This window comes from Mesorhizobium sp. M2E.F.Ca.ET.219.01.1.1 (assembly GCF_004016445.2).
Lineage (GTDB): Bacteria > Pseudomonadota > Alphaproteobacteria > Rhizobiales > Rhizobiaceae > Mesorhizobium.
In genome coordinates this window covers 1,861,682-1,917,202 of the sequence record NZ_SADT02000001.1, presented here as the reverse complement: position 1 = coordinate 1,917,202, position 55,521 = coordinate 1,861,682, and the positions used below count along the sequence as shown (strand labels likewise).

The 55,521-nt window shown below is 63.9% G+C and carries 56 protein-coding genes and 2 tRNA genes (2 of these 58 only partly in view); 27 read left to right on the top strand and 31 right to left on the bottom strand.

What is annotated here, in order from left to right:
• From EN862_RS09070 to rpsD, 3 genes are all read right to left on the bottom strand, one after another.
• Positions 1-345 carry the start of an inositol monophosphatase family protein gene (locus EN862_RS09070; protein ID WP_127863753.1) on the bottom strand. It extends 483 nt beyond the left edge of the window, so only the first 345 of its 828 coding nucleotides appear in the window; it begins with the start codon at positions 343-345; its stop codon lies beyond the left edge, outside the window.
• On the bottom strand, positions 335-1,219 hold the full coding sequence (ttcA, locus tag EN862_RS09065) for a tRNA 2-thiocytidine(32) synthetase TtcA (RefSeq protein ID WP_189401054.1): 885 nt from the start codon (positions 1,217-1,219) through the stop codon (positions 335-337). Before ttcA ends, EN862_RS09070 begins: the two co-directional genes overlap by 11 nt.
• 114 nt (positions 1,220-1,333) lie before the next feature.
• Positions 1,334-1,951: a 30S ribosomal protein S4 gene (rpsD, locus tag EN862_RS09060; protein ID WP_040981269.1), complete on the bottom strand. Its 618-nt coding sequence runs from the start codon at positions 1,949-1,951 to the stop codon at positions 1,334-1,336.
• A 372-nt stretch (positions 1,952-2,323) separates the two neighbouring features.
• Between rpsD and EN862_RS09055 the strand changes: the two genes are divergently transcribed.
• Positions 2,324-2,527, top strand: a complete 204-nt coding sequence (locus tag EN862_RS09055) for a hypothetical protein (protein WP_112127725.1) — start codon at positions 2,324-2,326, stop codon at positions 2,525-2,527.
• A gap of 70 nt (positions 2,528-2,597) precedes the next feature.
• Here the strand turns inward: EN862_RS09055 and EN862_RS09050 are convergent, their stop codons facing one another.
• On the bottom strand, positions 2,598-2,780 hold the full coding sequence (locus EN862_RS09050; RefSeq protein WP_127863751.1) for a DUF3008 family protein: 183 nt from the start codon (positions 2,778-2,780) through the stop codon (positions 2,598-2,600).
• Between the two features lie 192 nt (positions 2,781-2,972).
• Between EN862_RS09050 and EN862_RS09040 the strand changes: the two genes are divergently transcribed.
• Positions 2,973-4,358 (top strand): RNB domain-containing ribonuclease, encoded by a 1,386-nt coding sequence (locus EN862_RS09040; RefSeq protein ID WP_127863749.1) that lies wholly within the window; start codon positions 2,973-2,975, stop codon positions 4,356-4,358.
• On the opposite strand, the gene murI is transcribed toward EN862_RS09040, so the two are convergent.
• The 3 genes from murI to EN862_RS09025 all read right to left on the bottom strand — a co-directional run bounded on the left by murI (position 4,355) and on the right by EN862_RS09025 (position 6,871).
• The gene (gene murI / locus EN862_RS09035) at positions 4,355-5,155 is read right to left on the bottom strand and encodes a glutamate racemase (protein WP_127863748.1); all 801 of its coding nucleotides are present in this window, start codon (positions 5,153-5,155) and stop codon (positions 4,355-4,357) included. The genes EN862_RS09040 and murI overlap by 4 nt on opposite strands.
• Positions 5,156-5,335: 180 nt before the next feature.
• On the bottom strand, positions 5,336-5,941 hold the full coding sequence (locus EN862_RS09030; RefSeq protein WP_127863747.1) for a hypothetical protein: 606 nt from the start codon (positions 5,939-5,941) through the stop codon (positions 5,336-5,338).
• Between the two features lie 81 nt (positions 5,942-6,022).
• On the bottom strand, positions 6,023-6,871 hold the full coding sequence (locus tag EN862_RS09025) for an RNA methyltransferase (protein ID WP_127863746.1): 849 nt from the start codon (positions 6,869-6,871) through the stop codon (positions 6,023-6,025).
• A gap of 209 nt (positions 6,872-7,080) precedes the next feature.
• Between EN862_RS09025 and EN862_RS09020 the strand changes: the two genes are divergently transcribed.
• The 3 genes from EN862_RS09020 to EN862_RS09010 are packed head-to-tail and all read left to right on the top strand — an operon-like array spanning position 7,081 to position 9,663.
• Positions 7,081-8,292: an NADP-dependent isocitrate dehydrogenase gene (locus EN862_RS09020; RefSeq protein ID WP_112127719.1), complete on the top strand. Its 1,212-nt coding sequence runs from the start codon at positions 7,081-7,083 to the stop codon at positions 8,290-8,292.
• Between the two features lie 3 nt (positions 8,293-8,295).
• A complete protein-coding gene (locus tag EN862_RS09015; protein WP_127863745.1) occupies positions 8,296-9,030 on the top strand; it encodes a hypothetical protein in 735 nt (244 codons plus the stop codon).
• Between the two features lie 3 nt (positions 9,031-9,033).
• Complete coding sequence (locus tag EN862_RS09010) at positions 9,034-9,663, top strand: glutathione S-transferase family protein (protein ID WP_127863744.1); 630 nt, start codon at positions 9,034-9,036, stop codon at positions 9,661-9,663.
• A 248-nt stretch (positions 9,664-9,911) separates the two neighbouring features.
• Here the strand turns inward: EN862_RS09010 and alaS are convergent, their stop codons facing one another.
• Together alaS and recA are read right to left on the bottom strand one after the other, a co-directional pair.
• Positions 9,912-12,581, bottom strand: a complete 2,670-nt coding sequence (gene alaS, locus EN862_RS09000; RefSeq protein ID WP_127863743.1) for an alanine--tRNA ligase — start codon at positions 12,579-12,581, stop codon at positions 9,912-9,914.
• A gap of 334 nt (positions 12,582-12,915) precedes the next feature.
• The gene (recA, locus tag EN862_RS08995) at positions 12,916-14,013 is read right to left on the bottom strand and encodes a recombinase RecA (protein WP_112127716.1); all 1,098 of its coding nucleotides are present in this window, start codon (positions 14,011-14,013) and stop codon (positions 12,916-12,918) included.
• Positions 14,014-14,295: 282 nt separating this feature from the next.
• Here recA and EN862_RS08990 point away from each other — a divergent pair, with 282 nt between their 5' ends.
• On the top strand, positions 14,296-15,234 hold the full coding sequence (locus EN862_RS08990; protein WP_127863742.1) for a carbohydrate kinase family protein: 939 nt from the start codon (positions 14,296-14,298) through the stop codon (positions 15,232-15,234).
• A 39-nt stretch (positions 15,235-15,273) separates the two neighbouring features.
• Positions 15,274-16,191: a pseudouridine-5'-phosphate glycosidase gene (locus tag EN862_RS08985; RefSeq protein ID WP_127863741.1), complete on the top strand. Its 918-nt coding sequence runs from the start codon at positions 15,274-15,276 to the stop codon at positions 16,189-16,191.
• Between the two features lie 233 nt (positions 16,192-16,424).
• Here EN862_RS08985 and EN862_RS08975 read toward each other — a convergent pair whose 3' ends face one another.
• Positions 16,425-16,748, bottom strand: a complete 324-nt coding sequence (locus EN862_RS08975) for a TfoX/Sxy family protein (protein ID WP_127863740.1) — start codon at positions 16,746-16,748, stop codon at positions 16,425-16,427.
• Positions 16,749-16,837: 89 nt separating this feature from the next.
• On the opposite strand from EN862_RS08975, the gene EN862_RS08970 reads away from it, so the two are divergent.
• From EN862_RS08970 to EN862_RS36770, 3 genes are all read left to right on the top strand, one after another.
• Complete coding sequence (locus EN862_RS08970; protein ID WP_127863739.1) at positions 16,838-17,335, top strand: GFA family protein; 498 nt, start codon at positions 16,838-16,840, stop codon at positions 17,333-17,335.
• Between the two features lie 78 nt (positions 17,336-17,413).
• The gene (locus tag EN862_RS36775; protein WP_245519530.1) at positions 17,414-17,662 is read left to right on the top strand and encodes a hypothetical protein; all 249 of its coding nucleotides are present in this window, start codon (positions 17,414-17,416) and stop codon (positions 17,660-17,662) included.
• Positions 17,659-17,871, top strand: coding sequence for a hypothetical protein (locus EN862_RS36770; protein ID WP_245519529.1), 213 nt, complete (start codon positions 17,659-17,661; stop codon positions 17,869-17,871). Before EN862_RS36775 ends, EN862_RS36770 begins: the two co-directional genes overlap by 4 nt.
• A gap of 19 nt (positions 17,872-17,890) precedes the next feature.
• Here EN862_RS36770 and sufA read toward each other — a convergent pair whose 3' ends face one another.
• The 7 genes from sufA to EN862_RS08930 form a co-directional block, all read right to left on the bottom strand.
• Positions 17,891-18,271 carry a Fe-S cluster assembly scaffold SufA gene (sufA, locus tag EN862_RS08960; RefSeq protein WP_127863738.1) on the bottom strand — a complete coding sequence of 127 codons (381 nt, stop codon included), beginning with the start codon at positions 18,269-18,271 and terminating at the stop codon, positions 17,891-17,893.
• A gap of 103 nt (positions 18,272-18,374) precedes the next feature.
• On the bottom strand, positions 18,375-18,767 hold the full coding sequence (locus EN862_RS08955; RefSeq protein ID WP_040995632.1) for an SUF system Fe-S cluster assembly protein: 393 nt from the start codon (positions 18,765-18,767) through the stop codon (positions 18,375-18,377).
• 5 nt (positions 18,768-18,772) lie between these two features.
• Positions 18,773-20,014 (bottom strand): cysteine desulfurase, encoded by a 1,242-nt coding sequence (locus EN862_RS08950; protein WP_127863737.1) that lies wholly within the window; start codon positions 20,012-20,014, stop codon positions 18,773-18,775.
• 103 nt (positions 20,015-20,117) lie between these two features.
• Entirely contained in the window at positions 20,118-21,389 is a 1,272-nt protein-coding gene (gene sufD / locus EN862_RS08945) for a Fe-S cluster assembly protein SufD (RefSeq protein WP_127863736.1), read from the bottom strand.
• 25 nt (positions 21,390-21,414) lie between these two features.
• On the bottom strand, positions 21,415-22,170 hold the full coding sequence (sufC, locus tag EN862_RS08940; protein ID WP_127863735.1) for a Fe-S cluster assembly ATPase SufC: 756 nt from the start codon (positions 22,168-22,170) through the stop codon (positions 21,415-21,417).
• A 26-nt stretch (positions 22,171-22,196) separates the two neighbouring features.
• Positions 22,197-23,717: a Fe-S cluster assembly protein SufB gene (sufB, locus tag EN862_RS08935; RefSeq protein WP_127863734.1), complete on the bottom strand. Its 1,521-nt coding sequence runs from the start codon at positions 23,715-23,717 to the stop codon at positions 22,197-22,199.
• Between the two features lie 190 nt (positions 23,718-23,907).
• Positions 23,908-25,068 (bottom strand): cysteine desulfurase family protein, encoded by a 1,161-nt coding sequence (locus tag EN862_RS08930; protein ID WP_127863733.1) that lies wholly within the window; start codon positions 25,066-25,068, stop codon positions 23,908-23,910.
• 267 nt (positions 25,069-25,335) lie between these two features.
• On the opposite strand from EN862_RS08930, the gene EN862_RS08925 reads away from it, so the two are divergent.
• On the top strand, positions 25,336-26,010 hold the full coding sequence (locus EN862_RS08925) for an alpha/beta hydrolase (RefSeq protein ID WP_095818525.1): 675 nt from the start codon (positions 25,336-25,338) through the stop codon (positions 26,008-26,010).
• A 27-nt stretch (positions 26,011-26,037) separates the two neighbouring features.
• On the opposite strand, the gene EN862_RS08920 is transcribed toward EN862_RS08925, so the two are convergent.
• Both EN862_RS08920 and EN862_RS08915 read right to left on the bottom strand, forming a co-directional pair.
• Positions 26,038-26,901, bottom strand: a complete 864-nt coding sequence (locus EN862_RS08920; RefSeq protein WP_127863732.1) for a phosphatase PAP2 family protein — start codon at positions 26,899-26,901, stop codon at positions 26,038-26,040.
• Positions 26,902-26,949: 48 nt separating this feature from the next.
• The gene (locus EN862_RS08915) at positions 26,950-28,593 is read right to left on the bottom strand and encodes a glycosyltransferase family 39 protein (protein WP_127863731.1); all 1,644 of its coding nucleotides are present in this window, start codon (positions 28,591-28,593) and stop codon (positions 26,950-26,952) included.
• A gap of 233 nt (positions 28,594-28,826) precedes the next feature.
• On the opposite strand from EN862_RS08915, the gene tyrS reads away from it, so the two are divergent.
• Positions 28,827-30,080 (top strand): tyrosine--tRNA ligase, encoded by a 1,254-nt coding sequence (tyrS, locus tag EN862_RS08910; protein ID WP_127863730.1) that lies wholly within the window; start codon positions 28,827-28,829, stop codon positions 30,078-30,080.
• 60 nt (positions 30,081-30,140) lie between these two features.
• Here tyrS and EN862_RS08905 read toward each other — a convergent pair whose 3' ends face one another.
• Complete coding sequence (locus EN862_RS08905) at positions 30,141-33,548, bottom strand: DUF3971 domain-containing protein (RefSeq protein ID WP_127863729.1); 3,408 nt, start codon at positions 33,546-33,548, stop codon at positions 30,141-30,143.
• Between the two features lie 95 nt (positions 33,549-33,643).
• On the opposite strand from EN862_RS08905, the gene EN862_RS08900 reads away from it, so the two are divergent.
• Both EN862_RS08900 and EN862_RS08895 read left to right on the top strand, forming a co-directional pair.
• A complete protein-coding gene (locus tag EN862_RS08900; RefSeq protein ID WP_127863728.1) occupies positions 33,644-34,111 on the top strand; it encodes a peroxiredoxin in 468 nt (155 codons plus the stop codon).
• Positions 34,112-34,251: 140 nt separating this feature from the next.
• Positions 34,252-35,532, top strand: coding sequence for a M23 family metallopeptidase (locus EN862_RS08895; RefSeq protein WP_127863727.1), 1,281 nt, complete (start codon positions 34,252-34,254; stop codon positions 35,530-35,532).
• A gap of 33 nt (positions 35,533-35,565) precedes the next feature.
• Here EN862_RS08895 and EN862_RS08890 read toward each other — a convergent pair whose 3' ends face one another.
• Positions 35,566-36,792: a M20 family metallopeptidase gene (locus tag EN862_RS08890; RefSeq protein WP_127863726.1), complete on the bottom strand. Its 1,227-nt coding sequence runs from the start codon at positions 36,790-36,792 to the stop codon at positions 35,566-35,568.
• Positions 36,779-37,957 (bottom strand): M24 family metallopeptidase, encoded by a 1,179-nt coding sequence (locus EN862_RS08885; RefSeq protein WP_127863725.1) that lies wholly within the window; start codon positions 37,955-37,957, stop codon positions 36,779-36,781. Before EN862_RS08885 ends, EN862_RS08890 begins: the two co-directional genes overlap by 14 nt.
• Positions 37,958-38,207: 250 nt before the next feature.
• On the opposite strand from EN862_RS08885, the gene EN862_RS08880 reads away from it, so the two are divergent.
• The 7 genes from EN862_RS08880 (at position 38,208) to EN862_RS08850 (ending at position 44,214) form a co-directional block, all read left to right on the top strand.
• The gene (locus EN862_RS08880; RefSeq protein ID WP_245519528.1) at positions 38,208-39,644 is read left to right on the top strand and encodes an FAD-binding oxidoreductase; all 1,437 of its coding nucleotides are present in this window, start codon (positions 38,208-38,210) and stop codon (positions 39,642-39,644) included.
• Positions 39,641-40,375: a FadR/GntR family transcriptional regulator gene (locus EN862_RS08875; protein ID WP_127863724.1), complete on the top strand. Its 735-nt coding sequence runs from the start codon at positions 39,641-39,643 to the stop codon at positions 40,373-40,375. Before EN862_RS08880 ends, EN862_RS08875 begins: the two co-directional genes overlap by 4 nt.
• Positions 40,376-40,377: 2 nt before the next feature.
• Complete coding sequence (locus EN862_RS08870; protein WP_189400839.1) at positions 40,378-40,812, top strand: VOC family protein; 435 nt, start codon at positions 40,378-40,380, stop codon at positions 40,810-40,812.
• A 67-nt stretch (positions 40,813-40,879) separates the two neighbouring features.
• The gene (locus EN862_RS08865) at positions 40,880-41,932 is read left to right on the top strand and encodes an ABC transporter substrate-binding protein (RefSeq protein WP_189400841.1); all 1,053 of its coding nucleotides are present in this window, start codon (positions 40,880-40,882) and stop codon (positions 41,930-41,932) included.
• Positions 41,933-41,985: 53 nt separating this feature from the next.
• A complete protein-coding gene (locus tag EN862_RS08860) occupies positions 41,986-42,759 on the top strand; it encodes an ABC transporter ATP-binding protein (protein WP_127863722.1) in 774 nt (257 codons plus the stop codon).
• Entirely contained in the window at positions 42,756-43,511 is a 756-nt protein-coding gene (locus tag EN862_RS08855) for an ABC transporter permease (RefSeq protein ID WP_127863721.1), read from the top strand. Before EN862_RS08860 ends, EN862_RS08855 begins: the two co-directional genes overlap by 4 nt.
• Before the next feature lie 142 nt (positions 43,512-43,653).
• Positions 43,654-44,214, top strand: a complete 561-nt coding sequence (locus EN862_RS08850; RefSeq protein WP_348632068.1) for a hypothetical protein — start codon at positions 43,654-43,656, stop codon at positions 44,212-44,214.
• Between the two features lie 59 nt (positions 44,215-44,273).
• Here the strand turns inward: EN862_RS08850 and EN862_RS08845 are convergent.
• Positions 44,274-44,349, bottom strand: a tRNA-Val gene (locus tag EN862_RS08845).
• 218 nt (positions 44,350-44,567) lie between these two features.
• On the opposite strand from EN862_RS08845, the gene EN862_RS08840 reads away from it, so the two are divergent.
• A tRNA-Asp gene (locus EN862_RS08840) sits at positions 44,568-44,644 on the top strand.
• A gap of 168 nt (positions 44,645-44,812) precedes the next feature.
• Positions 44,813-45,016 carry a hypothetical protein gene (locus tag EN862_RS08835; protein WP_127863720.1) on the top strand — a complete coding sequence of 68 codons (204 nt, stop codon included), beginning with the start codon at positions 44,813-44,815 and terminating at the stop codon, positions 45,014-45,016.
• Between the two features lie 25 nt (positions 45,017-45,041).
• On the opposite strand, the gene EN862_RS36060 is transcribed toward EN862_RS08835, so the two are convergent.
• The 4 genes from EN862_RS36060 to ugpC form a co-directional block, all read right to left on the bottom strand.
• Positions 45,042-45,140 carry a putative RiPP precursor gene (locus tag EN862_RS36060; RefSeq protein ID WP_189400845.1) on the bottom strand — a complete coding sequence of 33 codons (99 nt, stop codon included), beginning with the start codon at positions 45,138-45,140 and terminating at the stop codon, positions 45,042-45,044.
• A gap of 97 nt (positions 45,141-45,237) precedes the next feature.
• Complete coding sequence (rbsK, locus tag EN862_RS08830) at positions 45,238-46,167, bottom strand: ribokinase (protein ID WP_127863719.1); 930 nt, start codon at positions 46,165-46,167, stop codon at positions 45,238-45,240.
• A gap of 4 nt (positions 46,168-46,171) precedes the next feature.
• Positions 46,172-46,624 (bottom strand): RbsD/FucU family protein, encoded by a 453-nt coding sequence (locus EN862_RS08825; protein WP_127863718.1) that lies wholly within the window; start codon positions 46,622-46,624, stop codon positions 46,172-46,174.
• An 84-nt stretch (positions 46,625-46,708) separates the two neighbouring features.
• Complete coding sequence (gene ugpC, locus EN862_RS08820) at positions 46,709-47,767, bottom strand: sn-glycerol-3-phosphate ABC transporter ATP-binding protein UgpC (protein ID WP_127863717.1); 1,059 nt, start codon at positions 47,765-47,767, stop codon at positions 46,709-46,711.
• A gap of 290 nt (positions 47,768-48,057) precedes the next feature.
• Between ugpC and EN862_RS08815 the strand changes: the two genes are divergently transcribed.
• The 3 genes from EN862_RS08815 (at position 48,058) to EN862_RS08805 (ending at position 51,855) form a co-directional block, all read left to right on the top strand.
• Positions 48,058-49,734, top strand: a complete 1,677-nt coding sequence (locus EN862_RS08815; protein ID WP_127863716.1) for a sugar ABC transporter substrate-binding protein — start codon at positions 48,058-48,060, stop codon at positions 49,732-49,734.
• Positions 49,735-49,813: 79 nt separating this feature from the next.
• A complete protein-coding gene (locus EN862_RS08810) occupies positions 49,814-50,929 on the top strand; it encodes a sugar ABC transporter permease (protein WP_127863715.1) in 1,116 nt (371 codons plus the stop codon).
• 8 nt (positions 50,930-50,937) lie between these two features.
• Positions 50,938-51,855, top strand: coding sequence for a carbohydrate ABC transporter permease (locus EN862_RS08805; RefSeq protein ID WP_127863714.1), 918 nt, complete (start codon positions 50,938-50,940; stop codon positions 51,853-51,855).
• A gap of 371 nt (positions 51,856-52,226) precedes the next feature.
• Here the strand turns inward: EN862_RS08805 and EN862_RS08800 are convergent, their stop codons facing one another.
• Both EN862_RS08800 and hxlB read right to left on the bottom strand, forming a co-directional pair.
• Positions 52,227-52,970, bottom strand: a complete 744-nt coding sequence (locus EN862_RS08800) for a creatininase family protein (protein WP_127863713.1) — start codon at positions 52,968-52,970, stop codon at positions 52,227-52,229.
• Between the two features lie 3 nt (positions 52,971-52,973).
• Positions 52,974-53,540: a 6-phospho-3-hexuloisomerase gene (hxlB, locus tag EN862_RS08795; protein WP_127863712.1), complete on the bottom strand. Its 567-nt coding sequence runs from the start codon at positions 53,538-53,540 to the stop codon at positions 52,974-52,976.
• 187 nt (positions 53,541-53,727) lie between these two features.
• Between hxlB and EN862_RS08790 the strand changes: the two genes are divergently transcribed.
• Positions 53,728-54,750, top strand: coding sequence for an aldo/keto reductase (locus EN862_RS08790; RefSeq protein WP_127863711.1), 1,023 nt, complete (start codon positions 53,728-53,730; stop codon positions 54,748-54,750).
• 74 nt (positions 54,751-54,824) lie between these two features.
• On the opposite strand, the gene hupB is transcribed toward EN862_RS08790, so the two are convergent.
• Positions 54,825-55,097, bottom strand: a complete 273-nt coding sequence (hupB, locus tag EN862_RS08785; RefSeq protein ID WP_027166452.1) for a DNA-binding protein HupB — start codon at positions 55,095-55,097, stop codon at positions 54,825-54,827.
• Positions 55,098-55,295: 198 nt separating this feature from the next.
• On the bottom strand, positions 55,296-55,521 hold the 3' portion of the coding sequence (lon, locus tag EN862_RS08780) for an endopeptidase La (RefSeq protein WP_127863710.1). The gene runs 2,186 nt beyond the window's last position; 226 of the gene's 2,412 nt are visible here — the last part of the coding sequence; the start codon falls outside the window, past its right edge; it ends in the stop codon at positions 55,296-55,298.

Sequence of the window (55,521 nt, the reverse complement as noted above, 5' to 3'; positions counted from 1 at the left end):
ACCTGCCATGACGCCGAACAGCGGCACGCCGGAGGCGAAATTGAAGGTGCCGTCTACCGGATCGATGACGAAGGCAAGCGCGGCATCGCCAAGGCCCGACAGCAGCGCCGGATTGTCGGAGCAGGCCTCCTCGCCGACCACCATTGCGTCTGGATAGCGCTCGCGCAGCCGGGCGGTGATCAGCCTCTCGGCATTGACGTCCGCTTCCGTCACCAGGTCAGCGGCGGAGGTCTTCTGGCGAACGTCGCCTTCGCCCAGCCGCCGGAAACGCGGCATGATTTCAACCCTGGCTGCATCGGCGAGAAGGTCGGCCAGCCAGTCGATCGCGTGATCGTCAAATGTCATCGGAAATGTCTTGTCCTGGGTTCGTGGCGAGCCTCGCGAAGTCGAACAGCTTCCTGTCCAGGAGATGCGAGGGCCGCACATTGGTCATGGCGCGGATCATCGTATCCTTGCGGCCCGGCATGCGCTTCTCGATGTCGTCGAGCATCGCCTTCATGGCGTTGCGCTGCAGCCCTTCCTGGCTGCCGCACAGGTCACAGGGAATGATCGGGAATTTCATCGCGTTGGCGAATTTCTCGAGGTCGGCCTCGGCGCTGTAGGCGAGCGGCCGCAACACCATGACGTCGCCCTCGTCATTGAGGAGCTTGGGCGGCATGGCGGCAAGGCGACCACCATGAAACAGGTTCATGAAGAAGGTTTCGAGTATGTCCTCGCGGTGGTGGCCAAGCACCAGCGCCGAGCACCCCTCCTCGCGCGCGATGCGATAGAGATGGCCGCGCCTGAGCCGCGAGCAGAGCGAGCAATAGGTGCTGCCCTCGGGCAGCTTGTCGGTCACCACCGAATAGGTGTCCTGGTATTCGATGCGATGCGCGATGCCGTTGGCGTTGAGATAGTCGGGCAGGATATGTTTCGGGAAATTCGGCTGGCCCTGGTCGAGATTGCAGGCAAGCAGATCCACGGGGAGCAGGCCGCGCCATTTGAGGTCGAGCAGCAGCGCCAGCAGGCCGTAGGAATCCTTGCCGCCGGAAAGCGCCACCAGCCAGCGCTCGCCGGGCTTCACCATGGCGAAATCCTCGATCGCCTGGCGGGTGAGCCTCAACAGCCGCTTGCGCAGCTTGTTGAATTCGACCGAGGACGGCACCTCGCGAAACAGCGGATGGAAGCCGCCATCGGCCTCATCGTCGATCGGTTCCAGGGATTTCACATCTGGCAGCATGTTCATGGCGCTGGTGCCCACGGGGTCCTGTTGGCGCACGGCTTACCGGACATAGCGAACAAAGAAAAGGCCGCCTCGAGGGCGGCCTTGGATGTTGCGGCTGATTGAGTTCGATCAGCGCGAGTAGAATTCGACGACCAGGTTCGGTTCCATCTGCACGGCGAACGGAACGTCCGAGAGGCCGGGAACGCGCGCGAAGGTCGCGGTCATCTTGTTGTGGTCGGCTTCGATGTAGTCCGGGACGTCGCGCTCGGCGAGAGCGACCGATTCCAGCACGATCACGAGCTGCTTCGACTTCTCGCGCACCTCGATGACGTCGCCCGGCTTGCAGCGATACGAACCGATGTTGGTGCGCTTGCCGTTGACGTTGACATGGCCGTGGTTGACGAACTGACGGGCGGCGAAGATGGTCGGCACGAACTTGGCGCGGTAGACGATCGCGTCGAGGCGCGACTCCAGCAGGCCGATCAGGTTCTCGGAGGTGTCGCCCTTGCGGCGGTTGGCCTCTTCATAGACCTTGCGGAACTGCTTTTCCGAAACGTCGCCATAGTGACCCTTCAGCTTCTGCTTGGCGCGCAGCTGCAGGCCGAAGTCGGAAAGCTTGCCCTTGCGGCGCTGGCCGTGCTGGCCGGGGCCGTATTCACGCTTGTTGACCGGGGACTTCGGGCGGCCCCAGATGTTTTCGCCAAGGCGGCGGTCGATCTTGTATTTCGCGGATTCGCGCTTGCTCATCGCATTCCCTTTCAAAACAATATACCCGGAACCCCATGGCTCCGGGCGAAGGAAACGCGCCCTCCTCTGGCCTCCGTTTTCGAGACCTGACAGGGTTTCCCACGCAAAGCGACAGAAAACCCACGGGACACGTCATAAAGAAACCACCGGGCGTCGCCACCCGGTGTTGGTGGGCCTGTTAAACACAGATTTAACCGCTGTCAAGCTTGTGGCTGGCGGCATTAAGCGCAAGCCTATACCATTCCTGCGTTGCATGCGGCGCTGGACGTGGCGGAAAGTTGCACGCCGTCGGCATCGGGGCGGATGCAGCGTCTTCGGGGGCAAACGCCCTGCACATGATGAAGGGACTGGAGCAGAGGAGTGCGAATTCCCATGAAGAAATTCTTCCTAACCCTGACCGGAGCCGCCGTCTTGGCCGGGTCGATGGCGGTCATGACCCCTGAACCGGCCATGGCCAGGCATTGGCATGGCCACAAGCAGGTCTGCCGCGTCGTAGTGAAGAAGAGAGTCGTCTGGCGCCACGGCCACCGCCATGTCATCCGCTACAAGACGAAATACTGCTGGTGGCGCTACTAACCTATTGCGCAGCGGGGATCGACGCAGGCCCGCGGCCAACGCCGCGGGCCTTTCATTTCGGCTTCGCGGTCTATGACTTCTTGCCGGGCAGGCCCTTGCGTTTGGTCTCCGCGAATTCCTCGAGTTGCTTCTCGCTCATCGATTCATACATTTCGCGCGAAGCACCCTTGAGCTCGCTTTTCTTGGTCTCGCCGCGCTTAGCCGAAAGCGCCGCGCCAGCGGCCTTTTGCTGGGCTTGCGATTTGGCGGGCATGGTCGTTTCTCCTTTGCTGGAGAGCAATTCCAGGAAAAGTGTGAAACGGTTTTCCGTCAGGAATTGCGTCAATCGGATAGAGTAGAAACGCCGCGCTTCGGCGGCAGTTCCAGCGTCGGCAGCTCAATCCCCGGAAGCCTGATCTTCGTTGGCGGGCTTCCCGGGTCCGGAACCCCGGTGTAGGACGACGGCATGAAATCGCTGACCGATCCGTCACAGGCACTCTCCGCCGGCCTCGTGAAAATCCGCACTGAATTCCACGTGCCGGATGGATTTCCGCCGGAGGTAACGGCGGCGGCCCAAGAGGCGGCCAGGCGTGTGCCCAGCCAGCATGCCGACCGCACCGCAATCCCCTTCGTCACGCTCGATCCGGCGAGTTCGACCGATCTCGACCAGGCCTTCTCCATTGAGGCGAGCGGCAGCGACCTCCTCTTGCATTATGCCATCGCCGACGTGGCCTGGTTCGTCGAGGACGGCGACGCGATCGATCTCGAAGCCTGGAACCGGGGGGAGACGCTTTATTTGCCGGACGGCAAGGCCGGGCTCTACCCGCCGGTGCTCGCCGAGGCTGTGGCGAGCCTGTTGCCCGATGGACCGCGCCCTGCGGTCATCTTCACGATCCGGGTTGCCGGGGACGGTGCGGTGAAGCTGGACGGCGCGGAGCGCGCCATCATCCAAAGCCGCGCCAAGCTCGCCTATGAAAGCGTGCAGGCCACCGACGTTCCGGCCGGCTTCGCCGAACTGGCCCGGCGCATGGCGGCAAACGAAGAACGCCGCGGCGCTTCGCGAGTCGATCCGCCGGAACAGGAGGTGGAAGAACTGGCCGACGGCACGTTCCGGCTTTCGTTCCGACCGCTGCTGCAATCCGAGCAGGACAATGCAGCGCTTTCGCTGGCCGCCAATATGGCGATCGCCGATGCCATGCTGGCGCATAAGACCGGACTGTTCCGCGTGATGTCGGGGCCGGATGCTGCCAAGGTGCAAAGACTGCGTAACGCGGCGCAGGCGCTCGGCCTGTCCTGGCCGGACTCCACCAGCCTGCGCGATTATCAGCGCACGCTTGATCCGGCCGATCCGAAACAGGCTGCGCTGATGCTGGAAATCCGCCGCGCGGGCAATGGCGCGTCCTACCAGCCCTATCAGGCGGGCGTCGTCCCCTGGCATGAGGCGATGGCAGCGACCTATGCGCATGCCACCGCGCCACTCAGGCGGCTGGCAGACCGCTATGTCGTGCGCTGCGCGCTGGCAATCGCCAACGGCCAGCCCGTGCCGCAGGCCGTCACCGAAGCATTCGCCCGGTTGCCGAAGGTGATGGGGCGCGGCGATGCCCGAGCCTCGCAGATCAACCATGCGGCCATCGACCTTGCCGAGGCGGTCATGCTCCAGGGACACGAGGGTGAGACATTCAGGGCCGTCGTCACCGACTTCGTCGATCATGGCGTGCGCGCGCAGCTTGCCGACATGCCTGTCGTTGCCAACGTCAAGGCCTCCGGGCTCAGGCAGGGCGATAGTCTCACGCTCAAGCTGGTCACGGCCGACCCGGATCAGCGCAGCATCGTCTTCGAGACTGCCGTCTAACGCGCGGTCAATCCAAACCCCTGGATCAGTCGCCTGGTGGCGAAATCCACCTTGCCGGAAGTGAAGACGGCAAGATCGGGCTCGCTCTCGCTGGATGTTTCCCCGACCGGCTCGAGCAGCGACATGGCGCGCCGCGCGATCGCCTCGGCCGGATCGATCCAGTCGACCGGCCAGGGCGCCGTCTTGCGCATGCGGTTGACCAGAAACGGATAGTGCGTGCAGGCGAGCACGACGATGTCGGTGCGATTTCCCTCGCGTTCGAGGAAACAGGGCGCGATCTCGGCGCGCACCGCTTCCTCGTCGACGAAACCCTGGCGCATATAGATCTCGGCCAGGCCCGCCAGCCGGTCGCTGCCGACCAGGCGAACATGGCATTTCTGCGCCCATTTGCTGATCAGGTCGCGCGTGTATTGGCGCTTCACAGTGCCCGGCGTCGCCAGGACCGAGACCAGGCCGGATCGCGTGCGTTCGGCGGCCGGCTTGATCGCCGGCACGGTGCCGACAAAAGGGTGGCCTGGGAATTTGTCGCGCAGCGCATCGATCACCAGGGTCGAGGCTGTGTTGCAGGCAATGACCGAAATCGCCGGCTGCAGCCGGTCGAGCAGTTTGCCGAACAGCGTAAGGATGTGTTCTTTGAGCGCCGGCTCTTCCCAGGCGCCGTAAGGAAATGCCGCGTCGTCGGCGACATAGACGAAGCGGCGATCGGGCATCAGCACGCGCGCCTCGCGCAGCACGGTCAGGCCGCCGACGCCGGAATCGAACATCAGGATCGGGCGCTGGCTTGGTCGATCGCTCATTGTCATCCGGTCATAGAGCAATTCCAGGAAAAGTGTGAAACGGTTTTCCGTCCGGAATTGCGTCAAAACAAAGAGAGGCGGCAGGTCCGTGATTGGGCCAACCGCGCTTCTATCGCGAATGATCTTGGTCTTGAAGTGGCGAATGCGAGCAGCTTTTGCGCAGCTGTCTCGAAGGCTCGCTCATATGCCGCGCTTGCCGAAGCCGGCGGGGCGCGGCCTGCCGAAGGGCTGCGGCGCGGGCGGAACGCGGGCGGTTGAAGGGGCAACGGCGGCGCGTGGAGCGGCCGGCACAGCCGCCCGTGCGGTGCGCGCCGGCGCCGGCAGCGGACCGTCGAAGTCGAAAACATCCGTCAGTTCGTCGATGTTGCTGCCCGTGACGGGTTTCGCCACCAGGATCGTGCACCAGAGGCCGAATATCGAAAGTCCGAGCAGATTCAGCCCGCCCGGAATGCTATCGGGATCGCCGAACTTGACGACCAGCAGCACGCCGGCCTGCAAAAGGGCGTAGATGGCGGAAAGGGCGATGTAGGCCCACAGGATCCAGCGCCGCCCGTTGGCGTCGCGGACGCGGCGCGAGGCGATGTTGCCGCGCAAGGCGACAAAGATAAGCGAGGCGATCAGGACCGCGCCTGCCATGCCCTGACGCGCCGGGCCAGGTCCCGAATTGATCAGTCCTTCGAAACCGATCGTGCTGACAATGCAGACAACGATCACCACGGTTTCGGCGACGGCCAGACCGAGAGAGTAAAGGAAAAAGCGCAGTCGACCAATATTGGACGCAAACATGTGCCACCCCCACTATTGCAGCAAGGATGAGGCATGACCGAATAAAAATCGGTTACTTCAAATGCTCACAGCTTATCGATTTTAACTTTCTTCGTCTTTGGCGCGACTGCGCACAGCGGCCGGCAGCCGCCTCGGATCATCCCCCGGCGAGCCATCGCCGCGCGGCATGGCCGGCGAGAACCGGTCGAGCGAGGAGATGATGCCGCGCAGAACCTTCAGTTCCGGCTCGGCAAAACCCGCGCGCGTCAGCACGGCGCGCAGGTTGTCGACCATCTTCGGCTTCTTTTCCTCGGGGCGGAAGTAGCCGCGCGCTTCCAGCGCGTTCTCCAGATAGGCGAACAGGCTGTGCAGCTGCTCCTTGGTCGCCGGCGCCAGCTCCGGCCCGGAGAAATTGGTCTGGGTTTCGTCGGCGAGGCCGGACTTCATCCACTCATAGGACATCAAAAGCACCGCTTGCGCGATGTTGAGCGATGAGAAGCCGGGATCGACCGGAAAGGTGACGATCTCGTCGGCGAGCCCGACCTCGTCATTATAGAGGCCGAAGCGCTCGCGGCCAAACAGGATGCCGGTGCGCTCGCCCGCCTCGACACGCGCCCTCAGCGCCCTGCCCGCTTCCACCGGCCCGCGCACCGGCTTGAAGCCGTCGCGCTCGCGCGCCGTGGTGGCGAAGACGAAGTTCAAGTCGGCAACCGCCGACGCCAGATCGTCGAAGACCCGGGTGGCGTCGATGACATGATCGGCGCGGCTGGCGGCCGCGCGTGCCTTCTCGCTCGGCCAGCCGTCGCGCGGATTGACGAGCCTGAGCTCGGACAGGCCGAAATTCGCCATCGCCCGCGCGACCATGCCGATATTCTCGCCGAGCTGCGGCTCGACCAGGATGATCGCCGGTCCGGAGGAGGTGGTGTTGGCTCTATCTTCGGTGGCTGGCATGGCTGTGGGCTAACCGGGGTTTGCGGCGTTTCGGCGTCCCCTGCCACATCCGGACCGGAAAATGAAGCATTCACAACAGTGGCACCCGTCCATCCCGGCGCGGATCGTGGTTTGCGCGCTGAAAAAGCCTTTGATATACGCTCCGCATCCCCGGCCGAAACCATGCGGGCAAGGCCGTCCAGATCCCCCAGCAACGAGGCACTCTTTCCATGGCGAAGATCAAGGTGGCGAACCCGGTCGTCGAGCTCGACGGCGACGAGATGACCCGCATCATCTGGCAGTTCATCAAGGACAAGCTGATCCACCCCTATCTCGACCTGAAGCTTGAATATTACGATCTCGGCATCGAGCACCGCGACGCCACCAACGACCAGGTGACGATCGACTCGGCCAACGCCATCAAGAAATGGGGCGTCGGCGTGAAATGCGCGACGATCACCCCTGACGAGGCGCGCGTCGAGGAATTCAAGCTGAAGAAGATGTGGAAGTCGCCCAACGGCACCATCCGCAACATCCTCGGCGGCACCATCTTCCGCGAGCCGATCATCATGAAGAACGTGCCGCGCCTGGTGCCGGGCTGGACCAAGCCGATCGTCGTCGGCCGCCATGCCTTCGGCGACCAGTACCGTGCCACCGACTTCCGCTTCCCCGGTAAGGGCAAGCTGACGATCAAGTTCGTCGGCGAGGACGGTCAGGTGATCGAGCACGAGGTCTATGATGCACCGGGCGCCGGCGTGGCCATGGCGATGTACAATCTCGACGAGTCGATCCGTGAGTTCGCCCGCGCCTCGCTGAACTACGGCCTGCTGCGCAATTTCCCGGTCTACCTGTCGACCAAGAACACCATCCTCAAGGCCTATGACGGCCGCTTCAAGGACATCTTCCAGGAGGTGTACGAGAAGGAGTTCGAGGCCGAGTTCAAGGCGCGGAAGCTCTGGTACGAGCACCGCCTGATCGACGACATGGTCGCTTCCAGCCTGAAATGGTCGGGCGGCTATGTCTGGGCCTGCAAGAACTATGACGGCGACGTGCAGTCCGACACCGTGGCGCAAGGCTTTGGCTCGCTCGGCCTGATGACCTCGGTACTGATGACGCCGGACGGCAAGACGGTGGAGGCGGAAGCCGCGCACGGCACCGTGACCCGCCACTACCGCCAGCACCAGAAGGGCGAGGAAACCTCGACCAATTCGATCGCCTCGATATTCGCCTGGACGCGCGGCCTCGCCCACCGCGCCAAGCTCGACGACAATGCCGAGCTGAAGCGCTTCGCCGAGACATTGGAAAAGGTTTGCATTCAGACTGTCGAGAGCGGCTTCATGACCAAGGACCTGTCGCTGCTGATCGGCCCCGACCAGCCCTGGCTCTCCACCACCGGCTTCCTCGACAAGATCGACGAGAACTTGCAGAAGGCCATGGGGTAAGAAGTGTCGAGCATTGCCAGCGAAAGGGCTCGCCTTTGCGCTGGCAACAATGCCGATCTCTGTCAGGCTATTTTCAAAGCGCATGGTCTAAGCGATCGGAGAAGCGACTCCTACTGGTCCAGCGACGGGCAAGCGCCTCCCTACTACCCCAACGCCGTTACTCTGGATGCCGATGCCATAGCGGCCCAACGTGCCGAAATAGCCAGACTGACATCCGTTCTTGCCACCGATTTTTCGGTCAAGGACGGATTTTGCCGTCTTGATCTCCAACCGCTGGGGTACAGTCAGCTCTTCGAAGCAAGCTGGATCTGGATGGACCTGCGTCGGCCGACGACGTCGCCTTCTGGCTGGGAACGTGTCGAGGATGCCGCCAGCTTGGAGATGTGGGAACGTGCCTGGGCGGATGGCGCGATTCGTTCCGACGGCCGTGTCTTTCCGGCTGCCGTTCTCGCCGATCCTGCCATCGCCATCCTAGGCCGACGGACGGCCGACGGCTTCAGCGCCGGCTGCATAGCCAATCGATCCGAGCTTGTGATCGGGTTGTCGAATGTTTTTGCCGCAGATGGCAGCCCGACATATCGAGATGCTGCGCAAGCCGCAGCCCACGCGTTTGCCGGAGGCCGCGCGCTGGTCGGGTATGATCGTGGTTGCGGGCTGGATGACGCGTTGGCCTGCGGCTTTCAAACTACTGGCCGGCTGCGCGTCTGGATACGGGATCGCCAAGGCGGAGGGAAATGACACGTGGCAATACCTGTTCTCTACGGCGCCGACTACAGCGTTTATGTCCGTATCGCGCGGATGACGTTGGAGGAGAAAGGCGTCGGCTACGGGCTGGTCCCGCTCGATATCTTCGCCGCCGAAGGCATTCCGGCCTGGTATCTGGAGCTTCACCCGTTCGGCCGCATCCCGGCCCTCGAGCATGACGGCTTTCGCCTGTTCGAGACAAGCGCCATCGCGCGCTATGTCGACGAAGCCTTCGACGGTCCGGCCCTGCAGCCGACCGACGCCCGCGGCCGCGCCAAAATGAGCCAGATCATCGGCATGCTCGACGCCTATGGCTATCGCGCCATGGTCTGGGACGTGGCGGTAGAGCGGCTCGAAAAGACCCCGCCGGATGAGGCGCTGATCGCCAGCGGGCTGAGCCAAGCTGAGACGGTGCTCAAGGTGTTGACGTCACTAAAGGCGAAAGGGGGGCCTTGGCTGCTCGGCGAGCAGCTGACGCTGGCCGACCTGCATGCCGCGCCGATCATCGCCTATTTCCTCAAGGTCTCGGAAGGGCGCGATCTGTTGGCGCGGTTTGCGGATATCGGGGATTGGTATGCGCGCGTCGCTGATCGTGCAAGCTTTGCGCGGACTGAAAGGGTCGACTAATTCGAGTGAACTTCCTCGGCGTCGGCGCCGCCCCTCATTGCCCTGCCGGGCATTTCTCCCCGTGAACGGGGAGAAAGAGGCTGGCCGGAGCGCGGCGCCCTTCCTGCAACGTCGGCGATCAGCGAAAGCCGCGGCGACATCGCCCTTCTCCCCGTTCAACGGGGAGAAGATGCCGGCAGGCAGATGAGGGGCAGCGCTACCCTCTAAGAGTTAGGAGCCGGGTTGAGCTAAGCCGGTCACTTCAGCCTTCACGCCGCCTCCAGCGCCGCCTTCACCGCCGCGATAGCATCATTGGCCTTGGAGGCGTCGGGGCCGCCGGCCTGGGCCATGTCGGGACGCCCGCCGCCGCCCTGCCCGCCAAGCGCGGCCGAGGCGACGCGGACCAGATCGACGGCGCTGAAGCGGCCGGTCAGGTCATCGGTGACGCCGACGACCACGCTTGCCTTGTTGTCCTCGCCGGAACCGATGAAGACGACCACGCCGGAGCCGAGCGTCTTCTTGCCGGCATCGGCAAGCGGCTTCAGGTCCTTCGGCGCAACGCCCGAAACCGCTTTGCCGAGGAATCCGACGCCGGCGACCGTCTCGTTGGCGGCCGGGGCATCGGCAACGGCCGAGCCGCCGCCCAGCGCCAGCTTCTTGCGCGCCTCGGTCAGCTCCTTTTCGAGCTTCTTGCGCTCTTCGAGCAGCGTCTCGACGCGAGCCGGCACATCGGCCGGCGAGATCTTCAACGTCGCCGCCGCAGCCTTCAGGCGCTTGTCCTGCTCGTCGAGATGCCTGCGGGCAGCCTCGCCGGTCAGGGCTTCGATGCGGCGCACGCCGGCCGCCACCGCGCTGTCCGAAAGAATGCGCACCAGGCCGATATCACCGGTCGACCTGACATGCGTGCCGCCGCAGAGCTCGACGGAATAGGGCCGGTTGGCCTTGGCGCCATGCAGGCCGGTGCCCATCGACACGACGCGCACCTCGTCGCCATATTTTTCGCCGAACAGCGCCATCGCGCCCTCGGCGATCGCGTCGTCGACCGACATCAGCCGCGTCGTCACCGGGCTGTTCTGCACGACGATCTCGTTGGCCATGCGCTCGACCTCCTCGAGCTCATCGGCCGAGATCGGCTTGTTGTGCGAAATGTCGAAGCGCAGGCGATCAGGCGCGACCAGCGAGCCCTTCTGCGCGACATGGGTGCCCAGCACCTCGCGCAGCGCCTCGTGAATGAGATGCGTTGCGGAATGGTTGGCGCGCAGCTTCGAGCGGCGGGCATGATCGACCTTGAGCTCGACCGCCGCACCCGTCTTCACCGTGCCTTTAACCACCTTGCCGAGATGCACGAACAGGCCGTCGGCCTTCTTCTGCGTGTCGGAAACCTCGATCGAGAAGCCCTCGCCGGAGATCACGCCGGTGTCGCCCATCTGGCCGCCGGATTCGCCATAGAACGGCGTCTGGTTTACGACCACCGCGACCGCGTCGCCCTGGGAGGCGCTGTTGATCGTCTTGCCGTCCTTGACCAGCGCCTGGACGATGCCTTCCGCAGCTTCAGTCTCGTAGCCGAGGAATTCGGTCGCGCCGGTCTTTTCGCGCACCGAGAACCACACCGTCTCGGTCGCGGCCTCGCCCGAGCCCGCCCAATGCGCGCGCGCCTCAGCCTTCTGCCGCTCCATCGCGTCGGTGAAGCCGGCAATGTCGACCGAGATGCTGCGCTGGCGCAGCGCGTCCTGCGTCAGGTCGAGCGGGAAGCCGTAGGTGTCGTAGAGCTTGAAGGCCGTCTCGCCGTCCAGCATGTCGCCGGCATGAAGCGTCTCGGTGGCGTCCGAAAGCAGGCCGAGGCCGCGCACCAGCGTCTTGCGGAAGCGCGTTTCCTCGAGCTTCAGCGTCTCGGTGATCAGCGCCTCGCCGCGCACCAGCTCGGGATAGGCCTGGCCCATCTCGCGCACCAGCGCCGGCACCAGCTGCCACATCAACGGCTCCTTGGCGCCAAGCAGCTGCGCATGGCGCATGGCGCGGCGCATGATGCGCCGCAGCACATAGCCTCGCCCCTCATTGGAAGGCAGCACGCCGTCCGCCACCAGGAAGGAGGACGAGCGCAGGTGATCGGCGATGACGCGGTACGACGCGACGTTCTCCTGGTTCGGCCCCTGGCCGAGCGACGAGGACGCGGCATCGATCAGATGCTTGAAAAGGTCCGTCTCGAAGACGCTGTCGACGCCTTGCAGGATGGAGGCCATGCGCTCCAGTCCCATGCCGGTGTCGATCGAGGGCCGCGGCAGGTCGATGCGCTCTTCCTTCGTCACCTGCTCATACTGCATGAACACCAGGTTCCAGAACTCCAGGAACCGGTCGCCGTCCTCTTCCGGACTGCCGGGCGGGCCGCCCCAGATATGCTCGCCGCGGTCGATGAAGATTTCCGAGCACGGACCGCACGGGCCGGTGTCGCCCATCGCCCAGAAATTGTCCGACGTCGCGATGCGGATGATGCGGTCGTCGGACAATCCGGCGATCTTCTTCCAGTAGCCCGCCGCCTCGTCATCGGTGTGATAGACGGTGACGAGCAGCTTGTCCTTCTTCAGGCCAAAACCCTTGGTGATCAGGTTCCAGGCAAGCTCGATCGCGCGCTCCTTGAAATAGTCGCCGAACGAGAAATTGCCGAGCATCTCGAAGAAGGTGAGGTGGCGCGCGGTGTAGCCGACATTGTCAAGGTCGTTGTGCTTGCCGCCGGCGCGCACGCTCTTCTGCGCGGTAGACGCCCGCGAATAGGGACGTTTCTCCAGGCCGGTGAAGACGTTCTTGAACTGCACCATGCCGGCGTTGGTGAACATCAGCGTCGGATCGTTGCGCGGCACCAGCGGGCTGGAGGCGACGATCTCGTGGCCCTCCTTGCGGAAGTAGTCGAGGAATGTCGACCGGATGTCGTTCACGCCACTCATTGCACACTGCCTTTTTCGCAAGAACCGCCGGCTCGGCCGGCGGCAATGGGCTTTGGTATTTCAGAAGATAGATGGGCCTTTTAGCGATAGCTCTTGAGCCTGTCCAGAAACACGGAGTTGGGCCAATCGGCAAGCGGGCAGCGGCTCAACACCACCCGCGAAATGCAAAACCGCCGGCGCGAAGGCCGGCGGTTCAGGTACGCACTACTCAAGAACTCGATTACATAAGCACAAGCAAATAGACCAGGATTGTGGCCGAACTCCGGCTAAGCCGACGAATTGCTTGCGCTCAATCCCGAACAGGAAACCGCTGCGCGATCTTCCTAGGCCAGCCCTACATGGCGCCGGCTTCGTCCTCGAAACCGTCGTCCCCGCCTTCGGAGCCACCATTCTCGAGGAATTTCTCGGCGATCAGCCCGGCATTCTGCCGAAGCGCCAGCTCGATCTCGCGCGCCGTGTCGGGATTGTCGCGCAGGAACAGCTTGGCGTTCTCGCGGCCCTGGCCGAGACGCTGCGAATTATAGGAGAACCAGGCGCCCGACTTCTCGACCACGCCGGCCTTGACGCCGAGATCGACGAGCTCGCCCGTCTTCGACACGCCCTCGCCATACATGATGTCGAACTCGACCACCTTGAAGGGCGGGGCCAGCTTGTTCTTGACCACCTTGACGCGGGTCTGGTTGCCGACCACCTCGTCGCGGTCCTTGACCGAGCCGATGCGGCGGATGTCGAGGCGCACCGAGGCGTAGAATTTCAGCGCATTGCCGCCGGTCGTGGTCTCGGGCGAGCCGAACATGACGCCGATCTTCATGCGGATCTGGTTGATGAAGATGACCATGGTGTTGGAGCGCGAGATCGAGGCGGTCAGCTTGCGCAGCGCCTGGCTCATCAGGCGGGCCTGGAGACCGGGCAGCGCATCGCCCATTTCGCCCTCGATTTCAGCGCGCGGCGTCAGCGCCGCGACCGAATCGACGACCAGCACGTCGATGGCGCCGGAGCGCACCAGCGTGTCGCAGATTTCCAGCGCCTGCTCGCCGGTGTCGGGCTGCGAGATCAGCAGGTTTTCCAGGTCGACGCCGAGCTTGCGGGCATAGACCGGATCGAGCGCGTGCTCGGCATCGACGAAGGCGCAGATGCCGCCCTTCTTCTGCGCTTCCGCCACCGTGTGCAGCGCCAGCGTCGTCTTGCCCGAGCTTTCCGGCCCGTAGATCTCGATGATGCGGCCGCGCGGCAGGCCGCCGACGCCGAGCGCGATATCGAGGCCGAGCGATCCCGTCGGCACGGTTTCAATCTCGACCACCTGCTCGTTTGCGCCGAGCCGCATGATCGAGCCCTTGCCGAAAGCGCGCTCGATTTGCGACAGCGCCGCGTCCAGAGCCTTTGATTTGTCCACTGCCTTATCCTCTACAAGCCGCAAAGTATTCTGAGCCATGATACATCACCCCGTGGTCGTCAATGAAGGCCGGACAATCCGTGATCCTTGCCGTTTTGTACCTTTTTTGTTCTCATTTGGCAAGGGGCAACAAATATCTGAAAAACAATCAATATCTGGATTTGTTCTATTTTTGTCTCACCAGGGCTAGTGCGGAGCACAACCACTGGTCCAGAAGAGATTTCGATATCCGGCCATCCCGAATCGCGACCCCGATTGCAGGGTGACCCGGGGAAACCTAGTGTGCGCAGCCGCACGATCAATGAAAGTCACCGACCCGAAATGCCGACATCCCCAACTATCCTCGCGCTGGGCGGCGCCCATATCGACCGGCGCGGCCAGGTCTCGGGCACTTATGTGCCGGCAGCCTCCAACCCCGGCATCATGCGCGAGGACGTCGGCGGCGTGGTTTTCAACGCGCTGCGCAGCGTGGTCAAGCGCGGTGTGTCGGCCTCGCTGATTTCCGTGCGCGGCGGCGACGCGGCGGCGGACACGGTTGCCTCGGCGATCGACAACGCCGGGATAACGGACCTCTCGGTCGTGTTCCTCGACCGCACGACGCCGAGCTACACGGCGCTGATCGACGCCGAGGGCGAGCTGATCGTCGGGCTGGCCGACATGGCGCTCTATGATCTCGCCTTCCCTAAGCAGATAAGGCGTTCCAAGGTGCGCGAGGCAATCGCCGCGGCCGACGCGATCCTGTGCGACGCCAACCTGCCGACGGCGGCGCTGGAACGCCTGGTGGCGCTCGCCGGCGGCCGGCCGGTCTTCGCCATCGCCGTTTCACCGGCCAAGGTCGTTCGGCTGACGCCGCTGCTCGACCACCTGTCGCTGCTCTTCATGAACCGCCGCGAAGCCGCCGCGCTGGTCGGCGCCGAAATGTCCGGGAACGCGCTTGTCGACGCACTCAGGCAGACCGGCCTGAACGCCGGCGTGATCACGGCCGGCAGCGCCCCGGTGCTGGGCTTCGACGACAGCGGCATCTTCGAAATCGACCCGCCCGCGCCGCGGCGGGTCGCCGACGTCACCGGCGCCGGCGACGCGCTGACCGGCGCGGCCGTCGCCGCAATACTGCGCGGCCTGCCGCTGCGCGCCGCGCTGCGTGAGGGCGTCGCTGCGGCCATGCTCGCCATCGAGAGCCCGGAGGCCGTGCCATCCTTCACGAGCGCCAACTTCACGCAGGCGCTTGCCCTTGTGCCGGAGGCACGGGAGGTGGCATAGGGCCACCAACCATCCAGTTCCTCCTTGCCGGAGACAGCCATGACGCCCGAGACCGCCCGCCCCTTCATCGACATCCATCCGCCCGTGGCTAAGGCGCTTGCCGCCGGTCGGCCGGTGGTGGCGCTGGAATCGACCATCATCACCCACGGCATGCCCTACCCCGACAATGGCGCGATGGCGGCCAAGGTCGAGCAGATCATCGCCGATGCCGGCGCGGTGCCGGCGACGATCGCCGTGGTCAACGGCCGCATCAAGATCGGCCTGTCCGACGGCGAACGCGAATCGCTCGCGATGACCGGCGACGCCATGAAGCTGTCGCGTGCCGATATCGGCTTTGCGGTGGCGCAAGGGCGCACCGGCGGCACCACGGTGGCCGCCACCATGATCGCCGCGTATATGGCCGGCATAAAAGTGTTCGCCACCGGAGGCATCGGCGGCGTCCACAAAGGCGCCGAGAAAAGCTTCGACATCTCGGCCGATCTCGACGAGCTGGCGCGCACGCCGGTCATCGTCGTCTCGGCCGGCGCCAAGGCGATCCTCGACATCGAAAAGACGCTGGAAGTGCTGGAGACGCGTGGTGTGCCGGTCATCGGCCATGGCAGCGAAACCATGCCCGCCTTCTGGTCGAGGCAGTCGCCGTTCCGCGCGCCGCTGACATTGCACGCGCCTGAAGACATCGCGCATTTTTACCGCACGCGACAGGCGCTGGGCTTGGGCGGCGGCATCCTTGTCGCCAATCCTGTGCCGCACAATGACGAGATCCCCGCCGACGAAATGGCCTTCTATATCGATGCCGCGCAGAAAGCCGCCGAAGCGCAGAATGTCACCGGCAAGGCAGTGACGCCGTTCCTTCTGTCGAAGATCCTTGAGCTGACCGGCGGCCGCAGCCTCAAGACCAACATCGCGCTGGTCGAGAACAATGCTCGGCTGGCGGCGGCGATTGCGAAGGCGCTGTAGGGCATTCGGGTTACGGCAGCTCCGGCCAACCGCAATGGCCGCGTTCCGTCACACCCCTCTCTGTCCTGTCGGACATCTCCCCCGCAAGGGGGGAGATTGGCAGCTTCATCGAAGGCGCTCTTCTTGCAATGTTGGCGATTAGCGAAAGCCGGCGCGACAGCTAATCTCCCCCCTTGCGGGGGAGATGGCCGGCAGGCCAGAGGGGGGTGCTGTCCCTCCAGCATCTCTAAGTTTCACTTCCCCGCCCTTCGTCCCGCCTCATAAGCGCGCCGCGCCCATATCGCCATCTCATCCGGATCGTCAAAGGCATCGTCCGGCACGCTCCAATAGGGCATCTCCACCGCCTTGCCGTGGCGTGAGCCGGTATATGTCCACTGCCTGCAGCCCGCTGCCTCGAAGTCCGGCGCACTTTCCTCGTCCGCCTTCAGCATCAGTTCGCCGCGCACGACAACCGCGACGATAACGCCGTCGCAATAGATGCCCTTGCCGCCGAACAGTTTGCGGATGCTGATCGGACCAAGGCTTTCGAACAGTTCTTCAAGGCGCGTATTATCCATGCCGCGATCATCTCATCCGGCATGGGCCTTGTCATCGCCGCAACCAAAAGCATGCTGACAGGTTGAAACCTGAAAACGGAGTTCCCGCCATGCCCGTCCTGCTCAAAGGCTCCTGCCGTTGCGGCGCCGTCCGCTTCGAGGTGCAGAGCCACACCCCGGTGCCGTTCATGCTCTGCTACTGCTCGATCTGCCGCAAGCAGCAGGGCGGCGGCGGTTTCGCCATCAATCTCGGCGCCGACTACGAGACTTTGAAAATCACGGGCAAGCGCAGCCTCGGCATCTATTGCGCCGAGATCGAGGATGACGAGCATCCGCATTGCGAGGTCTCGACCGGCGAGCGCAATTTCTGCCGCAAATGCGGCTCAGCGCTCTGGCTCTACGACCCGACCTGGCCGGATCTCGTCCATCCCTTCGCCTCGGCGATCGACACCGACCTGCCGAAACCGCCGGAAAAGGTGCATCTGATGCTGAAATACAAAGCGAACTGGGTCGAGCCGGTGGTCGGCAGACAAGACAAGGTGTTCGACGTCTATCCAGAGGAATCGATCGCCGACTGGCACAAACGGACTGGGATGTGGGTTGATTAGAGCAATTCCAGCAAAACTGCCCATCGGTTTTCCGCCCGGAATTGCGTCAAGGCAACCATCTGGCGACAGGAGGCCGAAATGAACCTCACGACGCACAAGAAATTCAAAGGCGATCGTTTGATGCCTTGGGGCAAGGGTACGGTTGTCTCGGACGCGAAGGGATATGTCTTTCTGTCCGGCAACACCGCCACCGTCGACGACTACGATCCGTCGAAACACCAGGGCGGCGCAGTCGGGGACGCCGCAACGCAGTGGCGCGAAATCCTCGCCAATATCAAGTCGGATCTGGAAGAGCTTGGCAGCTCCTCGACCATCTGGTCAAGGTGACGTTCTACGTCAAAGGACCATTTCCGTCGGGCGGCGTCCTCAGTTCACCCAATTTCCGTCTGGACGTGTTGGACGAATTCTTTGCCGAGCACTGCCCGAAACACTGCAGCTACAACAACCCGCCGCCATCGGAAGTGATCGGCGTCGCCGCCCTGGCGCAGCCTGACCTGGTGGTGGAGCTTGTTGTGATCGCCGCACTGCCGGACTGAGCAGCGCGGCAGGAATTCCTCAGGCCGAGGCGCGCGCCTCGGCAATCGCCTTGAGATCGGCGGGCTTCAGTTCGACGGATTCGCCGCAGCCGCAGGCCGAGCTTTGGTTCGGGTTCTTGAAGGTGAAGCCGGTGCGCAGAGTCGTCTGCTCGAAATCCATCTCGGTGCCGAACAGGAAGAGCGCGGCTTCGGGCGCGACATAGACATGCGCGCCGTCGCGCTCGATATGGTCGTCCTTGGGGTTCGGCTCGGTCACCAGATCGATGGTGTATTCCATGCCGGCGCAGCCGCCCTTCTTGATGCCGAGGCGGACGCCGTGCGCATTGTCGCGCGCGGCCACGATCTCGCGCACGCGGTCGGCGGCCTTTTCGGTCATCGTGATGACGGCGAAGCGTCCCATATTCTTCCTTCTCCATTCCCTGCAGGTTCAAGGCCTGCCGAATGATTCTCACCTAAAATGGTGAAGTTTTACCACCGGCGCAAGTGCGCCAGCCTGTGCTTGCCTAGTACCACCCGACCGCAACCTGCGCCTCTTCCGACATGCGGTCGGGCGTCCACGGCGGGTCGAACACCATTGAGACCTCGACACCGGACACGCCTTCGACGGCGCCGACGGCGTTCTCCACCCATCCAGGCATTTCGCCCGCCACCGGGCAGCCCGGCGCGGTCAGCGTCATGTCGATCTTGACCGACCGGTCGTCCTCGATGTCGATCTTGTAGACAAGGCCGAGCTCATAGATGTCGGCCGGGATTTCCGGGTCGTAGACCGTCTTCAGCGCCGAGACGATGTCGTCGGTCAGCCGCGCCAGCTCGTCGGCGGGGATCGCCGAGGCCGAGACGATGCCGTTGCCGGCCGTTTCCGGAACAGTCTCTGCGGTCGCGCTCACGTCGTCCATCATCATCACCCGAAGAACTTTCGCGCCTTTTCCAGCGCCTCGGCCAAAGCGTCGACTTCGGCCCTGGTATTATACATGCCGAACGACGCCCTGCATGTGGAGGTGACGCCGAAGCGTTTCAACAGCGGCTGGGCGCAATGGGTGCCGGCACGGACAGCGACGCCCTGCCGGTCGATCACCATCGACACGTCATGCGCATGGATACCTTGCAATTCGAACGAGATGATGGCGCCCTTGCCGGGCGCGTCGCCGAAGATGCGCAGCGAGTTGATGGCTCTGAGCCGCTCATGCGCGTAGGTCTTGAGGTCGGCTTCATGCGCCGCGATGCGCTCGCGACCGACCTTTTCCATATAGTCGAGCGCGGCGCCGAGCCCGATCGCCTGCACGATCGGCGGCGTGCCGGCCTCGAAGCGGTGCGGCGGATCGTTGTAGGTAACGATGTCTTCCGTCACCTCCTCGATCATCTCGCCGCCGCCCATGAAGGGCCGCATCTCTTCCAGCCTGTCCTTCTTGCCGTAGAGCACGCCGATGCCCGACGGGCCGTAGACTTTGTGTCCGGTGAAGACGAAGAAATCGCAGTCGAGGTCCTGCACGTCGATCGGCATGTGCACGGCGCTCTGACTGCCGTCAACGAGGACGGGAATTCCGCGCGCATGCGCGATGCGCACGATTTCCTTGATCGGCGTCACCGTGCCCAGCGCATTGGACATCTGGGTCATCGCGACCAGCTTGGTGCGGTCGGTCAGCCGCTTTTCGAATTCCTCGATGTGGAAAGCGCCGAGATCGTCGACAGGCACCCAGACGAGCTTGGCGCCCTGCCGCTCGCGGATGAAATGCCACGGCACGATGTTGGAGTGGTGCTCCATGATCGACAGCACGATCTCGTCGCCCTCGCCGATCCGCGGCATGCCCCAGCCATAGGCGACCGTGTTGATCGCCGAGGTGGTGTTGGAGGTGAAGACGATGTTGTCGGTGCTCGGCGCATTCAAAAACCGCTGCGCCGACTTGCGCGCATTCTCATAGGCGTCGGTCGCGGCGTTCGACAGGAAATGCAGGCCGCGATGGACGTTGGCGTATTCCTGGGAATAGGCGTGCCGGATCGTGTCGAGCACCACCTGCGGTTTCTGCGCCGAGGCGCCATTGTCGAGATAGACCAGCGGCTTGCCGTAGACCTGGCGCGACAGGATCGGGAAGTCGCGGCGGATCGCCTCGACGTCATAGGGGGTGGTTTCGATCTTCTGGTCCATCACAAGCTCTTCCGAGGCAACGCCTCACTCCGTCCAGCACCCCTCATCCGTCTTGGCGCTCCGCGCCAATCCACCTTCTCCCGCAAGGGGAGAAGGTTAAGCGCTAGCCGTGCGTCGAAAACCAGCCGTCGAGCCGCTCTTCGAGCGCTTCGACCAGCGCTTCGTCGTCCAGTTCCTCGATCACTTCGGCGACGAAAGCCTTCACCAGAAGGCCCCGCGCGCTCTTCTCGTCGATGCCGCGCGCCATCAGGTAGAACAGATGGTCGTGGTCGATCTCGGTGACCGTCGCGCCATGGCCGCAGACCACGTCGTCGGCGAAGATTTCCAGCTCCGGCTTGGTCGAGAACTCGCCGTCATCCGACAGGAGCAGCGTGTTGCAGGCCATCTTGGCGTTGGTCTTCTGCGCGTATTGATGCACGTTGATGCGGCCCTGGAAGACGCCGCGCGCCTTACCGGTCACCACGTTGCGGATCACTTCCGTCGACGTCGTATGCGGCACGGCGTGGTCGAGCACCATGGTGGTGTCGGTATGGGTGTCGCCGGCGAGAAGGTTGATGCCGCGCAATTTGAAGTCAGCGCCCTCGCCTGTCGTCCTGACGACGACCTCCTGGCGAACCAACTTGCCGCCGGCATTCATCACGAACAGCGTCAGCTTGGCGTCCTTGCCGATATGCGCCTTGAACTGGGCGAGATGCGTGGCCGTGTCCGGCTGCTCCTGCACGATCAGCCAGGTCACCTCGGCGCCGTCACCAACCACGAGCTGGATGACCGAAGAGACGAGCGCCTCGTCGCCCACGCCCGTCTGGCGCTCGACGATGATCGCCTTAGCGCCGGCGCCGATACGCGCCAAGAGCCGCACATGCGACTGGCCGCCGGCCTGCAGGTTCTGCAATTCGATCGGCCTTTCCAGCTGGGTGCCGTCGGCAATATCGACGAAATAGCCGTCGGCGACGAAGGCCGTGTTGAGCGCGCCGATCGCATCGTCGTCGCCATAGGGGTCGAGCCCGGGCGCGGCGCTGCCGTCGGTCAGCTTCTCCGACAGGCGCTGCACCGTGACGCCTTCGACCTCAGGCAGCTTCGCTTGTGAGACTCCGTTCAGCACAGGCAGCACGGCCGACCCTTCAAGAACCGGCGCAAGCGCCTTGGCAACGGCGCCGGCCTCGAAAGCCGGCACCGAGGTCAGCAGCCGGCGCAGATCCGTATAGTGCCAGGATTCGACGCGGCGCGTCGGCAGGCCGTGCTTGATCGCCTCGATCGCATCGTCGCGCTTCACCATCACCGCGCCGTCGCCGGGCAGCAGCGAGAGCCGCTCGCCGAAGGCGTCGATCAGCCCCGTCTCGGCCAAGGTCCGCTGGGGCTGTGCATGCATGTTCATGACTTTCGCCTCGACTGCTCCCATCTCACGCGGCTTCGCCGATCACGCCGGCATAGCCGTTGGCCTCGAGATCGAGCGCCAGCGACTTGTCGCCCGACTTGATGACCTGGCCCTTGTAAAGCACGTGCACCGAGTCCGGCACGATGTGCTCGAGCAGGCGCTGATAGTGGGTGATGACGACGATGGCGCGTTCCGGCGAACGCAGCGCGTTGACGCCGTCGGACACGATCTTCAGCGCATCGATGTCGAGGCCGGAATCGGTCTCGTCGAGCACGCAGAGCTTCGGTTCCAAAAGCTTCATCTGCAGGATCTCGGCCCGCTTCTTCTCGCCGCCCGAGAAGCCGACATTGAGCGGCCGTTTCAACATGTTCATGTCCATGTTGAGCGAGGCCGCCGCTTCCTTCACGCGCTTGAGGAATTCCGGCACCTTGAGCGGCTCCTCGCCGCGCGCCTTGCGCTGCTCGTTCATCGCCACTTTCAGGAATTCCATCGTCGCCACGCCCGGTATCTCCATCGGATACTGGAAGGCGAGGAAGATGCCGGCGGTGGCGCGCTCGGCTGGATCCATTTCGAGGATCGACTGGCCGTTATAGAGGATGTCGCCCTCGGTCACCTCATAGTCCTCGCGGCCGGCGAGGATGTAGGACAGCGTCGACTTGCCCGAACCGTTCGGCCCCATGATGGCGACGACCTCGCCGGCTTTCACCGTCAGGTTCAGCCCGCGGATGATCTCGGTGCCGTCATCAACGATGCGGGCATGCAAATTCTTTATCTCAAGCATAGTTTCTTCCTGAATAACTTTTGCGGTCAGCCGACCGAACCCTCGAGGCTGATCCCGATCAGCTTCTGCGCCTCGACGGCGAACTCCATCGGCAGCTGCTGGATGACATCCTTGACGAAGCCGTTGACGATCAGCGCGATCGCTTCCTCTTCTGGGATGCCGCGCTGCATGACGTAGAACTTCTGGTCCTCGGAGATCTTCGACGTCGTCGCCTCGTGCTCGAACTTCGCCGTTGCGTTCTTGGCTTCCATGTAAGGCACGGTGTGCGCGCCACACTGGTCGCCGATCAGCAGCGAATCGCAATTGGTGAAGTTGCGCGCGTTGGTCGCCTTGCGGTGCGCCGAGACCTGGCCGCGATAGGTGTTCTGCGAGAAACCGGCGGCAATGCCCTTGGAGATGATGCGGCTCGACGTGTTCTTGCCGAGATGGATCATCTTGGTGCCGCTGTCGACCTGCTGGTAGCCGTTCGACACCGCGATCGAATAGAACTCGCCGCTGGAATCGTCACCGCGCAGGATGCAACTCGGATATTTCCAGGTGATAGCCGAGCCGGTCTCGACCTGCGTCCACGAGATCTTCGAGCGGTCGCCGCGGCAGTCGCCGCGTTTGGTGACGAAATTGTAGATGCCGCCCTTGCCCTCGGCGTCGCCGGGGTACCAGTTCTGCACCGTCGAATATTTGATCTCGGCGTCGTCGAGCGCGACCAGCTCGACCACCGCCGCATGCAGTTGGTTCTCGTCGCGCTGCGGCGCCGTGCAGCCTTCGAGATAGGAGACGTAAGCCCCCTCCTCGGCGATGATCAGCGTGCGCTCGAACTGGCCGGTGTTCTTCTCGTTGATGCGGAAATAGGTCGACAGCTCCATCGGGCAGCGCACGCCCTTCGGCACGAAGACGAACGAGCCGTCGGTGAACACGGCCGAGTTCAGCGTCGCGTAGAAATTGTCCGAGGTCGGCACGACCGAGCCGAGATACTTCTTCACCAGTTCCGGATGCTCGCGGATCGCTTCCGAGATCGAGCAGAAGATGACGCCCGCCTTGGCGAGCTCTTCCTTGAAGGTGGTGACCACCGAAACAGAATCGAACACGGCGTCGACCGCGACGCGGCCGGACTTGTAGACGTTGTCGCCTATCTCCGCTTCCTCGTCCGTCACCGCAGGCTTCTGCACGCCGGCCAGGATTTCCTGCTCCTTGAGCGGAATGCCAAGCTTCTCATAGACCTTGAGCAGTTCAGGGTCGACCTCGCTCAGCGACTTCGGCCCCGGCGCGCTCTTCGGCGCGGCGTAGTAATAGATGTCCTGGAAGTCGATCTTCGGATAGTGGACGCGCGCCCAGGTCGGCTCTTCCAACGTCAGCCAGCGGCGATAGGCCCCCAGACGCCATTCCAGCATCCAGTCCGGCTCATCCTTCTTGGCCGAGATGAAGCGAATGATGTCTTCGCTCAGGCCCTTGGGGGCCTTGTCCATCTCGATCTCTGTCTGGAATCCGTATTTATACTGGTCGACGTCGATCTTTCGGACTCGATCGATCGTCTCCTGCACAGCAGGCATAAGCGTTCTCCATACACGCCGGGGTCAAGGCCCGGCAGTTTTCAAACTATGGCACCGCTGTAATCGCATCCCGGCAGGGGTGCGCAGCGGAGTAAGCTCCATATAGTGCGTGTCCGCCGGAAATTCACCCGGCCAGGACAAAACGCACCACTCTACCAGGCCGCAGGGCCTGAATTCATTTTCGCCGCCGTCAGGCGGCTTCTTCCTTGCCCGCCCGGCGCGCGACGATGCCCGCCAGCGCCGCCCGGAAGGCCTCTATCTCCTCGGCGCCGGTCGCGCGGCCGATCGAGACGCGCAAGGCGCCCAGGCTGTCGCCATGGCCCATGGCCTTCAGCACATGGCTTGGCCCGACCTTTCCCGACGAACAGGCCGAGCCCGCCGACAGCGCGACGCCGGCAAGGTCGAATGCGATCTGCGCCGTTTCGGCCTTGACGCCGGGAATAGCGAAGAATGTCGTGTTGGCAAGCCTCTGAGCGCCATTTCCGAAGATTTCCGCGTCAGGCGCCAGTTCGGTCACGATGGCTTCGACCTCGTCACGTCGGCGCGCGATGGCGTGCATGTCGTCCAAGCCCGCAAGTGCTACCCGCGCGGCGGCGCCGAAACCGGCGATCCCGGCGACGTTCTCGGTACCGGCGCGGTGGCCCTTCTCCTGGCCGCCGCCATTGACCAGCGGCCGCGGCATCATCAGGTCGGACGCGGCGACGATCGCGCCGACGCCCTTGGGGCCGCCGATCTTGTGCGAGGACAGGATCAGATAATCGGCATAAGGAGCTGACATATCGAGCGGAATCCGCCCGGCGGCCTGCACGGCATCGACGACCAGCACCCCGCCGGCGGCCTTGACGATTTCGGCGATGCGCCCGACCGGCTGGACGATGCCTGTCTCGTTGTTGGCGGCATGGATCGCCACCAGCGGCAGGCCGGCGGACTTGTCATGCTTGGCGAGCGCGCCGGCAAGCACCTCGAGATCGGCGATGCCGTTCCGGTCGACGCCGACCCTCGTCACCTGCGCCGGCGTGAAGCGGCCGCCGTTCAGGATGCAGGGATGGTCGGCCGCCGAGACATAGAGGTGGCTCATGCGGATAGCGCCGCGCCCCATCCGCCAGTCGGGCGTAAGCAGCGTCGAGGCGGCTTCGGTGGCTCCGGAGGTGAAGATGACATGTTCGGGCCTGGCGTTGACCAGCCGCGCCACGTCGCGGCGCGCGTCCTCGACCAGCCGGCGCGAGGCGCGGCCCTCGGTGTGGACCGATGACGGGTTGGCGGCATCGAGCGCGGCGACCATCGCCGCCCGCGCTTCCGCAATGAGCGGCGCGCTGGCATTGTAGTCGAGATAGGCGCGGGTTGCGGCCATTTTCGCTCAGTTCGTCCTTCCGCCGACTATCCCGCGAGGATAGCGCGTTATTTCCTTGAAATTGCAAGGCAAGCCGTCCTATTTACCCGGCTTGCGGCGCGGGCGGCCGGACCATCGGGTTTCGGCCTCCCAGTTTTGAACCATTCTAAACTAGCTTCTAGGAAGACGCTCGCCCGGCGTCAAGGCCACAGAAGGTTTGGGGCCGCAGCAGAGTTAGGGCCGAAAGAGTTCCGGGCTAGCGCATTCATATGCCACGTGGAGTATTTTATGCCTGAGGTCATTTTCGCCGGTCCGGCTGGTCGCCTGGAGGGACGCTATCAGCCCTCGAAGGAAAAGAGCGCCCCGATCGCCATCGTGCTGCACCCGCACCCGCAATTCGGCGGCACGATGAACAACAAGATCGTCTACGACCTCTTCTACATGTTCCAGAAGCGCGATTTCACCGTGCTGCGCTTCAATTTCCGCGGCATCGGCCGCAGCCAGGGCGAGTTCGACCACGGCACCGGCGAGTTGTCGGACGCGGCCGCCGCGCTTGACTGGGTGCAGTCGCTGCATCCGGATTCGAAAAGCTGCTGGGTCGCCGGCTATTCCTTCGGCTCCTGGATCGGCATGCAGCTTCTGATGCGCCGGCCCGAGATCGAGGGCTTCATCTCGGTCGCGCCGCAGCCCAACACCTATGATTTCTCGTTCCTGGCGCCCTGCCCTTCATCCGGCCTGATCATCCATGGCGATGCCGACAAGGTGGCGCCGCCCAAGGACGTGCAGGGCCTGGTCGACAAGCTGCACACGCAAAAGGGCATCACCATCACCCAGAAGACGCTGCCCGGCGCCAACCATTTCTTCGCCAATGACGCCGAGTTGCTGATCCATGAATGCGCCGACTATCTCGACCGGCGCCTGGCCGGCGAGCTCGCTGATCCGAGGCCGAAGCGCCTGCGCTAAGCACCGGAGAGTGCCGGCCCGGGCGCCTTAAGGAGTCTGGGCTCGGTCGGCACGGATCTCACCGCTCTCGACCGGGCCGACCCTCGACATTCTCGGCGCGCGGGACGGTGCCAGCCTGAATGTCCGTTTGCGCACCGGCAGCTTCGCGCTTGTCTGGCGGAAGATGAAACCCAGCCGGGCGAACACCAGCCCCGAGAGCACCGCAAAAGCCAGCCCGAGGCCGAAGCCCGCGACCGTGTCACTCGGATAATGCGCGCCGACGAAGACGCGGGTCGAGGCGATGCAGGCGGTGACCGCCAGCGCGATATACCAGCGCCGCGGGAACAAAAGCAGCAGGATGCCGAACACCGCGCCCATCGTCGTGGCATGGCCGGACGGAAAGCCGGCGAAGCGCGCATCCATGGCGAAGGGATGCAGCGACAGGACGCCGAAACTGTTGAAATAGAACGGCCGGGCCCGGCCGATGCCGTATTTCAGCAGGTTGACCGCGAGACCGGACAGGCCGGCTGCGCACAGCACCAGGAAGGCGAAGCAGGTCCAGTTGTAGACCAGCATCCGGCCTTGCCGGGAAAGGCCGCGCCAATCCGTCAGGTTGGCGGCGATGAGGCAGAGCGCAGCCGGAATGAGGTACCAGCCGCCAAGGCCGAACTGCGTGAAGAAATCGGTGAAGCGCCCGAAGCCGGGGGACCATTCGCCGCGCATCTCGCCCGCGCCGGCGTCGAGGCGCAGGAAGACCGCCACGGTGAGCAGCACCCAGGCTATGAGCCAGACGCTCCATGGAATTCGCGGATAGCGCGCCGGCCTCAAGGCAAAGCGCCGCCTCACGATCGACATCGTATCGCGGAAATTGCCGAGCGAGCGGCGGTAGAGGGCAAGGGGCGCTACGGACATGGCTTTGGCGCAAAGTCTATAGGAGCATTCGACGCCCGAGGCTATTCATCACGGCGCCACCCGGTAAAGCCCGAGCGACAGCTTGTCTCCTGACGAATAGTTGATGCCGTCGATCTCGGTCAGGCGCTTGGCCGACTTGCCCTGGGCGGTCAGCACATCGGCAAGCTTCTGCTCGTCCTTGATCGGCGCCAGCCCAAGCGCGCAGCCCGGATCGTCGAGCAGATGCCGCGCCACGCCCTCGACATCGGTGAGCACGGTCTTGGTGCCGACCAGGAAGATCAAGCTCGGCTCCTGGAACTTTGCCGAGGCAAGCACGGTTGTGTCGCAAAGCCGGTTGGCGTCGACCGCCGCCTTGACCGCAGGACTCAGCCAGATCGGCTTCAGCGACGGCGCGATCACGCCGAACAGCAGGCTGAAGGTGATGCCCGCGCCAACCGCGATCGCGGCGATGCGCGGAAGCGACACCTGCAACTGCCTTGGGAAAGCGAGATAGCCGGTGACCAGGGCGGCGATCGCCGCCGGTACGCTCCACCAGGAGAAGGTCTTCGCCACATAAAGCGGCGCGCCGACGCAGACCACGGCAAGGCCGATCGCCACGACGGCAAGGCCGAAGGCGGTCGCCCACCACAGCCATGTCTGCCAGCGCCTCAGCGGCGCATTGGCCTGGTCTGCCGGCAAGGTGAGCAGCCAGCCGATCAAAAGTGCCATGCCCGGATAGGCCGGCATGACGTAATGCGGCAGCTTGGTCGGTATCGCCTCGAAGACCAGCCAGAACGGGATGTACCAGGCCAGGCAGAAGCGCAGGCGCGGATCGTCCCAGAACCGGTTGATCGCCTGCAGCCCGGCGCCGACCGCGATCAGCCCGAAGGGCCACATGAACAGCGAATAGGTCAGCATGTAGAAGCCGGGCGGCAGGCCGTGCGACTCCTCGCCCTGCGCCACCTTGTTCAGCATGTCCTTGCCGACCGCTTCCTGGAAGAAGGCGCCGCCGCTCTTCCAGGTGATGAGGATGAGCCAAGGCAGGACGATGACAAGCACGATCGCCACGCCGCGCGCCAGCTTCATCTTCAGCAGCCAGCGCAAGTCGCGGTCGAAGGCAAAGAGCGCCGCGGCCGTCAGCAGCGACAAGAGCGGCGAAACTGGACCCTTGATCAGGATGCCCAGCGCTTGCGCGATCCAGAAGATCCACGGCAGATGTCCGGGAACCGGCTCGTTGCGCTTGGCTGCCATATAGACCTGCGCCAGCGCGCCTTGCGCGATCACGCAGCAGGCGAGAAGCATCGCGTCGGTCTTGGCGTCGCGTCCCTCGAAGGCGGTGGCGAAGATCGCCGCCATCATCAGACCGGCCGCCAGCCCGGCATTGGCGCCGAAGAGTTTTGTCCCGGTCCAGCCGATGCCGACGACCGCGATCGCGATGCCCAGCATCGAGACCAGGCGATAGACCCAGATCGGCGCCGCCGCCCCCTCGCCGCTCAGCGCGACCGCCGCGGACTGCAGCCAGTAGATGCCGATCGGCTTCTTGTAGCGCGTGACGTCCTGCAGGCGGATATCGACATAGTCTCCGGTCTCGACCATCTGCTTGGTCGCCTGGACGAAGCGGGATTCGTCGCGGTCCACCGGCGGCAGGCTGGCCAGCCCGCTGACGGTCATGACAATGCTGAACAGAAAGAGGAGAATGTAGTTCCTGTTCATCGCGGGAGCTCGTCCGATCTGAAACTGCGGGATGGCCCCGTCGCGGCGCATGGGCGCCTATCTGTGCGCGGCGCCTCATTACGACAGCAAAAAGGGCGAAGCAAGGACGCCTGGGCGCCGCGTCCGATCGGTCGCAAAACCGGAAATCACTTTTGCTAACGGCGCTTGGATGCTAAACGCGCGCCTTCATATCCAGCTTGGCCTTGGCGCCAAGCGATCTCCAGGAAGAGAAAATGTACGCCTTCAAATCCGATTTCCTGCGCATTATGAGCGAGCGCGGTTTCATCCACCAGATTTCGGACGAATCCGCCCTCGACCAGCTTTTCGCCGAGGAAACGGTAAGCGCCTATATCGGCTTCGACGCTACCGCCCGGAGTCTGCATGCCGGATCGCTGATCCAGATCATGATGCTGCATTGGCTGCAGCAGACGGGCCACCGGCCGATCGCGCTGATGGGCGGCGGCACCTCGATGATCGGCGACCCGTCCTTCAAGGACGAGGCCCGCAAGCTGCTCACCCCGCAGGACATCGAGGACAATCTCGTCGGCATCCGCCGCAATTTCGCGCCTTACCTGAAGTTCGGCAGCGGTACCGGCGACGCGGTCATGGTCAACAACGCCGACTGGCTGATGGAGATCAACTACGTCAATTTCCTGCGCGACGTCGGCCGGCACTTCTCGGTCAACCGCATGCTCGCCTTCGATTCCGTGAAGCTGAGGCTCGACCGCGAGCAGTCGCTGTCTTTCCTCGAGTTCAACTACATGATCCTGCAGGCCTACGACTTCGTCGAGCTCTACAAGCGCGTCGGCTGCCGGCTGCAGATGGGCGGCTCAGACCAGTGGGGCAACATCGTCAACGGCATCGACCTCGGCCACCGCATGGAGGGTGTGCAGCTCTTCGCCATGACCACGCCGCTGCTCACCACCTCGTCCGGCGCCAAGATGGGCAAATCCGCCTCGGGCGCCGTCTGGCTCGATGGCGACATGCTCTCGCCCTACGAGTTCTGGCAGTACTGGCGTAACACCGAGGATGCTGATGTCGGCCGCTTCTTGAAGCTCTACACCACGCTGCCGCTGGACGAGGTGGCGCGGCTCGAAAAGCTCGGTGGCTCGGAGATCAATGAGGCGAAGAAGATCCTCGCGACCGAGATCACCGCCATGCTGCACGGCCGTGAGGCGGCTGAGACGGCAAGCGAAACGGCGCGCAAGACCTTCGAGGAAGGCGCGCTTGCCGACACGCTGCCCAGCGTCGAAGTCGCCAAATCGGACCTCGAAGCCGGGATCGGCATCCTGGCGCTGTTCGTCACAGCCGGGCTGGCCGGCTCGAATGGCGAAGCGCGCCGCCATATCCAGGGCGGCGCCGTGCGCGTCAACGACCAGCCGCTGACCGACGACCGGCGCATCGTCACGTCCCAGGACCTTGGCCCGGAAGGCGTCGTGAAGCTCTCGCTCGGCAAGAAGAAGCACGTGCTGGTGCGGCCGGTCTGATTGGCCGCCTACTCGATCTCATCCTTCCCGAAAACCGGAGACCGCTTTTCGGGATCAAGTTTACCGGTACTCGAAGATCGAGCGGAATATCCCGGGCGCCACGACCGACAATGGATTGATGTTGAGCATCGGCTTGTTGGCGTTGCCCTTGAGCCGGTAGGTGACGCCGATCAGGCCACGGTCGCGACCGTTGCCCAGCAGCGGCCCGAACAGCGGCAATTCGCCGAAGATGCGGTTCAGCCCATAGACCGGCATGAAGGTCCCGGTCATGTCCATGTTGTTGTTCTGATCGTAGAGCGTTCCCTGGAAGGTCGTGCCGATGCGCGGGCCACGCAGCAGGCCGTTCGCCAGCCTCAGGTAGCCGGAACCCTTGTCGATCTCGGCGAAGCCGCGCTCGAACTGCACCCTGGACGTATCGATGTTGCCTTTGACGGCCTCGTTCAAGCTGCGTGTATCTCCGGCCGGCGTGGTCGACACGATCGAGGCCAGCTTGGGCTCGTTGACGACGTAGAAATTGCTGGCATCCACCTGTCCCCTCATCGGCCCGTCGGCGGCGCCGGAAAGCGACAGTGTGATCGCGCCGCCTTCCATATGCTCATAGACGTTGAGGAAGCGCAGGATCGCGCCGGCATCGGCCGACTTCACCCTGAGCACCCGGCCGCCTTCGTTGGTGGTGTTGTTGATCGTGATCGGGGCGCCCGAGCTTGCCGCGGCGGTGACGTTGAGCCCGTTCACGCGCGATCCGGCCGCGCTGTATTCGAGCTTCAGATCGGAAAGCACCTCGTCGTGGAAACCGGTCAGCGATGCCACATCGGCGCTCACCGAGATCCCGTCGCTGCCGGCGCCCTTGGTGGCGGTGTCGACATCGGAGGTGAACTGCTTGATCAGCGAGCGGGCGTCGAGCGACGCGCCGCTGACGTCGACAGCGTAGCTCTTGCCGGCGCGCTTGACCGAAACGGCAACATCGTCGCCTCGGTTCAACGCAACCTTGCTGAAGCGGGCCGCGGACAACGCGCCGTTGACCAGCGTCACATTGCCGTCGATCGAAAAGCTTTTTCCGTCGAGAGCGAAATCCGACAGCGTGGTGGTGCTGCCGGACTTGGCCATGTCGAAAGCGACCTTGGCCGGAATGCCGGCACCCTTGCTCCAGCCCGCCCAGGGAATGTCGAGCCTGGCATTGGTCAGGTCCGCCGAGACCTGCTGGGCGCCCTCGCCGCTCTTGTCGATCGCCACCTTGATGGTTCCCGACAGCAGGTCCGACAGTCCAGGCATGCTGGCGTCACGCGTCTTGTCGTCGAGGATCAGCGTGACCTTGCGGCTTCGCGCAGGCCCGTCGTCGGCGAGCGGTTCGACCAGATCGAGCTCGGCCGGAATGCCGTTTAGCTTGGCCTCGGCCGAAATCACCGCCTGCTTTGGCCCCACTGTTATCGAGCCGTCAGCCTCGGTCACGGTCTGGTCTTCGAATGGCTTGGCTAACGACAGGTCCTGATAGTCGAGCGAAACCAGCCAATCCAGTTTCGAGGTGTCCATGCCCTTCGTCAGCGGAATGTCCGCCCTGACATGCCCGGTGACGGTGCCGGACAGGTCCTCGGGCGCCAGCCCGACATGGCGCATGGCATTGATCGGCTCATAGGAGGCAAGCTCGGCGATCGCGGGCGCCTCACCCGCGACGTCGATGTCGAGCCCGCCGACCACGATCGGTCGGTTCGCGTTCTTGATCGTCAGCGTGCCGCCGCTTGCCGCCACTGTGCGGCCGCTCGGCATATAGACGCTGCCCGATGAGAGGCTGATGTCGACATCGTTGCCGTGGAACGCGACGACGCCGACGGCATCGCGGACCGGCGGAATGCGCCCGGCGGTATCGAAGCGCGAGCCTTCGATCTGGAAACGACCGAACACTTCGTCGCCGGTAAGCGGCACGCCGTTGCCCAGGCGCCCCGGCGCGACCTGGAACTGCAGGTTGGCGTCGGTCACCGTGCCGCCGAACAGGTTGCCCAACACCCAAAGCCGCGCGTTGCGGGCCGAAAACCATGGCCACAATTGCTTTACGTGCGAAACCGGCATGTCGTGAACGTTGAGCGACAGCGATATGCCCGGAGGGCCGTTGTCGATGAAGGCGACCGTGGCCGCGCCTAGCACTTCGCCCGGTCCGCCGGAACGCACACCGATCTGCTCGGCGATGAGCTTGCGGCTCTTCGGCTGATAGACGCCGGCGATGCGGGCGAGGAAACGAAGCGCCGGTTCAGGCGATTCCGAGGGTGCCAGTGTCGAGCCGTCGCTGGTGAGGTCGTAGCGGTATGCGGGCTCCTCTCCCGCGGCTGCCGGCTTCGGCCCGATCGACCCGGCAAAGTCGAAGCTGGAGCGGCCGTTCTTGATCAGCAGCCGGTCGACTGAGATCTTGTTCGAGCCGGTCACCAAAGTGGCGTCGGTATCGACATCGACAGGCAGCAGGCCGCGTTCGCCCAGATCGAGCACGGAACCGGTGAGCGATAGCGAGGCCGCCAGGCGCGACGGGCTGTCGCTCGACGCTTCCGAGCCCGAAAGCTTCAGCGCGATCGAACCCAGTCTGGCGCCGTCGGCCGCGGCGGCAGCCTCGGTCGAGCTGCCCTCGCCGGAATTACCCGCGCCTTCTATCTCGATGTTGGCGTCCAGCGAGGCGATCCGCCTTGCCGTCGCGTCGCGGGTCGCCGAGGCGGTTAAAGTCGCGTGCCGGCCGTCGACATCGGCATCGTAGGAGAACTGCATGCGCCCCGTACCGGTCTGCGCGACGGTCGCCGAGGCGACGATCACACGCTTGACCAGTCCTGTGTCCGGCAGCTCAAACTCGACGTTGTGCAAATCGATCTGGCGCATCGAGTCCTCGCGCACGGCATCCAGCGCTTCATTGACGCTGGCGAACACCGCCGCCGACACTTTCTCCGGGTCGACAAGGCCGTCCGCGTTGCGCAGCGCCGCCGTCCAGTCGCCGCCGCCGGAAGGCATGGCGGCCACGACGATGTGGGCGTTGGAAAATCTGGCGCTGGTCAGCCGGACATCGCCCGAAAGCAGCGGCAAGAGGCGCATGCCGAAACGCACGCGCCCAATATCGGCCATCGGCTTGCCGTCGGCCGTCTTGAGGCTGACATCGTTCACCTGCAGGGCGACGAAGCTCGATCCGTCCAGCGTCAGCCGCGCCGCGCCGACGGTGACATTGACATCGACGCCTGCCAGCTTCTCGATGGCGATCTCCGCCTCGGCCCGGAGCCGTTCCGTGCCGATGCCCGAGGCTCCGAGCACATAGACGCCCGCCGCCACCAGAAGCACGAGCGCGCAAAGCCCGGCAAACACGCGGCCGAGGACACGGAAGCGCCGCCGCACCACCGCGCGGCCAAGCGGCGGCACGCTGCAAGCGGACGGGAGCTTCGCCAGGTCGGTGATCTCGTCACGCCTGAACCTGATCTTCTCGTGCTGCGGGTCTTCCTGATCCAAGCAATCTTCCGTTGTGACGAACTCGTCATGGACGAATCCCCGCCTCACGTTATAACGATGCTTTCCCGCGCGTAACCGCAAACAAGGGCATCGATATGGCTGATCTCGCGGTGGGCGACGCAGCGCCCCAATTCGATCTTCCGCGTGACGGCGGCGGCTCCCTCAGCCTCGCCGCGTTCCGGGGCAAGCCCGTTGTACTCTACTTCTACCCGCAGGACGACACCACAAGCTGCACCAACGAGGCGATCGGCTTTTCGCAGTTGAAGCCGGAATTCGAGAAGGCTGGCGCCGTGGTGATCGGGCTGTCCCCCGATAGCGTGAAGAAACACGACAAATTCAAGGCGAAGCACGACCTCACCGTCGATCTCGTCGCCGACGAGGGGCGCAAGGTGATCGAGGCCTACCATCTGTGGGTCGAGAAGACGATGTATGGGCGCAATTATATGGGTGTTGAGCGTGCCACCTTCCTGATCGGCAAGGACGGCCGCATTGCCTGCGTCTGGCGTAAGGTTCGCGTCAAGGGCCATGCCGAAGAGGTGCTCGAGGCCGTGCGCGCGCTCTGAGGCGCCGACGCCGCCACGCTGCAATCCGGTACCCGCGTTACGGGCAAAGGCGGCGCCCGGATCGGGCCGGCAAAACTTTGTTAACCCTAATAATGTGTAATCAGGCTTGTCGTTGGTCCCGTAACGAAAGCCTGGTCCCCGTGAAACCAACCGGTCAGTCAGCTGTCTTCGGCAGGCGCAAGGAACCGCACACGGTCATCATCGCCCGGGGCAACGAGATAAGGCACTTCACCATCCGGCCCTGGCTCGCCGCCTTCATCGGTTCGGCGCTGGCGGCGATTGCCATCGGTTATCTGCTCGCCACCTCCTACCTTGTGCTGCGCGATGATTTGATCGGCGCCACCACGGCGAGGCAGGCGCGCATGCAGCAGGCCTATGAGGACCGCATCTCGGCGTTGCGCGCCCAGGTCGACCGCATCACCAGCCGCCAGCTTCTCGACCAGCAGCTGATGGAAACCAAGGTCAGCGAGCTCTTGGCCAGGCAGACCCAGCTCAGCGAGCGCCACGGGCGGCTCGGCCCGATCCTCGAGCGCGCCGAGAACGAGGTCGGCGACGCGCCCGCGGCAGGCGCCGCAGCGGCCAAACCCGATGAACACGCGGAGGTCACCGGCGGCCTATCCCAGGCGCCGACCTACTCCGTCGCATCCTTGAGCGCCGGCGACACCAGGCCATTCTCGCTCTGGTCGACACGGTCCGATCCGCTCGATGGCGAAACGGCCGCCGACCGCGCCGACAAGCTGTTCGTCTCGATCAACGCATCGCTGAAGGCCATCGAGAGCCAGCAGCTCTCGCGCATCACCACGCTTGCCGACAGCGCCTACAAGAATGCCGATGCCATAACCCAGGCACTGGAAGCGGCGGGCCTGCCGGTCGACAGCGAACTTAACAAGAGCGATGTCGGCGGCCCGCTGGTGCCGCTCGATCCATCGATGGCCTTCGACAGCAAGGTCAAGGAACTGGACGAGGCGCTCGACGCGCTTGACGGGGTCAAGAAGGAAGCGCGCAAGCTGCCGCTCGCCAACCCCGCCCCTGGCCATCCGGTGACCAGCCCGTTCGGCGTGCGCACCGACCCGATCCTGGGTAGCGCCGCCCTGCATACGGGCATGGATTTCAGGGCGCCGATCGGCATGCCGGCCAAGGTCACGGCCGCCGGCATCGTCACCAGGGCGGGCTGGGCCGGAGGCTACGGCCGCATGGTCGAGGTCGACCATGGCAACGGCTTCGCCACACGCTACGGACATCTGAGCGAGATCGACGTCGCTGTCGGCCAGAAGCTCGCCGCCGGCGACATCATCGGCAAGACCGGCAGCAGCGGCCGCTCGACCGGTCCGCACCTTCATTACGAGGTGCGCCACGATGGCGAGGCGGTCGACCCGCTGCGCTTTCTCACCGTCGGCAAGAAAGTCGCGCAATATCTTTGACCGGCTGATCCGACAAAGGCGCCAGCGAATCGGCTAAGCGCCGGGATTGTCCTGCCCGGCCAGGTACATCGTTGCCGCCGACACCAGGGTAAGGACGCCGTTCTTCAACGCGGCCTCGTCGACGCGGAACCTGGAATGGTGAAGCGGATAGACCGACCCCACCGCTTCATTGCGGATGCCGAGCCGGAAATACACCGACGGAATTTTCTCGCTGTAATAGCCAAAGTCGTCGGCAATACTCCATCCAGGCATGTTGAGAACATTGTCCGCGCCGATGCTGGCCTTGGCGCCGGCCATGATGAGCGCCGCCATACCGGCATCGTTGACGACGCCCGGTTCGCCCCGGTGGATGTCGATCTTTACACTTGCGCCGTGGCTTGCCGCCATTCCTTCAAGCATTTCGCGAAGCCGGCGCCAAGCGCGCTCGCGAGTGGCGTCGTTGCCGCTGCGGATAGTGCCTTTGAACGCGACCTTGCCGGCGGTGACGTTGTAGGCATTGCCGCCATCGATGGCGGTCACCGAAATGACCAGCGGATCATAGGGATCGGTCTCGCGCGAGACGATCTTCTGCAATTCGCCCACCATGGAGCAGGCGACAGTCAGCGCGTCGATACCTTCGTAGGGTTTTGCCGCATGCGCCGCCGAGCCGGTGACCAGCACATCGAACGTGTCGCACGCCAAGGTGTAGGGACCGGAACCGACGGCGACCTTGCCGGACGGCGTATAGGGATCGACGTGGACGCAGATCGCGGCGTCGACGTCGTCGAGCAGCCCCTCCTCCACCACCCGTTTGCCGCCTGACGGCTCGTCCTCCTCGGCCGGCTGGAAGATGAGGCGAACGGTTCCGCCGAAACTGTTGCGCGAGCGATTGAGATGCGCGGCCACCGCAAAACCCATCGCAGCATGGGCATCGTGGCCGCAGGCATGCATCACGCCCGGATTTTCCGACGCAAAGTCGAGGCCGGACTCTTCCTCGATCGGCAGGGCGTCGATATCGGCGCGGATAGCCACCTTACGGTTCGAAGGCCGGCCGGTGCCGACGATGTCGACGGCAAGCCCGTAGCCGGCGACGTCGCGAATCTCGGTGATTCCTTCCTTTGCAAGCATCTCGCGCAAATAACGCTGCGTGCCCGCCTCCCGGTTCGAAAGCTCCGGATGGCGGTGCAGATGGCGGCGGATCTCGATCATCCGATCGAGAATTCCGGCCTCGATGCCGGGCGCGGTATCGCTCGCTGAAGGCGGCTGGTCAGGCTTTGACATGGATGTCCCGCGGGAACTTCGTCAGCGTCTCGTTGCCGGTCTCGGTCACCAAAATGGTCTCGCTGATCTCGATGCCCCAGCCATCCATCCACATGCCCAGAATCGAATGAAGAACATTGCCGGGTTGGAGCACCGTCTTGTCGCCGGGCCGCAGGCTGATCGTATGCTCGCCCCAATCCGGCGGATAGGCAACGCCGATGGAATAGCCGATGCGCGATTCCTTCTTCAGCCCGTGGCGCTCTATGACCTTGCGCCAGGCCGCTTCGACCGCCTCGGCGGTCGTGCCTGGCCGTACGGTGTCGAGCATCGCGTCCATGCCTTCGATCACTGCCTTTGCCGTGTCCGCGACGCGGATCGGTGTCTTGCCGAGCTGCATCGTCCTGGCGAGCCCGGCGGCATAGCGGCGGCAGACGCCGGCCAGCTCGAGCGCAATCGTTTCGTCCTTTCCGAACCGCCTGTCGCTCCACATGATATGCGGGGCGGATGCGTTTTCGCCGCCGAGGATCGTTGGCGGCAGCGCCGTGATGTCGCCGGCGAAATCCGGACTGCCGGCGATCTGCGCCGCCTGGATGGAAGCAATCGCGTCGCACTCCCGCACATCCGGCGAAATCACCTCGTAGGCCCGCGCGACCGCCGCCTCGGCCAGCCTCGACGCCTTGCGCAGATAGGCGATTTCCGGCGCCGATTTGACCGCACGGATCCAGTTCACGAGCAGGTCGGCGTCGTGCCATTTCGCATTGGGCAGGCCGGCGACCAGACGCGCATGGGCCTTCGGCGAGAAGTAATAGGCTTCGAGCTCGATGCCGATGGGACGGCTGCCCCAGCCTTTGGCGACGATCCAGGCCGCGATCCAGTCCATGGGATGACGGTCGGCGCGCTGGACATGGTCCTCCGGGAAGCCGACGACATTTTCCGGCTTCATCCACGCCGTCAGCAAGCCGCCGGCGGCATCCATGGCGCGGCCGATCCAGACCGGCTCGGCATCCTCGATCGGAACAAGCACGACCTGCGGCGTGTAGAATGACCAGCCGTCATAACCGGTGATGTAATGCTGGTTGGCGACGTCATTGACGATCAGGAGTTCGATACCGCGCCTGGCCATCTCGGCGCGGATTTTTCCGAGCCGCTGCTGGTACTCGGCGCGGGCGAAGGGCAGTTCAATCATCTCTTCTCCTTGCCGGATCGATCTGGTCGGGACAAAGCCCTGTCGCCCACCATTGCGGTGGTTTTGACGGACGACAATCGGCCAGGACGATGCATAGGCAGGGCCTAGCCGGACAGGCTCTGCTTGCCCCCGACATGGTCAGCTCCACTGCCTTGAACGAGCCGGTGACCGGTTTGCCGAACAGAGCACGATTGACTCGAGGTAAGTTGTAGGATGATATGTATCACCCGATATCCAGACATGAACATTCATGACCGTTCACCGCCTCTCGCCAGAAATCCTCAGCGCCATGGAAGGCGCCGTCGGCCGAAACGGCATTGCCGCCGAGCCGGCTGGAATGGCGAAATATCTCGGCGATTGGGCCGGCGATTATCGCGGCGAAGCGCTTGCCGTGCTGCGGCCCGGCTCGGTCGGCGAAGTCCAGGTCCTGATGCGCTTGTGCAACGAGCTTGGGGTCGGCGTCATTCCGCAGGGCGGCAACACCGGGCTGGTATCAGGCGCGATCGACAGCAAGGGGGGCGGCTTGGTTGTCTTGAGCCTGGAGCGGCTAAACGACATCCGGCAGATCGATGCGGGCAACTTCACGCTGCAAGCCGATGCCGGCTGTGTGCTGCAGACGATCAAGGACGCCTGCGAGGCGCAGGATTGCCTCTTCCCGCTCGCGCTCGGCGCGCAAGGCAGCTGCCAGATCGGCGGCAATGCGGCGACCAATGCCGGCGGCGTCAACGTGCTGCGTTACGGCATGGCGCGCGATCTGATCCTGGGCCTCGAAGTGGTGCTGGCGGATGGCGAGCTGTGGAACGGCTTCTCTGGCCTGCGCAAGAACAACAGCGGCTACGACCTGAAGCAGCTTTTCATCGGCTCGGAAGGCACGCTCGGCATCATCACGGGTGTCGAGGTCAAGCTGTTTCCGAAGCCGGTGCTGACCGAGACCGCCTATCTTGGCCTGGCCTCGTTCGAGGCGGCCGTTGCGCTCTTCAACCAGGCGCGCCGCGACTGCTCGGACCTGATCTCCGCTTTCGAGATCATCGGCGCCGAATGCATCGAGCTTGCCAGGCTGATCGACCCGGCAATGAGAGCGCCGGTCGCCGCGCCCGTCCAGGTGCTGATCGAATTGTCGTCCAGCGCCGCTATCGACCTCAACAGCTTGCTGGCCGGCCTCCTCGGCGATGCCATGGAAAATGGCCTGGTGACCGACGCGGTTCTCGCCGCGAGCACCGCGCAGGCCAGGAGTTTCTGGGCGATCCGCGAAGGTCTGGTCGAAGGCCAGGCCAAGCGTGGCTATCATGTGCGCACCGATCTGTCGGTGAGGATTTCCGACATCCCCGGCCTGATCGAACGGGCCCGCCGCTTCGTCGCCAATGATCATCCCGGCTGGATCCCCCTCGCCTATGGGCATGCCGGTGACGGCAATATCCACTTCAACGTGCTGCCGCCGCTCGACCTTGCCGAGCACGAGGCCCGCGCACGTGGTGCCGAGGTCATCGCCGGGCTCTATGAAATCGCGATCGGTCTCGGCGGCTCGATCAGCGCGGAGCACGGCATCGGCCGCAGCCGCCGCAAGGAATTCTGGGCCGGGCTCTCGCCGGCGCATCGCCGCATGGTCACGGCGCTGAAGAGCGCCCTCGATCCCAAGGGCCTGATGAATCCCGGCTGCCTGTTGCCGGCGACGGAGACTTTTCCATGAAGCAGAGACTGGCCGCCATCGGCACTGTCGAGACATTGCCGCACCGGGTCGCAGCCTTCCTCAGCCGCGAGATCGAATCCGGCGAGCTGAACCCCGGCGCGCGGCTGCCGACCGAGCAGGAGCTGTCCGAAAAATTCGGCGTCAGCCGCAATGTCGTGCGCGAGGCGATCGCCCAGCTTCGCGCCGACGGCATGATCGAGGCGCGCCAAGGCATCGGCGCCTTCGTGCTGGCGCCAGAGCAGCGGGCAGCGATCCGCATCGACCGCGAGGCGCTCAAGGACACGCACAACATGGAGCGGCTGTTCGAGCTGCGCTGCATCCTCGAGGCCGAATCGGCGGCGCTCGCAGCGGCGCGCCGCAATCAGGGGCATCTCGATTCGATCAAGGCTGCGCTCGACCGCATGGGCGGCGAGGAGCGTTGGGAAGAAGGCAGTATCGACGCCGACCTGCTCTTCCACCGCGAGATCGCCCGCGCCACCGGCAACAGCTACATCCACACCTTCATCTCGTTCGTCTGTGAGCAGATTCGCCACTCGATCCACTACGCGCGCATGACCAATCCGCTGCACGATCTCGTCGAGATCAATGTCGGCGAGCATGTGCGCATCTATCAGGCGCTGGTGGCGGGCGATGCGGAAGCGGCGGAAGCGGCAATGCGGGCGCACATCGTCGGCGCCGCCAACCGCGTCGGCGTCAAGCTGCCGCTCTCGAAAGCCGGCGGAGCGAAATAGCCATGTCTGCGAGCATCACGCGCATCTCAGACGTCTGCCTTCTGGTGGAAAACATCGAAAGGACAGTCGATTTCTATGTCGAGAAACTCGGCTTCCGCCTGCGCCGCCGCGCCGAAGGCTTTGCCGATTTCCATGGCGAGGGCGTGACACTCGCCGCCTGGGAGCTCGACCACATCAACCGGCATACCGGCGTGTCGAAGCTGAGATCGCCGCGCCACGCGCACAAGGTCTGCGTCGCCGTGCAGCTCGACACGCCGGCCGACATCGACCGGCTGCATGGCGAGCTGAGCGCCAAAGGCGTGCCTTTCTACGGCCCGCCGGAAAACTACGTCTGGAACGCGCGCTGCGCCTATTTCACCGACCCGGACGACACGCTCTGGGAGCTTTACGCCTGGCTCGACGGCGGCCCTGGCGACTATCACGACGAACAGCCGTAGACGACGCCGCACTGAAGGGAGCGGCGCCTGAAGAAGAGACGAGAAAAGTCTGCAACAGGAGCGAAAAATGAATGGGAACAGGGACTTCGAATTGAATCGCCGTGCGTTTGTAAAAGGCGGCATCGCAGCCGTTGCGGCCGCATCTGCCGGCATGCAGCTGGTGCTGACGCCCGGCGCCAGGGCCGCGGGCAAGGTCGTCATCCAGTATGATTGGCTGATGTCCAACGGACAGATCGGCGACATCGCGGCCGTCGCCAACGGTTACTTCAAGGATGCCGGCCTCGAGGTCGAGTTCAGCCCCGGTGGCCCCAACGCGTCGACCGTGCCGCCGGTCATTTCGGGAGCCGCCCAGCTTGGGCAGTTCTCGGAAACACCGCAGCTCTATTCTGCCCGCGCCAGCGGCGTACCTATCAAGATCATCGCCTGCGGCTTCCGCACCGGTCCTTATGCGCTGACCTCGAAACCCGCCAAGCCGATCCGGGGCGTCGCCGATCTCAAGGGCAAGAAGATCGGCATCCAGCCGACGGCGCGCTTCGTCATCGACGAGATCCTGGCCAAGAACGGGATCGATCCGTCCGAGGTCACCATCGTCAATGTCGGCTTCGACAAGGGCCCGCTGGTGCGCGGCGATGTCGACGCGATCGGCGGCTGGATCACCAACACGCAGGCGCTGAGCGTGGTCGGCGACGATCGCATCGACCTCCTGGTGCGCGATCTCGGCCTGAGTTCCTATGCGGACGTCTATTTCGCCACCGACGCCGCGATCGAGAAGGACCCTGAGACGCTGGCGAAGTTCATCGGCGCCGTCGGCAAGGGCTGGGGCTGGGTGCATACCAACCCGCAGGAAGCGGTGAAGAAGATGGTCGCCGCCTATCCGGAAATGGACCTCGGCTGGGAAGAAAAGACCATCAACCTGGTGCTGAAGCTCTCCTTCGACGGCGCCACCGCCAAGGATGGCTGGGGCACGTTCGATCCCGCCTCGATCGAGGAGCAATTGGCGCTGCTCGACAAGGTTGGCCAATATCCGAACGGACGCCCGGCGGCCGCCGATGTCTACACCACCAAGATACTCGAACTCTCGGCCGCCGACCGGCCCAAACTCGACGCGCCCGCGGCCTAAAGTATGATCCTGAAAAGTGGGAACCGGTTTTCAGAAAAGATCATGCTGATCTAATGGCTAACGCGATCGAAGCGCGACAGCTGGATGTCGGCTATGGCGGCCGGCAGGCGGCCGTCAAGGTGCTCGCCGGCCTCGACTTGACCGTCGCGGCCGGTTCCTTCCTGTCGATCCTGGGGCCGTCCGGTTGCGGCAAGTCGACCTTGCTCCGCGTGGTGGCCGACCTGCTCGATCCCCTCGGCGGCACGATCAGCGTGCTTGGCGAGACGCCGCATACGGTGCGCTCGCGCCGCGATGTCGGCTTCGTCTTCCAGGATTCCACCCTGCTGCCCTGGCGCACGGTGCGCGACAATGTGCGCCTGCCGCTTGGCGTCGGCCAGCGCAGCCTGACCCGCAAGATCGAGGACCGCAGCACGGAACTGCTGGAATTGATGGGGCTCGGCGGCCTCAGCGAGCGCCTGCCGCACCAGCTCTCCGGCGGCCAGCGCCAGCGGGTGGCGATCGCGCGTGCCCTGCTCGGCGAACCGAAACTGCTTCTGATGGACGAACCCTTCGGCGCGCTGGACGAGATCACGCGCGACCGGTTGAACGACGAGCTGTTGGCGCTCTGGCGGCGCAGCGGCACGACCATCCTCTTCGTCACGCATTCGATTGCGGAAGCCGCCTATCTCGGCGAGCGCGTCATCGTGCTGGCCGCCAATCCCGGGCGCGTCGTCAAGGACCTCGACATGCGGCCCTTCAAGCAGGAAGGCAACCGCTGCAAGCGCGAAGCTCCGGTAATTGTCGCCGCCATGGCCGATCTGCGCGTGGCGCTGGAGCGCGCATCGTGAGACAGGTGCCGCTCTCCCCGCAAATGACCGTCGCGCTTCCCGTCCTTGGCGCGGCGTCGATCCTGCTTGCCTGGCAATATCTCCTGCCGCTGCTTGGCGTGCCGGCCTATATCGTGCCGACGCCGACGGCCATCTTCGGCGTCTTCCAGAAGAATTTTACCCTCCTCATGGACAATCTGCGGCCAACGCTGATCGAGGCGCTGGCCGGTTTCGTCATCGGCAATCTCGCTGCCGTGCTGCTCGCCGTGCTCTTCGTCCACAGCCGCGTCCTGCAGGCCGCCTATTTCCCGATCGTGCTCTTCTTCAACACCATTCCGATCCTGGCGCTGTCGCCGATCATCATCCTGATCTTTGGCCTCGGCATGACGCCGAAGATCGTGATTGCCGCAGTGATCTGCTTCTTCCCGACGCTGGTGAACATGATCCGCGGCCTTGATTCGGCAAGCGACAACGAACACGAGCTGTTCCGGGTGCTGTCGGCGACACGCTCGGAGATTTTCTGGAGCCTGCGCCTGCCCCGCGCCCTGCCTATGCTGTTCTCCTCGCTCAGGATCGCCTCGGCCACCGCCGTGATCGGCGCCATCGTCGGCGAATGGATCGGCTCGGACAAAGGGCTCGGCGCGCTGATCATCCAGGCCACCTTCAACTACCAGTCCGACCGGCTCTATGCTGCGATCGCGCTGTCGTCGTCGCTGTCGATCGCGCTGTTCTGCCTGGTGGTTCTTGTTGAACGGCGGATCATCAAATACTGAACCGTGCCATCGGTGAGACCGGCCGGCGTTCTGCACTCGCACGTCGAGTTAGCGATAGCCTTCCGACGCAATCGGCCATTCATCGCGCATTCAACCCGTCTGCGGTAGGATGCGGACGCACAACCAAACCGGGAGACAATTCGTGCTAAAAACTTTTCACGTCTCGATCCGAACGATGCTGGCCTTCATATGTCTGGCCGGCCTGGTCGCCGCGGCGTCCACCCTTTTCCCCGCCACCGCGTCGGCCCAGCAGCTGCGGCGATGCGCCAATGAAGGCGGCGTTTGCCGCCTGCCCTACCCCACGGAAGTGGTCTATGGCGCGCGCGGTCGAATGACCTCCCGGTTTTTCGATCGTCCCGTCGTCCGTTGCTCGAATCGCGTTTTTGGCGACCCGGCCCCCGGTCGCGAGAAAGCCTGTTATTTTGTCGCGCGCGGTCGCGGTGACTATGGCGGTGACAACAACTACGGCGACGACGACAACTACGGCGGCGACGATTACGGTTCGCGCCCGGGCCGCGGCGGGTGGGTCCCCTGCGCGAAGGAAGGCGATTTCTGCGATTTCCGCGGCCGCGCTGTGGTCCGATACGGAGCACGTGGCCAGTACACGCAGGACGTCTTCAGGAACGGTGTGGAGTGCAGCAACGACGCCTTCGGCGAAGACCCGGCGCCGGATGTCCAGAAGCGCTGCTACGTGAGGCAGTAGTCGACTACGATGGTGGGACGGTCATTTGATCGCCCCACCGCAATCGGCATCTTGGATCATGGTGGGCGATGACGGGCTCGAACCGCCGACATCTTCGGTGTAAACGAAGCGCTCTACCAACTGAGCTAATCGCCCGCCTGAGCGCGGACCTTTAAGCAGTTAGGGTCGCGTTCGCAAGGCCAAATGAACCGGCGGTGCGCCCGTCGCGGCGCGGATTTCCCCAGGTTCGACGCCGCTGTCAAAAAACCTTCTCCTGATTGCTGTAATGCTTCAATGCCGCGCTTGACACCCGCAGGCGAACCCCTTATCCAGCGCCCCAACGACGAACACGCCTGACACGTGCTCGTCAGTGCGCGGGTGTAGCTCAGTCGGTTAGAGTGCCGGCCTGTCACGCCGGAGGTCGCGGGTTCGAGCCCCGTCACTCGCGCCATTTCCTTCACGGGATCAATCGGAAAAATCGGTGTGTAGAGCGCGTCTTAGCGCGGTTCTCTCTCATGTCTTGAGAACACTCGTCATAACACAAGCGGTGCCGGCACCCTCCCGGAACCATTCCAATCTTATCCCGTTCAGCCCACGGGCGAAAAAGACGGAGATCAAGATGGCTGTGAGATGCCGCATTTCGATTGATGACGCCAGGGATGTGGACGAGCTTGCCTTCCAGGAATTGCCGCGGGTTGGCGAAAGCGTGTCGATGCCGGTCGACGGATCGAACCAGGACCTTCGCGTGCTCCGCGTCGTGCATATGCCTGGCAGCGAGCAAGACGCGACGACAATGCTGGAGCTGACAAGCAGGATTCTTTAGCGCTGTCCGAGCCCGATTCAGCGAATCATTCGCCCACGACCACGCCGGAAGCGATGATCTGGGCCGTACGCTCGGTGAGCCTCTGGCGCTTCACAAGCGTGGGTTTTTCGTAAGGTTTCTTCATCCTGCCGTTCCGGCGTTGCCGACCAGGAGGATGAACGCGCTCGCTTCAGGAGCGTTCCGGCTCAAGAGGCCGCTAATAAACCAGGCGAACTACAAGTTCATGCCTTCGCGAGCAGCGCCTCGACCTCTTGCAATGTCGGCATGGACGGCGCGGTGCCTGGGCGAGTCACCGAAATGCCGGCGACCGCGCAGGCGAAGCGCACGGCCTGCAGCGGCTCGACGCCCTTTGCCAAGGCTGCAGCCAGGCCGCCGTTGAAGGCATCGCCCGCACCCGTCGTCTCGACCACCGGACCGGCACTGACCGCGCCGACATGTTCGGAGCGGTCCCTGGTGTGCAGCAGCGCGCCTTTTTCTCCGAGCGTCACGATGACGGTGCCGACACCCTTGGCCAGCAAAGCGTCGGCGGCGCGGCGGGCGTCGTCGACCGACGACACCTTGATGCCGGTCAGCCCTTCGGCCTCGGTCTCGTTGGGCGTGACATAGTCGCAGATCGTGTAGATGCGATCCGGCAGGCTGGCGGCCGGCGCGGGATTGAGAATGGTCGTCACCCCTGCCCCGCGCGCGATTTCCAGCGCTCTCAAGGCTGCGTCGATCGGCTGTTCGAGCTGGGTGACGAAGACGCCGGCGGACCGGATGAGCTCGGCATGCGCCTCGATGTCTGCAGGCGAGATCAGCATCGCCGCACCCGGGCTGACGATGATGGCATTGTTGCCGCTGCCTTCCTCGACGAAGATATAGGCCGCGCCGGTATAGCTGTGCGGCGTGTCGATGACTGCGCTTTTCACGCCTGCGTCTCTCCAGGTCTGCTTCGCCATATCGGCGAATGCATCGACGCCCAGTCGCGTCAGGAAGGTGATGTCGGCGCCAAGCTTGCCTGCCGCGACCGCCTGGTTCGAGCCCTTGCCGCCCGGTCCGAGCTTGAAGGAATTGCCGAGGATCGTCTCGCCCATGTGCGGCTGACGGTCGGCGCGATAGGCGGTGTCGGCGACGAACACGCCCAGGATGACAACAGGCTTGCCGATGGCCATGTCCTCACTCCGCATCCGGCGGCATGACACCCTTGCGGAAGGCAAAGCAGCCATAGAAGCGGCGCTCGCCGGTCTGGATCACGCAATAGGCCTTCTTGGATCGCTCGTAGAAGGCGTAGCGCTCGATCGAGATCATCGGCCAGGGTTTGCCCTCGGCCGCGTCGATCTCCTTCTGGACCTCCTTCTGCACCGGCGGGATCTCATTCGGCTTGCCGACGATCTCCATGCGCGCCGCCGCATCGTTGACGAAAGTATCCAGCGGATAGACCGACAGCACCGCCTTCACCACGTCGGCCGCCGGCGCATCGATGCGCAAGAGCTTGCCGAGCACGGTTTGCCGCGCCACCGAATCGGACGGGAAATTGGTGTCGGCGATGATCAGGTCGTCGCCATGGCCCATCGCCCGCAGCGCCTGGAGCACATCGGCATTGAGCAGCGGATTGATCCCTTTGAGCATGGTTCCCTCCTGGAAGTCTGTGTGCGGCCTGGAGCAATTCCAGGAAAAGTGTGAGCGGTTTTCCGTCCGGAATTGCGTAAAGCTCTAAAGTCGCTTGCCGGTTTCGGCGTCGAAGAGGTGAACCTGGTCGAGACGCGGCCTGAGCTTCAGCGCATCGCCCGGCTTGAAGTCGTGGCGCTCGCGAAACAGCGCCACCATCTCGCCTTCGCCGAAGCGCACGAACACCAGGGTTTCCGAGCCGGTCGGCTCGACAACCGAGATCTTGGCCTCGACGCCGTCGGGATGTATCTCCAGGTGCTCCGGGCGCACGCCGTAGACGACGGCCTGACCGTCCTCGCCGGCACTGTTGGCGGGCATTGGAAACGCTGTGCCGGCAATGTCGACGACCGGCTTCTCGCCTTTCCTCACAGTACCCTTGAGCAGGTTCATTGCCGGCGAGCCGATAAAGCCGGCGACAAACAGATTGGCCGGCCGGTCGAACAGTTCGAGCGGCGCGCCGATCTGCTCGATGCGGCCGTCGCGCATCACCACGATCTTGTCGGCCATGGTCATGGCCTCGATCTGGTCGTGCGTGACGTAGATCGTCGTGGTCTTCAGCCGCTGGTGCAGCTCCTTGATCTCGGTGCGCATCTGCACGCGCAGCTTGGCGTCGAGGTTGGACAGCGGCTCGTCGAACAGGAACACTTGCGGATTGCGCACGATGGCGCGGCCCATGGCGACGCGCTGGCGCTGACCGCCCGAAAGCTGACGCGGATAGCGCTTGAGATAGGGCGCGAGGTCGAGGATGTCGGCGGCGCGCTTGACACGTTCGGCGACGATGGCCGGATCGGTGCCGCGCAGCTTTAGCGCGAAGGCCATGTTCTGCTCCACCGTCTTGTGCGGGTAGAGCGCGTAATTCTGGAACACCATGGCGATGTCGCGCTTGGCCGGCGGCAGGTTGTTGACGACGCGATCGCCGATCGAGATCGTGCCGCCGGAAACCGTTTCCAGCCCGGCCACCATCCTGAGCAGCGTGGACTTGCCGCACCCTGAAGGGCCGACCAGCACGACGAACTGCCCGTCGGCGATATCGACGCTGACCTCATGCAGGACCTTGACGGTTCCGAACGCCTTGGCCACACTGCTGATCGCGACCTGAGCCATCGTCTCCCCTTTATCTTTTGATCTTTTGCGGTGAAGCTAGCCATTGCCAAGGGCAACGGCAAGTCGGTATCTTATAGATAAAAACCCAATCTTGTTGACAAGGTAATCGATTACGCGAAATAGTGGCGAGTGCCAATCCGACGCAGGCCTGTTACCCTGAGATCGGAGCTTCGGCGACGCAGGGTGGGGGTCCCACGTCCCCGTATGATCGAGGAGAACCGAGAGACGTTTCCACGTCCGAGAGATTGGCACTTCAATTCAATCGCTGTTGTTCTGGGAGGAACCTGTAGATGAGAGTCGACCTGTATGAAAAACTGACGCGCGCCGGCGCGAGCCGCCGCGATGTGCTGAAGGGTGCTGCCTCGATGGCGGCAATCGCCGCCGCCTCCGGCGCCGGGCTCGGCGCACTGACGAGGCCCGCCGCGGCCGATGACAGCCTGCGGGCCAAGATCCTGCAGATCCCGGGCGTCGGCAAAGGCCAGCCGACCGATGCCGACTTCCAGAAGGTCGGCGAGCTCTGCCTCGAAGCGACAAAGGCCAATGTCAAGGAAGGCGAGTTCGCCGGCGTCGAGTTGACCTTCATGGGTCTTAACAACCAGAACCTGCACAACGTGCTGTTCCGCGGCTTCCTGAAGCCGTGGGAGGCCTATACCGGCGCCAAGATCAGCTGGATCGACCTCGCCCAGGCTGACTACAACGCCCGCCTGCAGCAGTCGATCGCCACCGGCACCGTCGACTTCGACGTGATCGAGATGGGCGCGCCCTTCGAAGGCGATGTCTGCGGCAAGGGCCTCACCTCCGAGATGCCCGACTGGGTCAAGAAGCAGATCGACTTCGACGACCTCGTCAACTATCTCAAGCCGCCGGTCGGCACCTGGAACGGCAAGCAGTATCGCGTGACCATCGACGGCGACGCGCACAATTTCAACTACCGCACCGACGTGTTCTCCGACTCCGAGCTGGCTGCAGCCTGGAAAGCGGACAGCGGCGACAAGGCAGGCCTGACGGAGTGGGGCGTGCCCAAGACCTGGCAGCAGGTGCAGGCCGTCACCAAGTTCCTGAAGGGCAAGAAGTTCAAGGGCCAGGACGTCTATGGCTATCTCGACGCGCCCAAGCCCTGGGGCGGTTTCGGCTTCTATTTCCTCGGCAGCCGCGCCACGGCCTATGCCAAGCATCCCGATGACAAGGCCTGGCTGTTCGACGCCGACACGATGAAGCCACGCGTCAACAATCCGGCCTGGGTGCGCGCCATCCAGGACGTCATCGATGCGTTGCCTTCCGAACCGGCCGATCAGATCAACGCCGATCCGAACACGACCGCCTTCCAGCAGTTCCTGGCCGGCACCGGCTCTATGATCCCCTGGTGGGGCGACGTCGGCTCGAACGTGAAGACCAATGACTCGTCAGTCATCGGCGACGTCACCGGCTTCTCGATCCTGCCGGGCTCCGACGACGTCTATAACTCCAAGACCGGCAAGTGGGACAAGCTCGCCAGCGGCCCGAACTATGCGCCGAACTGCGCCTATCTCGGCTGGGGCGTGTATGTCATGGCACGCGTCGATTCCGACGAGAAGAAGAAGAAGGCCGCATGGTCGGCCGCCGCGCATCTCGGCGGCAAGGATCTGTCGCTGTGGTGCGCGGCCTATCCTTCCGGCTTCCAGCCCTATCGGAACAGCCATTTCAACATTCCGGAATGGGTGGCGGCCGGCTATGACGAGGCGTTCATCAGCTCGTACCTGAAGTCCGAAGCCGACAGCTACAACCATCCGAACGCGGCGATCGAGCCGCGCATCCCCGGCATCTTTCAGTATTACAGCGCCGCCGAGGACATCCTTGCCAACACCTTCGCCGGCAAGATGAAGGCGCAGGAAGGCGCCGACGCCATCGCAGCTGCCTGGGAAAAGCTAACCGACCAGATCGGCCGCGAAAACCAGGTCAAGCTCTACAAAGCCTCGCTCGGCATGTAGGCTGTCTCGACCAACTCGCGGCCCGGCGACACCTCGTCGCCGGGCCGCATATTTAGGCTGACTCGAAGAGGCGAGAAGCGTGGCTGAGCAGACTTCGACCGCGAATGCGTGGCCGGCGAATCCGGCCGACCTGATCCCGGCAGGCCGCAAGCGCCTCGGCTGGGGCCTACTGGCCGCAGCCACGCTCGGCCTGCTGGCGATCATCGTCGTGCAGATCCTCTACAAGACCGAGATGTCCACGGTCGGCTTCGACACCTGGCGCCCTATGGTCTACGCCTACATCTTGTGGGGCGCGGCACTCGGCGCCTGGCAGGTGCTGACGCGCGGCGAGGACGGGCAGCGCGCGCTGTTCCTTTTGCCGGCGCTGCTTTTCACCATCGCCATGGTGATCTTCCCGACGCTGTTCGGCTTCTACATCGCGCTGACCGACTGGAACCTCAGTTCGTTTACGGGACGCAGGTTCAACGGCCTCGACAATTTCTGGCAGATGCTGGCCGACCCCTATTACCGCAACGCGCTGCTCAACATGGTGCTCTATGTGCTTGCGGTGCTGGTCGAATATGTCGTCGCCTTCGGCCTGGCGCTGCTGCTCAACGCGCAGATCCGCGCCCGCAAATTCTTCCGTGTCGTCTTCCTTTTGCCGCTGATGCTGTCACCGGTCGCGGTGTCCTGGATGGTCGGCAAATCGCTGATGGAATACCGCTTCGGCCCGGCGGCAACGCTGGCGCGCCATCTCGGCTGGGACAATCCCGCCTTCTTCTCCGATCCGATCACCGCCCGCATCTCGATCATGATGCTCGACGCCTGGACCTTCATCCCGTTCATGATGATCATGCTGCTTGCCGGGCTGCAGGCGATGTCGCGCGAGGTGCTGGAGGCCGCCCGCGTCGACGGCGCGACCGCGTGGCAGACCTTCTGGCAGGTTACCTTTCCGCTGATGCTGCCGGTGTCGGTGACGGCCGTGATCCTGCGCATCATCTTCAAGCTGAAGCTCGCGGACATCATCATCACGCTGACCTCTGGCGGCCCCGGCGGTGCGACCGATTCCGTATCGAGCTTCATCTACCGCGAATATCGCGACCGCTCGAATGTCGGCTACGGCACAATGCTCGCCATGGCCTATCTGATCATCATCGTCGTGTTCGTGACCTGGCTGCTGAAAGTCGCCAGTCGCTTCGTGCGCAACGTCAACTGAGCGGCACCATGAGCGTCCAGACCACCGACTACACCGTTTCCGAGATCCGCTCGCCGGCGGCCTTCATCGCCAACCGCGTCCTCATCTACGGCGCGCTTGTGTTCTGGGCCTTCGTCTGCCTGTTCCCGATCTACTGGACGATCACCACCTCGTTCAAATCGGCGGTCGACGTCACGCAAGGCCATCTCATTCCCTTCGTCGACTTCACGCCCGACTGGAAGGGCTGGCGCTCGCTCGGCCTGTCGCCGGATTCGATCTTCCAGACGTCGACCGTGCGCGACGAGTTCCTCAAGCGCTTCATGAACTCGGTCATCACCTCGGTCGGCGCGTCGGCTCTCGCCATAGTCATCGGCAGCCTCGCCGCCTATGGCCTTGTCCGCTACCGTTACAAATTCGCCTGGTTCAGGAACGAGGACATCTCCTTCTTCTTCCTGTCGCAGCTCATCCTGCCGCCGGTCGTGCTGGCGCTCCCCTTCCTGGTGCTCTACCGCGAAGTCGCCCTCCTCGATACGCGCATCGGGCTCGTGCTGCTCTACACGCTGATGGTGCTGCCGATCGTCATCTGGATCATGCGCGACCAGTTCAACTCGATTCCCGTCGAATTGGAGGAAGCGGCCTTGGTCGACGGCCTGTCGATCTGGGGCGCCTTCTTCCGCATCGTGATGCCGATCGCGCTGCCGGGTATGGTCGCCGCCTTCATCCTAGCAATGGTGCTGTGCTGGAACGAATATTTCTTCGCCGCGCTTCTGACGTCGACCGACGCCAAGACCATCCCCGTCATGGTGGCGAGCCAGACCGGCTCGCAAGGCATCAACTGGTGGTCGATGGCAGCCTTGGCAACCGCCGCGATCGCGCCGCTGGCGATCATCGGCATCGCACTCGAACGCTACCTGATCATGGGCATGACGGCCGGCTCGGTGAAGTAGCTAGACCTCTCCTTCCCCCGAGACTACGGCATGCACACGTTTCCAAGCGGCTGGCCTTTGACGATAGCGTGCATGGCTGCTTGGCGCATGCATTGTCTTATGTAGCGCTGGTCGACCCCCACTCCGTTTCGGCTTCGCCGAGCCACCTCTCCCCCGATCGACGGGGTAGAGGAAAGGCGCCAAGCTTTTTTGGCCTCAACGCTCGTCCAGCAACGCTCCCTTCCTTTCCCTCCGGAGGGGGGAAAGGTGGCGCTGCGAAGCAGCGACGGATTGGGGGAACCACCTGGCAATCAAGCCTCCGCCCGATCAGTCACGCCAGTCACGCAAGATGTGTGGATTCCCTAGGCTCCCACAAGGGGGAGAAGGGGGAGCTAGGCCTGCAGGATCGCCCTCAAATGATCGAGGATCATGGCGACGCCGATCTTGCCGAGGCCCGCCGAGGCCTCCGCCGCGTCTTTCGTGTACCAGCCGGTGTTGTCGGCGTAATGCGTCTCGTCAACGGCCTCGGGGCACAGCGCGAGCATCAGCGAGGTTTCGCCTTTGCCGGCATGGTCGAACGGGTATTTGCCGTTCATCGCGGCCGGCATCAGCGGGTGCACCTGCACCCAGTTGAAGACATTCTCGCCCTGCGCATGGCCGGCATAGTAGTCCGCCATGGTGTTCGACCCCCACCAGCCCTCGCCGCGCTCCTTTTCCAGGAAACGGAAGATCGCCTGGCGGCCGGCAGTCTTGAAGGCGAGGTCGGTCGGCATGCCGGCCACGAAATTCTCGGTCTGGTGGTGGATGATGGCGTGGATGTTTCGGAAGCCGATGCGCAATAGCCCATAGAACAATTCCTCCGCGAATGGCGAAAGCACCGGGCCGCCGACCTGCACCGAGCCGCTGCCTTCCGGCGCCGCCACCGCATAGCTCGCAGCGCCGTAATAGAACGGCGGCAGGATGACGAGGTCCCTCTCCTTCTCGATCAGCTCCACCGTCTTGATGACGGCTAAAGTGTCCATGCCGACCGCCATGTGCTCGCCATGATATTCGAGCACGCCGAGCGGCAGCACGACCGGCCAGTTCTCCTCGATTGCCTTGCGGATCTGGTGCGGCAGCATGAGCTCGTAGCGCATCCCCTACTCCATGTTGGTGTGCCGGGCGCGCATGGCTTCCGGCGTTGCATTGGTCAGCGCCTGGAGCTTCAGCACCATGATCTCGAACAAAAGGAACAGCGCGCCTTCGAACAGCGAGCCCATCGGCAGCACCGAGCTTCTTGCCGCACCCTGGTCGCTGGCCATGGTCTGGGCCGGAATGACGAGTGTGAAGTCGGCGAGTTGCGCCGCGCTGCCTGCCGGCTCGGCCGTCAACAGCAGCACCTTCGCGCCGGCCGCGCGGGCAACCCGCATCAAGGTCAGCACCGTGGTGGTCTCGCCCGGCCCTGAACTCGCCAGGAAGACGTCCCCCTGCCCGAGCGGCGGCGCGGTCATGTCGCCGACCACGAAGACCGGCAGGCCGAGATGGTAGAGCCGCATGGCAAAACCCTTCACCTGCAGCGCCTCGCGGCCGCAGCCATAGACGGCGATCCTGCCGGCGCTGGCAAGCATCTGGCAGGCGGCGTCGATCCGGGCTTCCTCCGTGCGCGCCAGCACCGCGCCAAGCTCGTCCAGCGCGGTCGCGAACATCTCTGATCCGGCTTGCGTCATTGAGATCCACCTTGGCTTGTCGCGGACTGGATTGCGAGGCGCGAGTGGCCGCGCGTTTCCGGCGAAAGGCTTGTTTTTGTTCATGCTATCACCGCGAAAATCGCTGTCCAACGAGCCTCGGCACTTTTGCTGGGCCACGAGCGTGATAGTGTCATGTCAGACAAATCACTCCGGGACATCGTCAGACATGAAGACACGGCATTTCGACCGCATTGGCAATGGCGGCATCACCTTCACCGAGCTCGGCTTCGGCACCGCGCCGCTCGGCAATCTCTACCGTGCCATCTCCGACGAGGACGCCAACGCCACCCTGGAAGCGGCCTGGGCGGCCGGATGCCGTTACTTTGACACGGCACCGCTTTACGGCCTCGGCCTGTCGGAAACCCGCCTCAATCCTTTCCTGCGCGGCAGGAAGCGCGACGACTATGTGCTGTCGAGCAAGGTCGGCCGCATCATGCGCGTCGCCCCGCCGGACCAGCGCACCGGCATCGGCAAGTTCTTCGAGACTCCGTCGCGCCGGGAAGTCTACGACTACTCCTATGACGGCGTCATGCGCTCCTTCGAGGCGTCGCTGGAACGTCTGGGCGTGGACCGCATCGACATCCTCTTCGTCCATGACGTCGACATCTTCACCCATGGCAGCAAGGAAGCCTCGGATGCCCGCATCGAGGAGTTCATGTCGTCCGGCTATTACGGGCTGCTTTCGCTGCGCGACCAGGGCGTGATCAAGGCCTTCGGCGGCGGCATCAATGAGTGGCAGGTCGCCCAGACGCTCGCCGAGCGCGGCGACTTCGACCTGTTCCTGCTCGCCGGCCGCTACACGCTGCTCGAGCAGGAGGCGCTTGAGAGCTTCCTGCCGCTTTGCCAGAAGCGCGGCATCGGCATCGTGCTGGGCGGCCCCTACAACTCCGGCGTGCTCGCGACCGGGCCGAAGCCTGGCGCCTTCTACAATTACAGCGAGGCGCCGAAGGATATCCTCGACCGCGTGGCGCGTATCGAGGCCGTCTGCAAGCGCCATGGCGTGCGTTTGATCGAGGCGGCGCTGCAATTCCCACTGCAGCATCCTTCGGTGATGTCGGTGATCCCAGGCGGCCAGCGGCCGGCCGAAGTGGAAAGCAACCGCGCGCTGCTCGACACCAAAATACCGGCGGCGCTGTGGGCGGATTTGAAGCAGGAAGGCCTGATGCGCGCCGACGCGCCGACGGCCTGAGCTGCCGCCCTCCATCAGCTGCAAAAAAGAAAAGCCGGGCAAGCCCGGCTTTTCTGCTCTTAAAGAAAAAGGTCTTAGTTGACCGCGTCCTTGAGGCCCTTGCCGGCCGAGAACTTCGGCACGGTGCGCGCCGGAATCTTCACTTCCGCGCCGGTCTGCGGGTTGCGGCCGGTCGAAGCAGCGCGTTTTGACACGGTGAAATTTCCGAAGCCGACAAGCCGGACATCGCCGCCCTTCTTCAGTTCGCCAGTGATCACGGAGAACACCGCATCGACGGCGGACTGAGCATCAGCCTTCGAAATGCTTGCGGAGTCGGCGACAGCGGACACCAGTTCGTTCTTGTTCATAAAAATTCCCTTCCATGAGAAAACCGGAACTTACGACTCATCCCGGCAGGAAACGGACTTTAGAAAGAAGCGTCCCGGAACCCAAGCCCAAAAACCGCGGAATTCCGGGCTTTTTTGCATTTTTTCGTGGCTTTTTCACATGAAAAAGCCGGGCTCGAAGCCCGGCTCTCTCTTTGTGCACTGCAACCTTAACTTTTGTTAGTGCGCCAGCGACTTTCCGGCATCGTCGCCGCTGTCGACCGGGGCCGGCGCATTAACCGGCTCGACCCACTCGATCGGCTCCGGCATCCGGGTGAGCGCGTGCGCGAGCACCTCGCCGACCCGCGAGACCGGAACGATCTCCATGCCGTTCTTCACATTGTCCGGAATGTCCGCCAGATCCTTGACGTTCTCTTCCGGGATCAGGACCTTCTTGATGCCGCCG

Excerpts from the sequence above, each read along its gene's own strand:
- EN862_RS08915 (WP_127863731.1), bottom strand. The coding sequence starts at position 28,593 with ATGAACAGGAACTACATTCTCCTCTTTCTGTTCAGCATTGTCATGACC.
- EN862_RS08900 (WP_127863728.1), top strand. The coding sequence starts at position 33,644 with ATGGCTGATCTCGCGGTGGGCGACGCAGCGCCCCAATTCGATCTTCCG.
- EN862_RS09030 (WP_127863747.1), bottom strand. The coding sequence starts at position 5,941 with ATGTTTGCGTCCAATATTGGTCGACTGCGCTTTTTCCTTTACTCTCTC.
- alaS (WP_127863743.1), bottom strand. The coding sequence starts at position 12,581 with ATGAGTGGCGTGAACGACATCCGGTCGACATTCCTCGACTACTTCCGC.
- ugpC (WP_127863717.1), bottom strand. The coding sequence starts at position 47,767 with ATGGCTCAGGTCGCGATCAGCAGTGTGGCCAAGGCGTTCGGAACCGTC.
- EN862_RS08930 (WP_127863733.1), bottom strand. The coding sequence starts at position 25,068 with ATGGCCGCAACCCGCGCCTATCTCGACTACAATGCCAGCGCGCCGCTC.
- rpsD (WP_040981269.1), bottom strand. The coding sequence starts at position 1,951 with ATGAGCAAGCGCGAATCCGCGAAATACAAGATCGACCGCCGCCTTGGC.
- EN862_RS09025 (WP_127863746.1), bottom strand. The coding sequence starts at position 6,871 with ATGCCAGCCACCGAAGATAGAGCCAACACCACCTCCTCCGGACCGGCG.
- EN862_RS08975 (WP_127863740.1), bottom strand. The coding sequence starts at position 16,748 with ATGGATAATACGCGCCTTGAAGAACTGTTCGAAAGCCTTGGTCCGATC.
- EN862_RS09050 (WP_127863751.1), bottom strand. The coding sequence starts at position 2,780 with ATGCCCGCCAAATCGCAAGCCCAGCAAAAGGCCGCTGGCGCGGCGCTT.
- EN862_RS09040 (WP_127863749.1), top strand. The coding sequence starts at position 2,973 with ATGAAATCGCTGACCGATCCGTCACAGGCACTCTCCGCCGGCCTCGTG.
- sufA (WP_127863738.1), bottom strand. The coding sequence starts at position 18,271 with ATGGGACGCTTCGCCGTCATCACGATGACCGAAAAGGCCGCCGACCGC.
- rbsK (WP_127863719.1), bottom strand. The coding sequence starts at position 46,167 with ATGGCCATCGGCAAGCCTGTTGTCATCCTGGGCGTGTTCGTCGCCGAC.
- sufC (WP_127863735.1), bottom strand. The coding sequence starts at position 22,170 with ATGCTTGAGATAAAGAATTTGCATGCCCGCATCGTTGATGACGGCACC.
- EN862_RS08885 (WP_127863725.1), bottom strand. The coding sequence starts at position 37,957 with ATGATTGAACTGCCCTTCGCCCGCGCCGAGTACCAGCAGCGGCTCGGA.
- EN862_RS08790 (WP_127863711.1), top strand. The coding sequence starts at position 53,728 with ATGAAGACACGGCATTTCGACCGCATTGGCAATGGCGGCATCACCTTC.
- EN862_RS08950 (WP_127863737.1), bottom strand. The coding sequence starts at position 20,014 with ATGGACCAGAAGATCGAAACCACCCCCTATGACGTCGAGGCGATCCGC.
- EN862_RS08815 (WP_127863716.1), top strand. The coding sequence starts at position 48,058 with ATGAGAGTCGACCTGTATGAAAAACTGACGCGCGCCGGCGCGAGCCGC.
- EN862_RS09055 (WP_112127725.1), top strand. The coding sequence starts at position 2,324 with ATGAAGAAATTCTTCCTAACCCTGACCGGAGCCGCCGTCTTGGCCGGG.
- EN862_RS08970 (WP_127863739.1), top strand. The coding sequence starts at position 16,838 with ATGCCCGTCCTGCTCAAAGGCTCCTGCCGTTGCGGCGCCGTCCGCTTC.
- recA (WP_112127716.1), bottom strand. The coding sequence starts at position 14,013 with ATGGCTCAGAATACTTTGCGGCTTGTAGAGGATAAGGCAGTGGACAAA.
- EN862_RS08890 (WP_127863726.1), bottom strand. The coding sequence starts at position 36,792 with ATGTCAAAGCCTGACCAGCCGCCTTCAGCGAGCGATACCGCGCCCGGC.
- EN862_RS08870 (WP_189400839.1), top strand. The coding sequence starts at position 40,378 with ATGTCTGCGAGCATCACGCGCATCTCAGACGTCTGCCTTCTGGTGGAA.
- murI (WP_127863748.1), bottom strand. The coding sequence starts at position 5,155 with ATGAGCGATCGACCAAGCCAGCGCCCGATCCTGATGTTCGATTCCGGC.
- EN862_RS08825 (WP_127863718.1), bottom strand. The coding sequence starts at position 46,624 with ATGCTCAAAGGGATCAATCCGCTGCTCAATGCCGATGTGCTCCAGGCG.
- EN862_RS08955 (WP_040995632.1), bottom strand. The coding sequence starts at position 18,767 with ATGGACGACGTGAGCGCGACCGCAGAGACTGTTCCGGAAACGGCCGGC.
- sufB (WP_127863734.1), bottom strand. The coding sequence starts at position 23,717 with ATGCCTGCTGTGCAGGAGACGATCGATCGAGTCCGAAAGATCGACGTC.
- EN862_RS08920 (WP_127863732.1), bottom strand. The coding sequence starts at position 26,901 with ATGTCCGTAGCGCCCCTTGCCCTCTACCGCCGCTCGCTCGGCAATTTC.
- EN862_RS08985 (WP_127863741.1), top strand. The coding sequence starts at position 15,274 with ATGACGCCCGAGACCGCCCGCCCCTTCATCGACATCCATCCGCCCGTG.
- EN862_RS08835 (WP_127863720.1), top strand. The coding sequence starts at position 44,813 with ATGGCTGTGAGATGCCGCATTTCGATTGATGACGCCAGGGATGTGGAC.
- EN862_RS08805 (WP_127863714.1), top strand. The coding sequence starts at position 50,938 with ATGAGCGTCCAGACCACCGACTACACCGTTTCCGAGATCCGCTCGCCG.
- tyrS (WP_127863730.1), top strand. The coding sequence starts at position 28,827 with ATGTACGCCTTCAAATCCGATTTCCTGCGCATTATGAGCGAGCGCGGT.
- hupB (WP_027166452.1), bottom strand. The coding sequence starts at position 55,097 with ATGAACAAGAACGAACTGGTGTCCGCTGTCGCCGACTCCGCAAGCATT.
- EN862_RS08875 (WP_127863724.1), top strand. The coding sequence starts at position 39,641 with ATGAAGCAGAGACTGGCCGCCATCGGCACTGTCGAGACATTGCCGCAC.
- EN862_RS36060 (WP_189400845.1), bottom strand. The coding sequence starts at position 45,140 with ATGAAGAAACCTTACGAAAAACCCACGCTTGTGAAGCGCCAGAGGCTC.
- EN862_RS09020 (WP_112127719.1), top strand. The coding sequence starts at position 7,081 with ATGGCGAAGATCAAGGTGGCGAACCCGGTCGTCGAGCTCGACGGCGAC.
- EN862_RS08860 (WP_127863722.1), top strand. The coding sequence starts at position 41,986 with ATGGCTAACGCGATCGAAGCGCGACAGCTGGATGTCGGCTATGGCGGC.
- EN862_RS36775 (WP_245519530.1), top strand. The coding sequence starts at position 17,414 with ATGAACCTCACGACGCACAAGAAATTCAAAGGCGATCGTTTGATGCCT.
- hxlB (WP_127863712.1), bottom strand. The coding sequence starts at position 53,540 with ATGACGCAAGCCGGATCAGAGATGTTCGCGACCGCGCTGGACGAGCTT.
- EN862_RS08800 (WP_127863713.1), bottom strand. The coding sequence starts at position 52,970 with ATGCGCTACGAGCTCATGCTGCCGCACCAGATCCGCAAGGCAATCGAG.
- ttcA (WP_189401054.1), bottom strand. The coding sequence starts at position 1,219 with ATGCTGCCAGATGTGAAATCCCTGGAACCGATCGACGATGAGGCCGAT.
- EN862_RS08880 (WP_245519528.1), top strand. The coding sequence starts at position 38,208 with ATGACCGTTCACCGCCTCTCGCCAGAAATCCTCAGCGCCATGGAAGGC.
- EN862_RS08865 (WP_189400841.1), top strand. The coding sequence starts at position 40,880 with ATGAATGGGAACAGGGACTTCGAATTGAATCGCCGTGCGTTTGTAAAA.
- EN862_RS08925 (WP_095818525.1), top strand. The coding sequence starts at position 25,336 with ATGCCTGAGGTCATTTTCGCCGGTCCGGCTGGTCGCCTGGAGGGACGC.
- sufD (WP_127863736.1), bottom strand. The coding sequence starts at position 21,389 with ATGAACATGCATGCACAGCCCCAGCGGACCTTGGCCGAGACGGGGCTG.
- EN862_RS08990 (WP_127863742.1), top strand. The coding sequence starts at position 14,296 with ATGCCGACATCCCCAACTATCCTCGCGCTGGGCGGCGCCCATATCGAC.